At 72.3% G+C, this 44274-nt stretch carries 46 protein-coding genes and 1 riboswitch (1 of these 47 running past the window's edge); of the genes, 28 read left to right on the top strand and 18 right to left on the bottom strand.

The features are described from left to right. The 11 genes from ACGFZN_RS28920 to ACGFZN_RS28970 all read left to right on the top strand — a co-directional run. A protein-coding gene (locus ACGFZN_RS28920) for an aldehyde dehydrogenase family protein (RefSeq protein ID WP_393861399.1) crosses the window boundary here: on the top strand, positions 1-271 show its final stretch. Its footprint begins 1250 nt before the window's first position; the window shows 271 of its 1521 coding nt (coding positions 1251-1521); its start codon lies off the left edge, out of view; its stop codon occupies positions 269-271. Positions 272-319: 48 nt separating this feature from the next. Further along, positions 320-1852: a GMC family oxidoreductase gene (locus tag ACGFZN_RS28925; RefSeq protein WP_393861400.1), complete on the top strand. Its 1533-nt coding sequence runs from the start codon at positions 320-322 to the stop codon at positions 1850-1852. Beyond that, positions 1849-2946, top strand: coding sequence for a glycine betaine/L-proline ABC transporter ATP-binding protein (locus tag ACGFZN_RS28930; RefSeq protein WP_393861401.1), 1098 nt, complete (start codon positions 1849-1851; stop codon positions 2944-2946). Before ACGFZN_RS28925 ends, ACGFZN_RS28930 begins: the two co-directional genes overlap by 4 nt. Beyond that, positions 2946-4892, top strand: a complete 1947-nt coding sequence (locus ACGFZN_RS28935) for an ABC transporter permease (RefSeq protein ID WP_393861402.1) — start codon at positions 2946-2948, stop codon at positions 4890-4892. Before ACGFZN_RS28930 ends, ACGFZN_RS28935 begins: the two co-directional genes overlap by 1 nt. Position 4893: 1 nt before the next feature. Then, on the top strand, positions 4894-5850 hold the full coding sequence (locus ACGFZN_RS28940) for an ABC transporter substrate-binding protein (protein ID WP_393861403.1): 957 nt from the start codon (positions 4894-4896) through the stop codon (positions 5848-5850). Positions 5851-5963: 113 nt separating this feature from the next. Next, positions 5964-6830: a tyrosinase family protein gene (locus tag ACGFZN_RS28945; RefSeq protein ID WP_393861404.1), complete on the top strand. Its 867-nt coding sequence runs from the start codon at positions 5964-5966 to the stop codon at positions 6828-6830. A gap of 131 nt (positions 6831-6961) precedes the next feature. Beyond that, positions 6962-8374, top strand: a complete 1413-nt coding sequence (locus ACGFZN_RS28950; RefSeq protein ID WP_393861405.1) for a condensation domain-containing protein — start codon at positions 6962-6964, stop codon at positions 8372-8374. Positions 8375-8509: 135 nt separating this feature from the next. Beyond that, complete coding sequence (locus tag ACGFZN_RS28955; protein WP_393861406.1) at positions 8510-8755, top strand: hypothetical protein; 246 nt, start codon at positions 8510-8512, stop codon at positions 8753-8755. Between the two features lie 35 nt (positions 8756-8790). Next, positions 8791-9201, top strand: a complete 411-nt coding sequence (locus ACGFZN_RS28960) for a hypothetical protein (protein ID WP_393861407.1) — start codon at positions 8791-8793, stop codon at positions 9199-9201. Positions 9202-9332: 131 nt separating this feature from the next. Further along, positions 9333-9605, top strand: coding sequence for a hypothetical protein (locus ACGFZN_RS28965; RefSeq protein ID WP_393861408.1), 273 nt, complete (start codon positions 9333-9335; stop codon positions 9603-9605). A gap of 119 nt (positions 9606-9724) precedes the next feature. Beyond that, positions 9725-10069, top strand: a complete 345-nt coding sequence (locus ACGFZN_RS28970) for a hypothetical protein (RefSeq protein WP_393861409.1) — start codon at positions 9725-9727, stop codon at positions 10067-10069. A 98-nt stretch (positions 10070-10167) separates the two neighbouring features. On the opposite strand, the gene ACGFZN_RS28975 is transcribed toward ACGFZN_RS28970, so the two are convergent. The 3 genes from ACGFZN_RS28975 to ACGFZN_RS28985 all read right to left on the bottom strand — a co-directional run bounded on the left by ACGFZN_RS28975 (position 10168) and on the right by ACGFZN_RS28985 (position 11632). Beyond that, positions 10168-10449 (bottom strand): hypothetical protein, encoded by a 282-nt coding sequence (locus tag ACGFZN_RS28975; protein ID WP_393861410.1) that lies wholly within the window; start codon positions 10447-10449, stop codon positions 10168-10170. 208 nt (positions 10450-10657) lie between these two features. Next, on the bottom strand, positions 10658-10951 hold the full coding sequence (locus ACGFZN_RS28980) for a hypothetical protein (RefSeq protein ID WP_393861411.1): 294 nt from the start codon (positions 10949-10951) through the stop codon (positions 10658-10660). Positions 10952-11161: 210 nt separating this feature from the next. After that, positions 11162-11632, bottom strand: a complete 471-nt coding sequence (locus tag ACGFZN_RS28985) for a hypothetical protein (RefSeq protein ID WP_393861412.1) — start codon at positions 11630-11632, stop codon at positions 11162-11164. A 468-nt stretch (positions 11633-12100) separates the two neighbouring features. Here ACGFZN_RS28985 and ACGFZN_RS28990 point away from each other — a divergent pair, with 468 nt between their 5' ends. The 3 genes from ACGFZN_RS28990 to ACGFZN_RS29000 all read left to right on the top strand — a co-directional run bounded on the left by ACGFZN_RS28990 (position 12101) and on the right by ACGFZN_RS29000 (position 14218). Next, the gene (locus ACGFZN_RS28990; protein ID WP_393861413.1) at positions 12101-12814 is read left to right on the top strand and encodes a hypothetical protein; all 714 of its coding nucleotides are present in this window, start codon (positions 12101-12103) and stop codon (positions 12812-12814) included. An 83-nt stretch (positions 12815-12897) separates the two neighbouring features. Next, the gene (locus ACGFZN_RS28995) at positions 12898-13176 is read left to right on the top strand and encodes a hypothetical protein (protein ID WP_393861414.1); all 279 of its coding nucleotides are present in this window, start codon (positions 12898-12900) and stop codon (positions 13174-13176) included. Between the two features lie 187 nt (positions 13177-13363). Continuing rightward, entirely contained in the window at positions 13364-14218 is an 855-nt protein-coding gene (locus ACGFZN_RS29000) for a chaplin (RefSeq protein WP_393861415.1), read from the top strand. Here the strand turns inward: ACGFZN_RS29000 and ACGFZN_RS29005 are convergent. Continuing rightward, positions 14215-14934 (bottom strand): isocitrate lyase/phosphoenolpyruvate mutase family protein, encoded by a 720-nt coding sequence (locus ACGFZN_RS29005; protein WP_393861416.1) that lies wholly within the window; start codon positions 14932-14934, stop codon positions 14215-14217. The two genes, ACGFZN_RS29000 and ACGFZN_RS29005, sit on opposite strands and share 4 nt — an antisense overlap. 46 nt (positions 14935-14980) lie before the next feature. Beyond that, complete coding sequence (locus ACGFZN_RS29010; protein WP_393861417.1) at positions 14981-15481, bottom strand: carboxymuconolactone decarboxylase family protein; 501 nt, start codon at positions 15479-15481, stop codon at positions 14981-14983. A gap of 46 nt (positions 15482-15527) precedes the next feature. On the opposite strand from ACGFZN_RS29010, the gene ACGFZN_RS29015 reads away from it, so the two are divergent. Then, positions 15528-16949 carry a PLP-dependent aminotransferase family protein gene (locus ACGFZN_RS29015; protein WP_393861418.1) on the top strand — a complete coding sequence of 474 codons (1422 nt, stop codon included), beginning with the start codon at positions 15528-15530 and terminating at the stop codon, positions 16947-16949. Between the two features lie 31 nt (positions 16950-16980). Here the strand turns inward: ACGFZN_RS29015 and ACGFZN_RS29020 are convergent, their stop codons facing one another. Further along, complete coding sequence (locus ACGFZN_RS29020; protein WP_393861451.1) at positions 16981-17811, bottom strand: DMT family transporter; 831 nt, start codon at positions 17809-17811, stop codon at positions 16981-16983. A gap of 89 nt (positions 17812-17900) precedes the next feature. After that, positions 17901-19106, bottom strand: coding sequence for an ornithine--oxo-acid transaminase (gene rocD, locus ACGFZN_RS29025; RefSeq protein WP_393861419.1), 1206 nt, complete (start codon positions 19104-19106; stop codon positions 17901-17903). Positions 19107-19199: 93 nt separating this feature from the next. Beyond that, a riboswitch (ZMP/ZTP riboswitch) is annotated at positions 19200-19316 on the top strand. Between the two features lie 32 nt (positions 19317-19348). Between rocD and ACGFZN_RS29030 the strand changes: the two genes are divergently transcribed. The 3 genes from ACGFZN_RS29030 (at position 19349) to ACGFZN_RS29040 (ending at position 22702) form a co-directional block, all read left to right on the top strand. Further along, a complete protein-coding gene (locus ACGFZN_RS29030) occupies positions 19349-20797 on the top strand; it encodes a glycine hydroxymethyltransferase (RefSeq protein WP_393861420.1) in 1449 nt (482 codons plus the stop codon). Between the two features lie 136 nt (positions 20798-20933). After that, positions 20934-21950, top strand: coding sequence for a tryptophan--tRNA ligase (gene trpS / locus ACGFZN_RS29035; RefSeq protein ID WP_393861421.1), 1017 nt, complete (start codon positions 20934-20936; stop codon positions 21948-21950). 182 nt (positions 21951-22132) lie between these two features. Continuing rightward, entirely contained in the window at positions 22133-22702 is a 570-nt protein-coding gene (locus ACGFZN_RS29040) for a 2'-5' RNA ligase family protein (RefSeq protein ID WP_393861422.1), read from the top strand. Positions 22703-22724: 22 nt separating this feature from the next. On the opposite strand, the gene ACGFZN_RS29045 is transcribed toward ACGFZN_RS29040, so the two are convergent. Then, positions 22725-23459, bottom strand: a complete 735-nt coding sequence (locus ACGFZN_RS29045; RefSeq protein ID WP_393861423.1) for a decaprenylphospho-beta-D-erythro-pentofuranosid-2-ulose 2-reductase — start codon at positions 23457-23459, stop codon at positions 22725-22727. A 149-nt stretch (positions 23460-23608) separates the two neighbouring features. On the opposite strand from ACGFZN_RS29045, the gene ACGFZN_RS29050 reads away from it, so the two are divergent. Then, on the top strand, positions 23609-24532 hold the full coding sequence (locus ACGFZN_RS29050) for a YihY/virulence factor BrkB family protein (RefSeq protein ID WP_393861424.1): 924 nt from the start codon (positions 23609-23611) through the stop codon (positions 24530-24532). On the opposite strand, the gene ACGFZN_RS29055 is transcribed toward ACGFZN_RS29050, so the two are convergent. Next, positions 24480-25700, bottom strand: coding sequence for a D-alanyl-D-alanine carboxypeptidase family protein (locus ACGFZN_RS29055; RefSeq protein ID WP_393861425.1), 1221 nt, complete (start codon positions 25698-25700; stop codon positions 24480-24482). The genes ACGFZN_RS29050 and ACGFZN_RS29055 overlap by 53 nt on opposite strands. 91 nt (positions 25701-25791) lie before the next feature. Between ACGFZN_RS29055 and ACGFZN_RS29060 the strand changes: the two genes are divergently transcribed. Together ACGFZN_RS29060 and ACGFZN_RS29065 are read left to right on the top strand one after the other, a co-directional pair. After that, entirely contained in the window at positions 25792-26031 is a 240-nt protein-coding gene (locus tag ACGFZN_RS29060) for an SCO4848 family membrane protein (RefSeq protein ID WP_393861426.1), read from the top strand. Positions 26032-26267: 236 nt separating this feature from the next. Then, the gene (locus ACGFZN_RS29065; RefSeq protein WP_393861427.1) at positions 26268-27812 is read left to right on the top strand and encodes an ABC transporter substrate-binding protein; all 1545 of its coding nucleotides are present in this window, start codon (positions 26268-26270) and stop codon (positions 27810-27812) included. On the opposite strand, the gene ACGFZN_RS29070 is transcribed toward ACGFZN_RS29065, so the two are convergent. The 8 genes from ACGFZN_RS29070 to ACGFZN_RS29105 form a co-directional block, all read right to left on the bottom strand. Further along, positions 27813-28421: a Uma2 family endonuclease gene (locus ACGFZN_RS29070; protein WP_393861428.1), complete on the bottom strand. Its 609-nt coding sequence runs from the start codon at positions 28419-28421 to the stop codon at positions 27813-27815. A gap of 90 nt (positions 28422-28511) precedes the next feature. Continuing rightward, the gene (locus ACGFZN_RS29075) at positions 28512-29258 is read right to left on the bottom strand and encodes a TetR/AcrR family transcriptional regulator (protein WP_393861429.1); all 747 of its coding nucleotides are present in this window, start codon (positions 29256-29258) and stop codon (positions 28512-28514) included. Between the two features lie 38 nt (positions 29259-29296). Beyond that, the gene (locus ACGFZN_RS29080) at positions 29297-29707 is read right to left on the bottom strand and encodes a VOC family protein (protein ID WP_393861430.1); all 411 of its coding nucleotides are present in this window, start codon (positions 29705-29707) and stop codon (positions 29297-29299) included. A gap of 103 nt (positions 29708-29810) precedes the next feature. Beyond that, a complete protein-coding gene (locus tag ACGFZN_RS29085; RefSeq protein WP_393861431.1) occupies positions 29811-30590 on the bottom strand; it encodes a succinate dehydrogenase iron-sulfur subunit in 780 nt (259 codons plus the stop codon). Further along, positions 30590-32344, bottom strand: a complete 1755-nt coding sequence (gene sdhA, locus ACGFZN_RS29090) for a succinate dehydrogenase flavoprotein subunit (RefSeq protein ID WP_393861432.1) — start codon at positions 32342-32344, stop codon at positions 30590-30592. Before sdhA ends, ACGFZN_RS29085 begins: the two co-directional genes overlap by 1 nt. 19 nt (positions 32345-32363) lie before the next feature. Then, entirely contained in the window at positions 32364-32846 is a 483-nt protein-coding gene (locus tag ACGFZN_RS29095) for a succinate dehydrogenase hydrophobic membrane anchor subunit (protein ID WP_393861433.1), read from the bottom strand. 5 nt (positions 32847-32851) lie between these two features. Next, positions 32852-33232, bottom strand: coding sequence for a succinate dehydrogenase, cytochrome b556 subunit (sdhC, locus tag ACGFZN_RS29100; RefSeq protein WP_330338202.1), 381 nt, complete (start codon positions 33230-33232; stop codon positions 32852-32854). Positions 33233-33356: 124 nt separating this feature from the next. Beyond that, entirely contained in the window at positions 33357-33911 is a 555-nt protein-coding gene (locus ACGFZN_RS29105) for a 2-oxo-4-hydroxy-4-carboxy-5-ureidoimidazoline decarboxylase (RefSeq protein WP_393861434.1), read from the bottom strand. Positions 33912-34105: 194 nt separating this feature from the next. Between ACGFZN_RS29105 and ACGFZN_RS29110 the strand changes: the two genes are divergently transcribed. The 3 genes from ACGFZN_RS29110 (at position 34106) to ACGFZN_RS29120 (ending at position 36924) form a co-directional block, all read left to right on the top strand. Continuing rightward, positions 34106-35719, top strand: a complete 1614-nt coding sequence (locus ACGFZN_RS29110) for a glycoside hydrolase family 20 protein (RefSeq protein ID WP_393861452.1) — start codon at positions 34106-34108, stop codon at positions 35717-35719. A 92-nt stretch (positions 35720-35811) separates the two neighbouring features. Next, entirely contained in the window at positions 35812-36375 is a 564-nt protein-coding gene (locus ACGFZN_RS29115) for a hypothetical protein (protein ID WP_393861435.1), read from the top strand. Between the two features lie 162 nt (positions 36376-36537). Continuing rightward, the gene (locus tag ACGFZN_RS29120) at positions 36538-36924 is read left to right on the top strand and encodes a hypothetical protein (protein ID WP_393861436.1); all 387 of its coding nucleotides are present in this window, start codon (positions 36538-36540) and stop codon (positions 36922-36924) included. 468 nt (positions 36925-37392) lie between these two features. On the opposite strand, the gene ACGFZN_RS29125 is transcribed toward ACGFZN_RS29120, so the two are convergent. Then, on the bottom strand, positions 37393-40017 hold the full coding sequence (locus ACGFZN_RS29125) for an FG-GAP-like repeat-containing protein (RefSeq protein ID WP_393861437.1): 2625 nt from the start codon (positions 40015-40017) through the stop codon (positions 37393-37395). A gap of 393 nt (positions 40018-40410) precedes the next feature. Between ACGFZN_RS29125 and ACGFZN_RS29130 the strand changes: the two genes are divergently transcribed. From ACGFZN_RS29130 to ACGFZN_RS29145, 4 genes are all read left to right on the top strand, one after another. Next, positions 40411-41043, top strand: coding sequence for an RNA polymerase sigma factor (locus ACGFZN_RS29130; protein ID WP_393861438.1), 633 nt, complete (start codon positions 40411-40413; stop codon positions 41041-41043). A 160-nt stretch (positions 41044-41203) separates the two neighbouring features. Beyond that, entirely contained in the window at positions 41204-41920 is a 717-nt protein-coding gene (locus tag ACGFZN_RS29135) for a hypothetical protein (protein WP_393861439.1), read from the top strand. A 289-nt stretch (positions 41921-42209) separates the two neighbouring features. Further along, positions 42210-42872: an RNA polymerase sigma factor gene (locus ACGFZN_RS29140; RefSeq protein ID WP_393861440.1), complete on the top strand. Its 663-nt coding sequence runs from the start codon at positions 42210-42212 to the stop codon at positions 42870-42872. Next, positions 42872-43981 (top strand): hypothetical protein, encoded by a 1110-nt coding sequence (locus ACGFZN_RS29145; RefSeq protein ID WP_393861441.1) that lies wholly within the window; start codon positions 42872-42874, stop codon positions 43979-43981. The genes ACGFZN_RS29140 and ACGFZN_RS29145 overlap by 1 nt, the downstream gene beginning before the upstream one ends. Positions 43982-44274: the final 293 nt, after the last annotated feature.

Genomic DNA, 44274 nt, shown 5'->3' on the forward strand with positions numbered 1-44274 from the left:
CGTCTTCCTCGCCAACGACACCGAGTACGGCCTCGCCGGCGCCGTGTGGACGTCCGACCCCGGCAGGGCCCGGCGTGTCGCGGCCCGCCTGCGCCACGGCACCGTCTGGATCAACGACTTCCACCCCTATCTGCCGCAGGCGGAGTGGGGCGGCTTCGGCAGGAGCGGCACCGGCCGCGAGCTGGGGCCCGCCGGGCTCGCCGAGTACCGCGAGACCAAGCACGTCTACCAGAACCTCGCGCCGAAGCCGGTGCGCTGGTTCGCCGGCTGAGCACCCTTCCCCCGGCCTCCCCGAAACACCCCCTGGAGTAGTACCCCCATGTCCCACACCCCCCACGTCTACGACTACGTCGTCATCGGCGGCGGCACCGCGGGCTCCGTCATCGCCTCGCGCCTCACCGAGGACCCCGACGTCACCGTCGCCGTCATCGAGGGCGGCCCCAGCGACGTCGGCCGCGACGACGTCCTCACCCTGCGCCGCTGGATGGGCCTGCTCGGCGGCGACCTCGACTACGACTACCCGACGGTGGAGCAGCCGCGCGGCAACTCCCACATCCGGCACAGCCGCGCCCGCGTCCTCGGCGGCTGCTCCTCGCACAACACCCTCATCTCCTTCAAGCCGCTGCCGTCCGACTGGGACGAGTGGGAGGAGGCCGGCGCCAAGGGCTGGGGCGCCGTCCCCATGGAGGCCTACTACGCCCGCCTGAAGAACAACATCGTCTCCGTCGACGAGAAGGACCGGAACGCCATCGCCCGCGACTTCGTCGACGCCGCCCAGGCCGCGCTCGGGGTACCCCGCGTCGAGGGCTTCAACCGCAAGCCGTTCACCGAGGGCGTCGGCTTCTTCGACCTCGCCTACCACCCCGAGAACAACAAGCGGTCCTCGGCCTCGGTGGCGTACCTGCACCCGGTGATGGACGAGCGCCCCAACCTGACGATCCTGCTGGAGACCTGGGCGTACCGGCTCCGGATCACCGGGGGCCGGGCCGAGGGCGTCCACGTGCGCACCAAGGACGGCGAGGAGCTGCTGGTCCGCGCCCGCAGCGAGGTCGTGCTGTGCGCGGGCGCCATCGACTCCCCGCGGCTGCTGCTGCACTCGGGCATCGGCCCCCGCGCGGACCTCGAGGCCCTCGGCATCCCGGTGGTGCACGACCTGCCCGGCGTCGGCGAGAACCTGCTGGACCACCCCGAGTCGGTCATCGTCTGGGAGACCCACGGGCCGATCCCGGAGAACTCCGCGATGGACTCCGACGCGGGCCTGTTCGTGCGCCGCGACCCCGCACACGCCGGACCCGACCTGATGTTCCACTTCTACCAGGTCCCGTTCACCGACAACCCCGAGCGCCTCGGCTACGAACGCCCGCGGCACGGCGTCTCCATGACCCCGAACATCCCCAAGCCGAAGAGCCGCGGCCGCCTGTACCTGACCAGCGCCGACCCGTCCGTCAAGCCCGCCCTGGACTTCCGGTACTTCACCGACGAGGACGACTACGACGGCCGGACCCTGGTCGACGGCATCCGCATCGCCCGCGAGATCGCGAAGACCGAGCCGCTGGCGGGCTGGCTCAAGCGCGAGGTGTGCCCCGGGCCCGAGGTCCAGGGCGACGCCGAACTGAGCGAGTACGCCCGCAAGGTCGCGCACACCGTGTACCACCCGGCCGGCACCTGCAGGATGGGCGCCGCCGACGACGAACTCGCCGTAGTGGACCCGGAGCTGAGGATCCGCGGCCTCGACGGCATACGCATCGCCGACGCGTCCGTCTTCCCCACCATGACCGCCGTCAACCCGATGATCGGGGTGCTCATGGTCGGGGAGAAGGCCGTCGACCTGATCGGAGGTGACGTCCGATGACCCTCACCGTGCCCACCCGCAAGCCGCCCACCACCGACGCCCCCGTGTTCTCCGTCTCCGGGCTGTGGAAGGTCTTCGGCCCCAAGCCGGACCGGATCCCCGCCGACCCCGAACTGGCCGCACTGGAACCCGCCGAGCTGCGCACCCGCACCGGCTGCACGGCGGCCGTCCGGGACGTCTCCTTCGACGTGCGCAAGGGCGAGGTCTTCGTCGTCATGGGCCTGTCCGGCTCCGGCAAGTCCACCCTGGTGCGCTGCCTCACCCGCCTCATCGAACCGACGGCGGGCACCATCTCCATCGACGGCGAGGACGTCCGCGCGATGGACCGGGCCCGGCTGCGCGAACTGCGCCGGCACCGGGCCGCCATGGTCTTCCAGCACTTCGGCCTGCTCCCGCACCGCACGGTCCTCGACAACGTGGCCTACGGCCTGCAGATCCAGGGCGTCGGCAAGGCCGAGCGGCGCGCGCGGGCCGCCGAGGTCGTCGCCAAGGTCGGCCTCGACGGCATGGAGCAGCGCCGCCCCGGCCAGCTCTCCGGCGGCCAGCGCCAGCGCGTCGGCCTGGCCCGCGCCCTGGCCGCCGACCCCGAAGTGCTGCTGTTCGACGAGCCGTTCAGCGCCCTCGACCCGCTCATCCGGCGCGACATGCAGGACGAGGTAGCCCGCCTGCATCGCGAGGAGGGCCGCACGATGGTCTTCATCACCCACGACCTCTCCGAGGCCCTGAAGCTCGGCGACCGCATCGCCCTGATGCGCGACGGCAAGGTCGTCCAGCTCGGCACCCCGGAGGAGATCGTCGGCTCCCCGGCCGACGACTACGTCCGCGCGTTCGTCCGCGACGTACCGCGCGAACAGGTCATGACCTGCCGTACGGCCATGCGCCCGGCCGCCGCCGAGGACCCGGACCACGGCCCCGCGGTCCGCCCCGAGGCGACGGTCGCCGAGGCGATCGAGGCGGTGGCCCGCGCCGGCGCGCCCGCACGGGTGATGGACGAGGGCCGGTGCCTGGGCGTGGTCGACCACGAGCGGCTGCTGGCAGTGGTCTCCGGCGTGGCCACCCTGCCCTCCCCCCGCACCAGCCCGGAGGCCGTCTGATGGCAGCGCTCACCGTCCCGGCCTCCCGCACCGGCACCCCCCGCGTCCTGAAGAGCCGCACCGCGGGCAAACTCCTCCTGCTCGCCCTGTTCGCCGCGGTCCTGGCGCCCTGGGCCGCCGGCCACTGGCCCGGCGCCGCCTGGCCGCACGAGCTGACGGTCAGCGTCACCAAGCCCCTCACCGGCGCCAGCGACTGGGTCATCGACCACCGGGACAGCCACCCGCTGTTCCTGTACTTCCTCGGCCACCTCAGCAACGCCGTCGTCGTGGCCGTACGCGCCGTCTACCTCACCCTCCTCGCCGCGGGCTGGCCCGGCGTCACGGTCCTCGGCGCCCTCGTCGCCTGGCGGGTCGCCGGCCCCCGCCTCGCCGCCGGCACGGCCGTCGCCTTCCTGGCCTGCGGCGCCCTCGGCATGTGGGTCCCGACCATGCAGACCCTCGCCCTGATGGTGGTCGCGGTCCTCGCCTCCGTGGCCGTCGGTGTGCTCCTCGGCCTCGCCGCCGGCCTGTCCGACCGCATGGACCGCGCCCTGCGCCCGGTCCTGGACACCATGCAGGTGCTCCCCGCGTTCGCCTACCTCCTCCCCGTCGTCCTGGTCTTCGGCATCGGCGTCCCCGCGGCCGTCCTCGCCACCGTCGTGTACGCCGCCCCGCCGATGGCCCGCCTCACCGCCCTCGGCCTGCGCGGGGCCGACCCCGAGGTCCTGGAGGCCGTGGAGTCGCTCGGCGCGACCCGCCGCCAGCGGCTGCTGACCGCCCGCATCCCGCTGGCCCGGGCCGAACTCCTCCTCGGCCTCAACCAGACGATCATGATGGCGCTGTCCATGGCCGTCATCGCCTCGGTCATCGGCGCCGGCGGCCTCGGCGACCGCGTCTACCAGGCGCTCGCCTCGGTCGACGTCGGCCAGGCCCTCGCCGCCGGCATCCCCATCGTGCTGCTGGCGGTCGTCCTGGACCGCGTGACGGCGGCGGCCGGAGCGGCGGACGACTCCGCCGCCCGGCCGAAGACCGTCGGCTGGGTCTACGCCCTCGCCGTGACCGTGGCCGCAGCGCTGGCCGCCCGGCTCCTCGGCCGCCTGGACTGGCCGTCCGGCTGGACGCTGGACATCGCCGCACCGGTCGACCGCGCGGTGGACTGGATGACCAACCACCTCTACTCCGGCGTCCCGGTCGTCGGCGGCACGGCCGACTGGGCCGGCCACTTCACCACCTGGGTCCTCGACCCGGTGCGCGGCGGCCTGGAGTGGCTGCCCTGGTGGTCGGTGCTGCTGATCGTCGCCGCCCTGGCCTGGACGATCGGCACCTGGCGCACCGCGCTGACCGCCGTCCTCGCCATGGCCGCGATCGGTGTGCTCGGCGTCTGGCAGCCCGCCCTCGACACGCTCTCCCAGGTGCTGGCGGCCGTCGCCGTGACGCTGGTCCTCGGCTTCGCGACCGGCATCGCCGCCGCCCGCAGCGACCGCGTCGAACGCGCCCTGCGCCCGGTCCTGGACGTCTTCCAGACCATGCCGCAGTTCGTGTACCTGATCCCGGTCGTCGCCCTGTTCGGCGTGGGCCGCGCCCCCGCCGTCGCCGCGGCCGTCGTCTACGCCCTGCCGGCCGTCGTCCGGATCACCGCGCAGGGCCTGCGCCAGGTCGACCCGGCCGCGCTGGAGTCGGCGCGCTCGCTCGGCGCCACCGGCCGGCAGCAGCTGTGGCAGATCCAGCTCCCGCTCGCCCGGCGGTCGTTGCTGCTCGCCGTCAACCAGGGCGTCGTCCTGGTCCTCGCCGTCGTCATCATCGGCGGCCTGGTGGGCGGCGGCGCCCTCGGCTACAACGTCGTCTTCGGCCTGGCCCAGGGCGACCTGGCGACCGGTCTGGTGGCCGGCGCCGCGATCGTCTGCCTGGGCCTGATGCTGGACCGGGTGACCCAGCCGACCGGGCGACGCGCCAAGAAGGGAGCCTGACATGCGACGCCGTACGACCACCGCCGTGCTGGGCTCGCTGGTGCTGCTGACCGCGACCGGCTGCGGCGCCGCCGACATGACCAAGCAGGCCTCGCCGTTCGCGAACGCGGGCGGCACGAAGTCCGTGACCCTCTCCGTGCAGTCCTGGGTGGGCGCGCAGGCCAACGTGGCCGTCGCCCAGTACCTCCTTCAGCACGAGCTCGGCTACCACGTGGACACCGTCCAGGTCGACGAGGTGCCCGCCTGGGACGCGCTCAGCCAGGGCCGGGTCGACGCCCTCCTGGAGGACTGGGGCCACCCGGACCAGGAGAAGCGGTACGTCGAGGACAAGAAGACGATCCAGCGGGCCGGCGGCCTCGGGGTGACCGGCCACATCGGCTGGTACGTCCCCACCTACCTCGTCAGGCAGCACCCGGACATCACGAACTGGAAGAACCTCGACAAGTACGCCTCCCTCTTCCGCACCGCGGAGAGCGGCGGCAAGGGCCAGCTGATGGACGGCTCCCCGTCCTACGTCACCAACGACAAGGCCCTGGTGAAGAACCTCAAGCTGGACTACCAGGTCGTCTTCGCCGGCTCCGAGGCCGCCCAGATCACCCAGATCAAGCAGTTCGCCAAGGAGAAGAAGCCCTTCCTGACCTACTGGTACGCACCCCAGTGGCTGTTCGAGAAGGTCCCCATGACGGAGGTGAAACTGCCGCCGTACAAGGAGGGCTGCGACGCGGACGCGGCGAAGGTCGCCTGCGCCTACCCGCACACCCCGCTGCAGAAGTACCTCAACGCCGGCTTCGCCCGGTCGGGCGGCAAGGCGGCGGCCTTCCTGAAGAAGTTCCGGTGGACCACCGAGGACCAGAACGAGGTCTCCCTGATGATCGCCGACCGGAAGCTGTCCCCGCAGGACGCCGCGAAGAAGTGGGTGGACAGCCACCCTTCCGTGTGGAAGAAGTGGCTGTCCTGACCACCGCTTCCGGGGCGGGCCGGCGGCCTTTGGTCACCGGTCCGCTCCACCGGCGGTGACCAGGAGCGGTGTCACGCGGTTAACCCTTCGGCCCATGCCCGAGGGAGGCGCTCGTGATCTACACGCGCAGGAACGTCAACACGCTGACCCGTGCCGAGCGGCGGCGGTTCGTGGCCGCCGTCCTGGAGGTCAAACGCCGCGGAGAGTACGACGAGTTCGTGCGGACGCACATCGCGTACAACTCCAGCGACGGTGAACACCGGCTGCGCACCGCCCACATGGCGCCCTCCTTCCTGCCCTGGCACCGCAAGCTCCTGTTCGAGTTCGAGCAGGCGCTGCGCCGGGTGGACGCGTCGGTGACGGTGCCGTACTGGGACTGGACGCGGGACCGCTCGCCGCACTCGGTGCCGTGGACCGATGATCTGCTCGGCGGCACCGGGCGGCGCTCGGACCGGCAGGTGATGACCGGCCCGTTCGCCTACCGGGCGGGCCACTGGAAGATCACCGAGAACGTCACCGACGTGCCCTACCTCACCCGCGACCTCGGCCGCCCCGCGAGGCCCTTCGACCTGCCGACCGGCCGCGACCTCGACTCCGCGCTGGCCGACCCCGTCTACGACACCTGGCCCTGGAACTCCGAGTCCACCAGGGGCTTCCGCAACCGGCTCGAGGGATGGGGCAGCGGCCGCGGCAGCGCCTCCTGGCTCAACCACAACCGGGTGCACCACTGGGTCGGCGGCGTGATGCTCAGCGCCGCGTCCCCCAACGACCCGGTGTTCTGGCTGCATCACTCCTTCGTCGATCTGCAGTGGACCCGCTGGCAGTTGCGCCACCCCGGGCACCGCTACCTCCCGGCTCTGCCGCCGGGCCCGCGCGACCCGCAGCACGGCCGGATCGTGGCGCGGGACGAGCGGCTGCCGCCGTGGAACGTCACACCGGCCCAACTCGAGGACATGAGCGGGATCTACCGCTATGAGTGACGCCGGACCGGGCGTCGCTTCCGCGTTCGAGCTGTCACACGTCCCGCTGAAAACCCGGCGACACAGCGGCCTCCGCTCGCGAACGGCGTCCCCTTGATCAAGCTGGTGTCTTCTGCGAAGGAGACGCCACCGTGCGAATTTCTGACATCCAGCGCTGCGAGGTCCGGCCCGGGCGGCTCGTCGAGTGGAGGTTCAGCCCGGCGACCATCGCGGCCGCGGCAGCGCTGCCCCCCGATCCCCGGCCGCCGGCGTACATCCAGGAGTCGCACATCAGGACGGCGCGCTCGGTGCGCGAGGACGGGCTGTTCGTACCGACCTGGCTCGGCACCGCGTTCGACCTGCCGGGCCGGGCCGATCTCGACGCCCTGCAGGAGGCGTTGCGCGGCTGGACGCTGCGCCACGAGACCCTGCGCAGCGGCTTCCGGTGGGCCGGCGACGACATGCACCGGTTCACGCTCGACGAGCACGACGTGTCCCTGCACCGCGAGGTGATCGGCGACTTCACCGACGCGGACGCGCTGACCCGGTACCTCCAGGACCGGTTCGATGCCGCGGCGGACGCGCTCGGCTGGCCGAACCTCATCTACGCGGCGGTCCTGCGCGAGGACTCCACCAGCGTGTACATGGCCTTCGACCACACCAACGTCGACGCCTACTCGATTCACCGCATCCCGGCCGAGGTGCACGAGCTGTACACGGCGGGCGTCACCGGACGGCCTGTCAGCACGCCGCCGGTGGGGAGTTACGTCGACTTCTGCGAGCAGGAGCGGACCAACGCCGACGGCATCGACGACACCCACGCGATCGTCGCGCGCTGGCGGGAGTTCATCGGCCGCTGCGACGGCAGGCTCCCGGAGTTCCCCGTCGACCTCGGAGTGCGGCCCGGGGGCGCGCTGCCCACCCAGAAGCTGATGTGCGAGCCGCTCGTCGGCGCGGACGCCGCCGCCGCGTTCGAGGCGTACTGCCGTCCCTACGGCGGCAGCCTGGTCGGCATCCTGGCGGCGACCAGCCTGATCGTCCACGAGCTGGGCGGGCAACCGGTCTACCGCACCGTGGTGCCGTTCCACACCCGGATGAAGTCCGCGTGGTCGGACTCGGTGGGCTGGTACGTCGGCGGCGCACCGATCGAGATCCCCGCGGCGGGGGACCTGACGGAAGCGCTCGGCGCGGTCCGCGCCGAACTGCGGGCCAACCGGACGCTGGCCCGTATCCCGCTGGCCCGCGTACTGCGGCTGCTGGGCGCGGACTTCAGGCCGACCTCGCCCGACATGTACTCGATCGTCTCCTACGTCGACGCCCGGGCCGTCCCCGGCGCGCACGCCTGGGCCGACCAGAAGGCGTACGGGCTGATCCGGGTGTCGTACGGCGACCAACTGTGCGCCTGGGTCAACCGGTTGCACGAGGGACTGTGGTTCGCCTGCCGCTACCCGGACACGGACATCGCGTACAAGAACGTGCGGCGGTATGCCGAGGCGCTGCGCGATCTGATCCTCTCCGCGCCCGCGGCCGATCGTCCCCGGCTCGCGGAGCTGGCGCTGTCCTGACGCAACTTTCTTCCGATTCACCCGTGTTGGGCAATGCCGACAGCGGATGCGGAGCCCTCGCGCCACTACTGTTAGTGTTCGCACAGTCGCAGTAAGCAACCAGTTCCGCAGCAAGAGCAAAGGACCGAGGGTTCCATGCGCAAGCTTCAGAAGGTCGTGATCGCAGCAGTGGCGGCCGCCGGCGGACTCTCCGCCATGGGCGCCGTACCCGCCGTGGCCGACGCCTACGACAGCGGACCCCAGGTGTCCGACGTCTACCGCCCCTACCAGGAGTGCAGCCCGCAGACGGTGTCCGAGAACGACGTCCCGGTCGGCGTGCTCGGCCTCGCCGGCACCCTGGACACCAACTGCCACCAGTACAACAACGCGTTCACGGGCTGAGGCCGGCGGCCACTCATCAACGGAAAGCGGATCAGATGATCAGCGGGAAGAAGATCGCGGCCGTCACGGGAATCGTCGGCGGCATCGTCGCGGCCTGCGCCGGCCTCACCCCGGCGTACGCCGCGGCGGGTCCGGGGGCCTGTACGCGCAATCTCATGGGCGACCTCACCTGCACCCAGCGGATCAAGGGGCAGGTCCCCGAAGGCGGCGCCCTGCCGCACCAGGAGACCTGCAAGCCGGTCCAGCCGGTGCTGCTGCCCGCCTTTCTCGGGCAGGGGCAGGAGCGGCTCGGGCCCACGGTGACCTGCTCTCCGGAGACGGTCGGAGTGGCGCCCCCGGAGGCTGCCGAGCAGACGGCGCCGGCGCAGCGGGTGCCGGACCAGGACACCGCCGACGACTCCGCGTTGGGCCCCCTGGGCCGGCTGCTGCCGATCGACCCCACCTGACGCCGATACGGCAGATGGGGGCCGACGCGCGAGACGCGGGCGCGGATCCTTCATTGACTACAGATGGTGTGTATATGCTCACGGTAAGTAGTCAACCCGGGCCTTCCGCCTGGACACGAAAGGGTCATTCCATGCGTAAGTTTCAGCGCGTCGCACTCGTAGCGGCTGCCGTCGCCGGGCTCTCCTTCTTCGGCGCCGGGGTCAGCTCCGCCGCCGGCGGCGAGGACGCGCCTCCGCAGATCACCGCTGTCGCCAACTCGTCGGCCAACGCCGTGGCCGTCGGTGGCGGTTACTACACCGTGCCGCAGGACAAGGCGCAGGGCGAGCCGCAGGAGCAGGGCGACCACGGGCCCGAGCAGGGTGGCGACCAGGGTGGCTACGACCAGCACCAGGGCGACGAGTAAGGGCCACTGAGGCCACAGCAGCCCGGACGCGCGTCGGCACCGCTCGGTGTGCGCGTCCGGGCTGCGGCATGTCCAGCCGCGGCCAGGCCGGCCGCGGCACGTCCAGAGAGGGACACCCCATGTTCACTTCACGGAAGATCGCCACCGTCTCCGCGCTCGCCGGCGGCCTCGCCGCGCTCTGCGTCGGCGCCGGGCACGCCTACGCCGACGGCTCCCCGGGCGACTGCAGGACCACGGCGCAGGGCGGCACCGTCTGCGTGCACAAGAGCGAGACCCGCACCGACGGCAACGGCGCGCACATCCTCAAGCAGGCGCAGGACTGCTCGACTTCGGACCGCCCGCGGCTGGTGCTCCCCGACGACCGGCTGACGGAAGGCGGTTCGGATCGCGTGGGAGAGGTCGTGGACTGCTCCAACACGGCAAAGCTGCCCAAGGGCTTCAAGAGGCCGCACATCGAGCTCTGAGCGCCGTGCCGCGCGTCTCCCACGACGACGCGGTACACACACAAAAATCCCCGGTATTCCCGGCCGAGGCCGGAAATACCGGGGATTTTGTTTCTCGCCTACTTGAACGAGTTGTTGCAGCCCATCGTGGAGCCCAGGGAGGACTGCTGGGCGCCCGAGTTGCCCTCGCCGTTCAGCAGGTTGCCGCCCAGGCCGTTCAGAATGCCGACCTCACCGAGGATGTCGACGTTCCCGTCGTGCGAACGGCAGGTGCTGCTCTGCGAGATCTGGAATTCGTCGCCCTTGCCCCCGCCCTGGCCGGCGTGGGCGGTGCCGGCGCCCAGGAGGCCGAGGCTTCCGAACGCGGCGAGAAGGACAGCGGTGGTGCGGAGCTTACGCATGTGATCTCCGATGGAATGAAGGGGGGATGCGATTCTGAGAGATCGCTATCTGTGCCATAAAGGCTGATACGAAATTTGTCCAACGGGGCGGGCGACGCGCCGAACGCGAGTGCATTTCCCGCCGGGGAGACCAGTCGGCGCACACGAATGGTCCCGGCACCCGGCCTGCCGGCCCGGTGCCGGGACCAGTTCACTGTCCGGCCGCGGTTCAGAAGGCGCTGTTGTTGCAGCCCATGGTCGAGCCGAGGTTGGTGGCCTGGGCGCCCGGGTTGCCCTCGCCGTTCACGGCGCTGCCCAGCAGGCCGTTGAGCAGGCCGACCTCGCCCAGCACGTCGAGGTTCAGGTCGTGCGACTTGCAGTGGGAGCTCTGCGTGATGTTGAACCGGTCGCCGTGGTCCCCGCCCTTGCCGTCGCCCTGACCGCCCGCGTAGGCGGTGCCGCTGACGAGGCCGATGCTGCTGAGCGCGGCGACCAGGACGGCAACGTTGCGAAGCTTGCGCATGTCTTCTCCGTGAGTGTGGGGGTGCGATCTGTGGAGATCGACTTTTACAGTGCCGGAGATTAGTAGGAAATATGGCATAACCGGCAGCGACGCGCCCGCTGGTTTGATGGATCGTCAGAAACACCCGAAAGCCGCAGTCCCGTCACATGAGAACGGGCCCGTCGGCGGTGAAATCCGAAAGGCCCGTACTCCAGGAGCTGTTGGCGAGTTTCAGCCCTGCCGCTGGGCGCTGGCGAGCGCGTTCGACTGGCTGTTGGCCTGCGTGCAGTCGACGCCCCGCGTCTGCGCGGCCGCGAGGACGGCGACCGGGATGTTCGCGTCCAGCAGGTTCTGCGGGCTGCACTCCTGGTACGGCCGGAACACGTTGGACTGCTGCACCGGTCCGCCCTGGTTCACCTGCGGGGCGGGCGAGGTGATCTGGGGGCTGATCTGCGGGTTCAGCTGCGGGTTGAGCTGCGGGGCGACCTCGGTGCCCCGCTGCGGGGAGGTCTGCTGCGGGGTGCCGTACGTCTGCGCGGTCGCCTGCGCGCTGGTGGCGGAGGCGGCCTGCGCGTCGGGCTGCGACACCGGAGTCGGCGCGGCGCCGGGATAGGCGGGGGCGGCGGAGCTTGGGCCGGCGCCGACGGCGGACAGACCGCCGGCTGCTGCGACGATGAGCGCGACCTGATGGAGCTTGCGCATGGAATCCTCGGCCCTTCATTGACCTGTGCACGGAATCTGATGAAACGACCAACGAGGCGGCGCTACCGGCTTTTTGCTGCTGCCCTGAGCGGTGCGACGGACCATCGTTCTCGCCCTGTGGCGAACGACGCGCGCCTGAGACCGGATACGGACACCGCGCCGTGGTCACCCGTTTGCCGCAAAGGAGAATGCCCGCTGCCATGCCGCCGTGCGCGGCAAACGGGTGACGGGCGTGACGGCGGCCGTGACCGCGGCCGGGCGATGCTCGTTCCAACGCGGAGAGGACAGCGGCTGCGGACCTGAATCGGGGGCCATGGCGAATCGCTGTCGGATCCGATGCGAAGTCCGCGTGCCGCTCCAGGAGTTCGGCTGCTGGAAGTGCAGTGCGATCAACGCACCGACCGCACGCGCGACCGCATTGAAAGCAACGGGATTCCCCTATTCAGGTACCGAAGGGCCGAGGGTTTCATGCGCAAGCTTCACAAGGCCGCGCTCGTTCTGGCAGCGGCCAGTGGTCTGTCCGCCATCGGCGCCGGCGTCAGCCATGCCGACGCTCCCGTCGGATATGGCGGTGCAGCTCCGGCGCCGGCTCCGGATCAGCCGGCTCCCCAGGCCGCACCCCCGGCACCCGCACCCCAGCAGGCCGGTTACGCCGCCGGCACCACGCAGGGCTCCGCACAGGCCACCGTGCCCGCGGCGCCGCAGCCGCAGTACCAGCCGCAGTACGCGCCGCCGCCCCAGTACCAGCCGCAGCCTGCTCCGCAGCCCCAGTACCCGCAGCAGCAGACCGGGTACGCCGCCGCCTCCGCGTCGTCGCAGGGCTTGGCCCAGGCCACCGCCCAGCCCTACCCGCAGCAGGCCCCGCCGCCACCGCAGTACGCACCGCCGCAGTACGCACCGCCGCAGTACGCACCGCCGCAGTACGCGCCGCAGCCCGCTCCGGCGCAGGTCGTGCCTCAGGTGATGCCTCAGGTCGCCCCGCAGGTGGCCATGCCCCAGGGCTTCACCCCGGATGCGCCGATGCGTGTCACGCCGCAGGTCAACCCCCAGCTGAACCCGCAGGTGAACCCGCTCGTCAACCCGATGCTCGGGCCGCCGAGCGTGCCGTCGCTGGCGCCGGTCGGCCTCGGCCAGGTCGCGGCGCCGCCCGTCGGCCAGCTCGGTCTTCCCCGGCTCGGCTGACGCCTCGTCCGTCCTCGACCCGCAGTCCGATCGCCCGCAGTCCGATCGCCCGTATCACGATCGCTCATATCAACGGAGTATCCATGCGCACCTTCCAGAAGGCAGTCCTCGTGGGCGCCGCCGTCATCGGCAGCGTCTGCTCCCTCGGTGGCACCACCGCCTTCGCACACGGCGAGCCCGGCCACGACATCGACGTCACGCAGGGCACCGAATGCCGCTCGCACGACATGAACATCGAGGTGCTCGGCAGCGTCGGCGCCCTCACCGGCCTGGCGGGCAACCTGCTGAACGGCGAGGGCAACCCGGGCGCCCAGCAGAGCCACCTCGGCTCCGACATGGGCTGCAACAACCAGGCCTTCTGAGCGACGCAAGCGGCTCACGGGCCCCCGGGAGGAAGCAGTCTCCTCTCGGGGGCCCGTGAGCCGGCGACGCATCGGCCCACCAGCCCGTCACGGGCAAAAGGCTGAAAAACCACCACTTTTTTCTCTTCGTTTGCGTTTCACCGGGCGCGGGTGAGTGCCCGCTACGCGTCTGAAAGGGCAGGAACCCATGAAAAGGGTCACCCGGAACAGTGTGATCGCCATCGCCGTCGCCTCCGGGGCGATGGCAGTCGCGGGAACGGCGCACGCCGACTCCGCCGCGGACGGCGCCGCGAACGGCTCGCCCGGCGTGCTCTCCGGCAACAACGTGCAGGCGCCGGTGAACGTGCCGGTGAACGTGTGCGGGAACACCGTGGACGTCGTCGGGCTGCTCAACCCCGCGATGGGCAACCGCTGCGCCAACACCGGTCACGCGAGCACGGGGAAGGCGGGCTCCGCCACGTCCGGGACGGCGGGCTCCACCGCGTCGCACCCGTCGGGCTCGCACCGGACCGGCTCCCACGAGACCGGCTCCCACGAGACCGGCCGGCACGAGACCGGCTGGCACGAGACCGGCTGGCACGTGACCGGCCAGCACAAGGGCGGCGGGCACAAGAGCGGTGGGCACCGGGCGGGTTCGGGGACGCCGGGCTCCATGACGTCGGGCGGCGCCGAGGCCGTCGGCGTCGCCCATGACTCGCCGGGCCTCATCTCCGGCAACGGCCTCGGACTGCCCTTCGATCTGCCGCTGAACCTCAGCGGCAACACCGTCGACGTGGTGAGCGCCCTCAACCCCGTCTTCGGCAACGAGTCCGTCAACGGCTCGGACGACAGCGACCAGCCCGTCCGGTCCACCCCGCGGACCCACCGGCCGCACACCCCGGCCAAGGCCCACCCGCGGCCGGCCCGCTCCACCACCGTCGTCACGCCGTCGACGGCCACGCTGGCCCACACCGGAACCAGCCCCTGGGTGCCGGCCGGGGTGAGCCTGGCGTTCGTGACGGCCGGAGCGGTCCTCTACCGCCGCTTCCGCCCGACCGCCTAGCGGAGTCCGGCGGCGATGTCCCGCAGGGCCGCGGCGGCGCGCCGCTGCAGCCCCGGGCCGAACGTGACGCGAGTGGCCCCGAGTTCGCCGAGACCGGCGGGCGAGGGGCCCTCGCCGTCCAGGCGGGCCAGCATGTTCAGCGGGCCCTGGATCCCGGCCCGCAGCAGGGGCAGCACACCGGTGGGGGCGAGGATCGGATAGACGCAGTCCGCGCCCGCCGCGACGTACAACGCGGCCCGCTCGACGGCCTTTTCGGGATCCTTGTCGCCGAGCGCGAAGGTGTCGACGCGGGCGTTGACGAACAGCCGGTCGGCGGCGGCCGAGCGGACCTCGGCGAGGTACTCGGCATGCTCGTGCGGGTCCTTGAGGACACCCCCGGCGGAGTCCTCGAGGTTGCAGCCGACGGCCCCCGCCTCCAGCAGCCGCTCCACCAGCTCCTTCGGTGCGAGTCCGTACCCGCCCTCGACGTCCGCCGACACCGGAACCTCGACCGCCCGCGCGATCCGGGCGACCGCGGCGAACATCTCGTCGGCGGGCGTGCCCCCGTCCGCGTACCCGAGCGCGGCGGCCACCCCGGCGCTGGGCGTGGCCAGCGCCGGGAACCCGGCCTCGGCGAAGATCCGCGCACTGGCCGCGTCCCAGGGGCCCGGCAGGACCAGCGGGTCGCCCTGGGGGCGGTTGCGGTGCAGCGCGCGGAACGTGTCCACCTTGCTCACGGCCGGCCCCCTCGCGGGACGCGGCGGCGAGCCGGCCGGGTCGGGCTCACCCGCGCTGCCCGGGCTGGTAGTGGCCCGGGGTCATCCGGGTGGCCACACCGAACCGGTTCCAGGCGTTGATCACCGTGATCGAGGCGATCAGCTGGGCCAGCTCGGCCTCCCCGAAGTGCTTGGCGGCCGTCTCGTACACCTCGTCCGGGACGAAGCCGTCGGTCAGCACGGTGATCGCCTCGGTCAGCTCGATCGCCGCCAGCTCCTTCTCTGTGTAGAAGTGCCGCGACTCCTCCCACGCGCTGAGCTGCACGATCCGCTCCACGCTCTCCCCGGCCGCGAGCGCGTCCTTGGTGTGCATGTCGAGGCAGAAGGCGCAGTGGTTGAGCTGCGAGGCGCGGATCTTGACCAGTTCGTACAGCTTCGGGTCCAGCCCCTGCCTCGCCGCGGCGTCCAGGCGGACCATCGCCTTGTAGACCTCGGGGGCGTGCTTGGTCCAGGCGAGGCGCGGGGCCTGCTCGGCGGCGTACTCGGTGTTCTCCTGTGCAGTGGTCATGCCTCGACCCTAGGAGCGAGGCAGCCCAGGAGTATGGTCCATTTCCATGGCGGAATCATGGGCCACTCTGGGCGTCGACCTGCATCTGGAACCGGCCGGCTCCGGCGGCCTGCGCCGGGGCCTGACCGACGCGCTGCGGGAGGCCGTACGCACCGGCCGGCTGGCCCCCGGCACCCGGCTGCCCTCCTCCCGCACCCTCGCCGCCGACCTCGGCATCGCCCGCAACACCGTCGCCGAGGCCTACGCGGACCTGGTCGCCGAGGGCTGGCTCACCGCCCGGCAGGGCTCCGGCACCCGGGTGGCGGAGCGGGCCGCCGCGGCGGCGCCGGCCCCCGCGAGCGCCCGGGGCGCGGACGGCAGCGGTCCGGCCGCCCACCGCCCGGCGCCGGCCCGCCCCCGGTACAGCCTCGTCCCCGGCACCCCCGACCTCGCCGCGTTCCCGCGCACCGAGTGGCTCAGGGCCGCCCGCCGCGCCCTCGCCGGCGCCCCGTACGACGTCCTCGGCTACGGCGACCCCCGCGGCCGCCCCGAACTGCGCGCCGCCCTCGCCGGCTATCTCGCGCGGGTGCGCGGCGTGCGCACCGACCCGGACCGCGTGCTGATCACCTCCGGGTTCGCGCACGCCCTGCGGATCACCGGCGCGCTGCTGCGCTCGCGCGGCGTGCGCACGGTGGCGGTCGAGTCGTACGGCCTCGACGCGTACTGGGGCGTGCTCCAGCGGGCCGGGCTCGCCACCCCCGCGCTGCCCTACGACGCGCTGGGCACCGACCCGCGGCAGCCGGGCGACGCCGGGGCTGTGCTGCTGACCCCCGCGCACCAGTTCCCCATGGGCACGCCCCTGCATCACGAGCGGCGGGCCGCCGTGATCGACTGGGCGCGGCGCACCGGCGGCCTGATCCTGGAGGACGACTACGACGGCGAGTTCCGCTACGACCGCCAGCCCGTCGGCGCCGTCCAGGGCCTCGACCCCGACCGGGTGCTCTACTTCGGCACCACGAGCAAGTCCCTGGCCCCCGGACTCCGCCTGGGCTGGATGGTCGTCCCGCCGTCCCTCGCCGAGGAGACGGCCGCGGCCAAGGGCGCCGCCGACACCGTGGGCGTCCTCGAACAGCTCACGCTCGCCGAGTTCATCACCTCCGGCGCGTACGACCGCCACGTCCGCTCCGCCCGGCTGCGCTACCGGCGCCGCCGCGACGCCCTCGCCGCCGCCGTCCGCGCCCGCGCCCCCGAAGTTACGGTCACCGGCATCGCCGCGGGCCTGCACGCGGTGCTGCGCCTGCCGGCGGGCATGGAGCAGTCGGTGGTCCAGGCCGCGACCTGGCAGGGCCTGGCCCTGCACGGCCTGTCCTTCCACCGCCACCCCGAGGCCGTCGCCGAGCCGCTGGACGCCCTCGTCGTGGGGTACGGCACCCCGCCGGACAGCGCCTGGGCGGGCGCCCTGGACGCGCTGTGCCGGGTGCTGCCGTAGCAGCAGGCAGGGGGGAGAAGAGGGCGCCGCCTCAGCCCTCCTCGGCGGCCGCCACCGGCGCCTCGCCGAAGCGCGCCAGCGCCAGCGCCCCCGCGACGGCCACCGCGAATCCCAGCACCGCCAGCCAGGCCAGCCCCTCCCGGGTGCGGTCTCCGAGCCACACCACGCCCACCGCGGCGGGCCCGATCGTCTCCCCGATCACCATCCCGGCGGTAGCGGTGGTCACCGAGCCCCGTTGCAGGGCCGACGTCAGCAGCACGAACGCGGCGCCGCCCCCGACGAGCAGCGCGTAGGCCGCCGGGTTGGTCACCAGGTCCGCCGGCGCCAGGCTGCCGATCAGCCGGACCGACACCTCCACCACCCCGAACCCGAAACCGGCGCCGAGCCCGAGCAGCAGCGACCGCGCCGGCCCCGACAGCCGCCCGCCCGCGAGGGCCAGCAGCAGCATCCCGGCCGCCACGGCCAGCATCGCGTACCGCAGCGGGTCCGAGCCGCCCTCACCGCCCTCCGGTCCGGACGCCAGCCCCAGCATCGCCAGCCCCGCGCACACCACGGCCACCGCGCCCCACTCCGTGCCGCTCAGCCGGACCCGCAGCAGACGGGCGGCCGCCACCGCCGTCACCGCCAGGCTGGACGCGAGGGCCGCGCCGACCGCGTAGATCGGCAGGGACCGCAGCGCCGCGATCTGGAACAGGAAGCCCAGCCCGTCCAGCGCCAGCCCGGCGATGTACCGCCACTGCCGCAGCGCCCGCAGCAGCAGGGCCGCCTCGCCGCCCCCACCGCCACCGGCCTGCCGCGCGGCCACCGCCTGCAACACCGTCGCGGTGCCGAAGCAGACCGCCGCGCCGAGGGCGCACACCATTCCGAGGAGCACGACAGTGACTCTAGGTGAGCGCAGGCCCGGCCGGCCGCCGCGGCCGGTGCTCTTACCGTTCTCACGGGCCGCGCCGCTCAGCCGGTCAGCACCGTCCGCAGCTGGTCGAGACCCCAGTCCAGGTCCGCCTCGGAGACGACCAGCGGCGGGGCGAGCCGCAGGGTGGTGCGGTGGGTGTCCTTCGCCAGCACCCCGCGCTCCATCAGCCGCTCCGCCACCTGCCGTGCCGTACCCACCCCCGGCGCGATGTCCACGCCCGCCCACAGCCCGCGCCCGCGCACCGCCGTCACCGTGCCCGTGCCCGGCAGCGCCGCGAGCGCCCGGTGCATCCGCTCGCCCAGCTCCGCCGCCCGGGCCTGGAACTCGCCGGTGCGCAGCATCGCGATCACCTCCAGCGCCACCGCGCAGGCCAGCGGGTTGCCGCCGAACGTCGACCCGTGCTCGTCCGGCCGGAACACCCCGAGCACCCGCGCGCTCGACACCACCGCCGACACCGGCACGATCCCGCCGCCCAGCGCCTTGCCGAGCACGTACACGTCCGGCGTCACGCCCTCGTGCTCACAGGCGAAGGTCCGCCCGGTCCGGCCGAGGCCCGACTGGATCTCGTCGGCGACGAACAGCACGTTCCGCTCGCGGGTCAGCTCCCGCACGGCGGGGAGGTAGCCGGCCGGCGGCACGATCACCCCGTTCTCGCCCTGCACCGGCTCCAGCAGCACCGCGACCGTGTTCTCCGTCATCGCCGCCCGCATCGCCGTCAGATCGCCGTACGGCACGATCTCGAACCCCGGCGTGTAGGGCCCGAAGTCCGCGCGGGCCTCCGGATCGGTGGAGAAGCTGATGATCGTCGTCGTACGCCCGTGGAAGTTGCCGCCCGCGACCACGATCTTCGCCATCTCCGCGGGCACCCCCTTCACCCGGTAGCCCCACTTCCGGGCCGTCTTCACCGCGGTCTCCACCGCCTCGGCGCCGGTGTTCATCGGCAGCACCATCTCCATGCCGCACAGCTCGGCCAGCTGTGCGCAGAACGCGGCGAACCGGTCGTGGTGGAAGGCGCGGGAGGTCAGCGTCACCCGCTCCAGCTGGGCCCGGGCCGCCTGCACCAGCCGCGGGTGGCGGTGCCCGAAGTTCAGCGCCGAGTAGCCGGCCAGCAGATCGAGATAGCGGCGGCCCGTCACGTCCGTCATCCAGGCGCCCTCGGCGGTGGCGACGACGACCGGCAGGGGACGGTAGGTGTGCGCGCTGTGCGCGTCGGCGGCGGCGATCAGGTCTTCCGCAGCGGTCACGGCGGCCTCCGGGGACGAGGGGGGATCTCCTTCCTACCGTCGCTCGCATGGTGGACCGCGGAACCTGGCCGCGCGCCCCGCCCGGTAGGCTGATCAGCGGGCCGTGACTGGCGCGCTGGACCTTGCCGTCTGAGGGCAAGGTCCCTGGATGGGACGGACCATCGGGGAGCGGCCTGGCGGGAAACAGTGCCGTGCGCCTGGGCCGAACGTGAACGCTGTACGCAATCCGTCCGGAGGTCCTCATGCCAGAGCCCCTGTCCACCGAGTCCACCGCCTTCCGCGCCGCCCTCGACGTCGTCCGCGCTGTCGAGCCGCGCGTCGCCGACGCCATCGGCCAGGAGGTCACCGACCAGCGCGCGATGCTCAAGCTGATCGCCTCGGAGAACTACGCCTCCCCGGCCACCCTGCTGGCCATGGGCAACTGGTTCAGCGACAAGTACGCCGAGGGCACGGTCGGCCGCCGCTTCTACGCCGGCTGCCGCAACGTCGACACGGTCGAGGCCCTGGCCGCCGAGCACGCCCGCGAACTGTTCGGCGCCCGGCACGCCTACGTCCAGCCGCACTCCGGCATCGACGCCAACCTGGTCGCCTTCTGGGCCGTCCTCGCCGACCGGGTCGAGGCGCCCTTCCTTCAGAAGACCGGCGTCCGCCAGGTCAACGACCTGTCCGAGGCCGACTGGGCCGAGCTGCGCCAGGCCTTCGGCAACCAGCGCATGCTCGGCATGTCCCTGGACGCCGGAGGCCACCTCACCCACGGCTTCCGCCCGAACATCTCCGGCAAGATGTTCGACCAGCGCTCCTACGGCACCGACCCGGCCACGGGCCTCATCGACTACGACGCCCTGCGCGCCCAGGCCCGCGAGTTCAAGCCGCTGATCATCGTGGCGGGCTACTCGGCCTACCCCCGTCTGGTGAACTTCCGGATCATGCGGGAGATCGCCGACGAGGTCGGCGCCACGCTCATGGTCGACATGGCCCACTTCGCCGGCCTGGTCGCGGGCAAGGTGCTCACCGGCGACTTCGACCCGGTCCCGCACGCCCAGATCGTCACCACCACCACGCACAAGTCGCTGCGCGGCCCGCGCGGCGGCATGGTGCTGTGCGACGACTCCCTGAAGGACCAGGTGGACCGCGGCTGCCCGATGGTCCTCGGCGGCCCGCTGCCGCACGTCATGGCCGCGAAGGCGGTCGCCCTGGCCGAGGCCCGGCAGCCCGCGTTCCAGGACTACGCCCAGCGCATCGTCGACAACTCCCGCGCGCTCGCCGAGGGCCTGATGCGGCGCGGCGCCACCCTGGTGACCGGCGGCACCGACAACCACCTCAACCTGATCGACGTCGCCACGTCCTACGGCCTCACCGGCCGCCAGGCCGAGCAGGCCCTGCTCGACTCGGGCATCGTCACCAACCGCAACGCCATCCCGGCCGACCCCAACGGCGCCTGGTACACCTCCGGCATCCGCATCGGCACCCCGGCGCTGACCACCCGGGGTCTCGGCACCGCCGAGATGGACGAGGTCGCCGGCCTGATCGACCGCGTCCTGACGGCCGCCGAGCCCGGCACCACCAAGTCCGGCGCCCCCTCCAAGGCGGCCCACGTCCTGGACGAGAAGGTCTCCCAGGAGATCGCCCAGCGCGCGACGGACCTGGTGGCCGGCTTCCCCCTGTACCCGGAAGTCGACCTGGGCCGATAACTCCGTAAGGGCCAGCCAACCCAGGGGCGCGGGGAACTGCGCGACCAGCCACAACCGGTCCGCAGTCCCCGACGCACCCGGTCCACCCCCCACCTCTTGGGCCGATGACACCTCAGCCGATGAGAGAATGGGCACCATGGCCACTGCTGATCGCCCCCGCGTGCTCTCCGGTATCCAGCCCACCGCCGGCTCGTTCCACCTCGGCAACTACCTCGGAGCCGTCCGCCAGTGGGTGGCCCTGCAGGAGTCCCACGACGCGTTCTACATGGTCGTCGACCTGCACGCGATCACGGTTCCCCAGGACCCCGCTCAGCTGCGGGCCAACACCCGGCTCGCCGCCGCCCAGCTGCTGGCCGCCGGCCTGGACCCGGAGCTCTGCACCCTCTTCGTGCAGAGCCACGTGCCCGAGCACGCCCAGCTCGCCTGGATCATGAACTGCCTCACCGGCTTCGGCGAGGCCAGCCGGATGACCCAGTTCAAGGACAAGGCGGCCCGGCAGGGCGCCGAGCGCGCCTCCGTCGGCCTGTTCACGTACCCGATCCTGCAGGTCGCCGACATCCTGCTGTACCAGGCCAACGAGGTGCCGGTCGGCGAGGACCAGCGCCAGCACGTGGAGCTGACCCGCGACCTGGCCGAGCGGTTCAACGGCCGCTTCGGCGAGACCTTCGTGATCCCGTCGCCGTACATCCTGAAGGAGACGGCGAAGATCTACGACCTGCAGGAGCCGTCGATCAAGATGAGCAAGTCGGCGTCCACGCCGAAGGGCCTGATCAACCTGCTCGACGAGCCGAAGACCACCGCCAAGAAGGTCAAGAGCGCCGTCACCGACACCGACACCGTGATCCGCTACGACGTGGAGAACAAGCCCGGCGTGTCGAACCTGCTCACCATCTACTCCACCCTCACCGGCCGGTCGATCGCCGAGCTGGAGCGGGAGTTCGAGGGCAAGATGTACGGCGCCCTCAAGACCGATCTCGCCGAGATCATGGTCGAGTTCGTGACGCCGTTCCGGGAGCGCACCCAGCAGTACCTGGACGACCCCGAGACGCTCGACTCGATCCTGGCCAAGGGCGCGGAGAAGGCCCGTGCGGTCGCCGCGGAGACCCTCGCGCAGGCGTATGAGCGGGTGGGTTTCCTGCCGGCGAAGCACTGAGCCGCACGATCCGGCGCCGGGGCGCACGACCGTACGCATGTCCGGGTGGGCGGAGCGCTGCACATCACTTCCGCTGCGCCTGCCGACGGGACTTCCATGGCCGTACAGTCGATATCCGACGGCCCGAACGTGACGAACGGGACGGCCCGTACAAGACGACGGACGCGACGACAGGAGACGACGTGGGGACCGTAACGATCGGCGTGTCGATCGCGGTCCCGGAGCCTCACGGCAGCCTGCTCCAGGAGCGGCGCGCGGGCTTCGGCGACGCCGCGGCTCACGGCATCCCCACGCACGTCACCCTGCTGCCGCCGACCGAGGTCGACGAGGCGGACCTGCCCGCCGTCGAGGCGCACCTCAGCGAGGTCGCGTCGGCCGGCCGGCCGTTCCCGATGCGCCTGTCGGGCACGGGCACCTTCCGGCCGCTGTCCCCGGTGGTCTACGTCCGCGTCGTCCAGGGCGCCGAGGAGTGCACCCTGCTGCAGCAGCGGGTGCGCGACGCCTCGGGGCCGGTGGCGCGCGAGCTGCAGTTCCCGTACCACCCCCATGTCACCGTCGCGCACGGCATCGACGAGGCGGCCATGGACCGCGCCTTCGAGGAGCTGGCCGGGTTCGACGCGCAGTGGCCCTGCACCGGGTTCGCGCTGTACGAGCAGGGCGCGGACGGGGTGTGGCGCAAGCTGCGGGAGTACACGTTCGGGGGGAGCACCGTGCCCTCTCAGCCGGGGCCGTTGCGCAGCGCCGTCTCGTAGACCGGGCCCGCGCCGCACCCCGTCACAGGGGCAGCCGCCGGAACAGCGCCCGCGGTGTGTGCCGCAGCGCCGCCATCACCACCCGCAGCACCCCGGGCACCCACACCGTCTCCGACCGTCTGCGCAGGCCGAGTTCGACGGCCGTGGCGACCGCCTCCGGTGTCGTGGACAGCGGCCCCTCGCCCCGGACCTGCCCGGGCCGTACGACCATCACGTGCACGCCGGTGCCGTGCAGGGCGTCGCCGAGGCCCTGGGCGAAGGCGTCGAGGCCGGCCTTGCTGGAGCCGTAGATGAAGTCGGCGCGGCGGGCCCGCTCGCCTGCGACGGAGGACAGGACCACGAGGGAGCCGTGCCCCTGGGTCTGCAGCGCCCGGCCGGCGACCAGGCCGGCCGAGACGGCCCCGGTGTAGTTGGTCTGGGCGACGTGGACGGCGCGCAGCGGGTCCCGCTCGTCGTGGGCCTGGTCGCCGAGGACGCCGAAGGCGAGCAGCACCAGGTCGACGTCGCCGTCGGCGAAGACCTTGCCGAGGACCGTCTCGTGGGACGCGGGGTCGAGGGCGTCGAAGGCGACGGTGCGGGTGTCGGCGCCGAGCGCCCGCAGGCTCTCGGCGGCCTCTTCCAGGGCCGGTGACGGGCGGCCCGCCAGCCACACCGTGCGGGTGGAGCGGGCGATCAGCCGGCGGGCGGTGGCCAGCGCGATCCCGGACGTGCCGCCGAGGACGAGCAGGGACCGGGGCAGACCGTGGGCGTCCTTCACGTCAGCTCCTTGATACGGCGGTGTCTCCTGGCATGTCGGTGACCGTATCGCCCGGCCACGGGTGATTGGTTACTGAACATTCGCCCGCTCCACACAACGGGTGATTAGTGGGATGTCATACGAGCGTGACGCGGGGGCAGGAACGGATCGTGGACTGGCTGAAGGGACTCCCCGGCATCGGGCCGCTCGTCGCCCGGCTGACCCGGACGCACGCCTGGCACTGCTACGAGCGGCTCGACCGGGTGAAGTGGACGCGGCTGGCCGCCGCCATGACGTTCGTCAGCTTCATCGCCCTGTTCCCGCTGCTGACCCTGGCCGCCGCGGTCAGCGCCGCCACGCTCGGCCCCGGGCAGCAGAAGACGGTCCAGCACAAGATCGCCGAGCAGTTCCCCGGCGTCCTGTCCAGCCGGCTGGACATCACCTCGCTCGTCGACAACGCCGGCACCGTCGGCGTCATCGCGGGCGCCGTGCTGCTGTTCACCGGCGTCAACTGGGTCGCCCAGGTGCGGGACTGCCTGCGCGCGGTGTGGGAGCTGCCCGACCAGCGGCAGAACCCGGTGGTGGCCAAGGCCAAGGACGCGGGCATCCTGCTCGGCCTCGGCGGGGCGCTGCTGGTCACGCTCGCCGCGTCCATGTTCGCCTCGGCCGCCGTCGGCCTGGTCTCCCGGCACCTGGGCCTGGCCGAGTACGGCTGGGGCAGCGCCCTGTTGCAGGTCGCCGCGTTCGCCGTCGCCGTCCTCGCCGACCTCCTCGTCCTGCTCTACGTCCTGACCCTGCTGCCCGGGGCCGAGCCGCCGCGCCGCCGCCTGCTGGTGGCCGCCCTCCTCGGGGCGGTCGGCTTCGAACTGCTGAAACTGCTGCTCAGCGGCTACATCCAGGGAGTCGCAGCGAAGAGCATGTACGGCGCGTTCGGCGTCCCCGTGGCGCTGCTGCTGTGGATCAACTTCACCGCGAAACTGGTCCTGTTCTGCGCCGCCTGGACGGCCACGCAGAGCGCGGACGGGGAGCCGGCGGGCGGCGTCACGGACGCGGGCGGCGGCGCATCAGGTCCGGCAGCGGCCACCGGCGGTTGATCAGGAACACCGCGCCGGCCAGCAGCACCAGCGCCCCGCCCGCGACGGCCGCGGCGGTGCCGACGCCCCGGGAGCCGGGCTGCGCGCCGGCGCTCGCCACCGGCCTGGCGCCGGAGCCGTCCCCGCCCTGGGACTTGCCGCCGGAGGCGCTGGGATCCGGGCTCGGCAGGGCGCTCTTCGGCGGCACCAGCTCGCCCACCGGGTCCACCTTGCCGTCCGCCTTGAAGCCCCAGTCGAGCAGCTTGGCCGCCTCCTTGTAGACCTCGTTGTGCTCCGGCTTGTCGGGGTGCATCACCGTGACGAGCAGCACCTTGCCGCCCCGCTCGGCGACGCCGGTGAAGGTGGCGCCCGCGTTGGTGGTGTTGCCGTTCTTCACGCCCGCGATGCCCTGGTAGACGGGCACGTCGGTGTCACCGCTCAGCAGCCGGTTGGTGTTCCGGATCTCCCGGCCGCCGAACGTGGCGCGCACGGTCGAGCAGTACTCCCGGAAGTCCTTCTTCTGCAGCCCGGACCGGGCGAACAGCGTCAGGTCGTACGCCGAGGACACCTGGCGGGGCTCGTCGTAGCCGTCCGGCGAGACCACGTGGGTGTCCTCGGCCTGCAGCTCCTCGGCGTGGGCCTGCATGTCCTCGACGGTCTGCCGCACGTTGCCGTTCATCGCCGACAGCACGTGCACCGCGTCGTTGCCCGAGCGCAGGAAGACCCCGAGCCACAGGTCGTGGACGGTGTAGGTGTGGCCCTCCTTTATCCCGACCACGCTGGAGCCGGCGCCCATGCCCGCGAGGTCGGACGGCGTCACCTTGTGCGTCTCGTTCTTGGGGAAGCGGGGCAGCAGGGTGTCGGCGAACAGCATCTTCAGCGTGCTCGCCGGCGGCAGCTGCCAGTGCGCGTTGTGCGCGGCGAGCACCTGGCCGGACTCGGCGTCGGTGACGATCCAGGAACGGGCGGTGATGTCCTTGGGCAGCACCGGAACGCCCGGCGCCAGATCGACCTGGGTGCCGGGCTGCCCCAGCCGGGCGCCGCCCACGGTCGACATGTGCGCCGGGGGTGTGGCCGTCGACGTCGGGGTGGGGGCGGCGAGGGCGGCGGGCGCGGTGGCGGACAGGGACAGGAGGGTGGCCGAGGTGATCAGCAGGGATCGCCGTCCGGTCTTCTTCGGTGCGGGCACGAGCGGAAACGTACCGTTCGCAGGCTGTGACGTCCCATGACGCATCTCATCCCGGAGACGGAGCCGACCGGCGAGCGGCGATACTGTCCTCATGAAGCTCAGCCGCCCGGTCTCCTGGTTCCTGCTCGCCTTCGGGGTGTGGTCCTGGGTCATCTGGGTCACTTTCGTCAAGAACCTGGTCAAGGACAGCAGCGGGCTCGCCTTCCACGACGGTCACCCCACCGCGTACTTCTGGGTCCATCTGCTGCTGGCGGTCGTCTCCTTCGTATTGGGGACGGTCATCGGGGTCATCGGGTTGCGCGGTCTGCGCGCACTGCGCCGGACGTCATAGCCGGACCCGAGAGCGCGCGACCCGGCGAGTGCGCGCCCCCGCCCCTGTGAAGGCACTGTGAAACCCGGGGAAAACAACGCCTCGGTAAGTTCTTGCACATCTGGTCAGAAAGCCCTTCCGCTGGCTGAAACAGGTGTGATTAGGTGAGCCGCGCCACTAGGGGAGTGGCGCTTTCGTGCTGGCCAGGTAGGGCCTGTGAGGGGCCTGGGGAGGGCACCACCATGCGATCTGTTCGCATGCGCGTTCTCGTGACACTGCTCGTGCTCGCGGTCGTGGGAATCGGCGGCTGGCAGCTGCTGCCGTCGCAGGGCGACAAGAACAAGACCATCACGGTCGGTACGACGGACGCCGTCACGGACCTCGACCCGGCGGGCGCCTACGACGCCGGTTCCTGGGCCCTGTTCAGCAACGTCTTCCAGTCGCTGCTGACCTTCGAGCCCGGCGGCGTCGAGCCCGTCCCGGACGCGGCGAAGAGCTGCGCCTTCGAGGGCAGCGGGCTGAAGACGTACCAGTGCACGCTGCGCTCCGGGATCACCTTCCCGAGCGGGCGCGCGATGACGGCCGAGGACGTGAAGTACTCCTTCGACCGGGTCAAGAAGATCAACTCCGATGTCGGCCCGGCGTCGCTGTTCTCCGACCTCGCCTCGGTGACCGCCGACAACGCGACGACCGTCACCTTCCACCTGTCCTCCGCGGACGCCACCTTCCCCTCGAAGGTGGCCACGGGCGCCGGGTCGATCGTCGACAGGGACGCGTACCCGGCCGACGCCCTGCGCAAGGGCACCACGGTGGACGGCACCGGCCCGTACACGCTGGCGTCGTACGACAAGGACCAGCAGGCCGTCCTGAAGCCGAACGCCCGCTACAAGGGCTATCTCACCGGCACCGGCCGGCCGGTCGAGCTGCGCTACTACGCCGGCTCCGCCAAGCTCGAGACGGCCTGGAAGGCCGGACAGGTCGACGTCGCCACCCGGACGCTGCCGCCGGACGTGCTGTCCGCGCTGAACCCGAGCGACCCCGACAACCGCGTCAGCGAGTCCGACAGCGCCGAGACCCGCAACCTCTACCTCAACACCCGCGCGAACTCGCCGCTGCACGACGTACGGGTGCGCCGCGCGATGGCCTGGCTGATCAACCGCGAGGAGCTGGCCGGCACCGTCTACCAGGGCACGGTCGACCCGCTGTACTCGCTGATCCCGACCGGCATCACCGGCCACACCACCTCCTTCTTCGACGACTATCCGACGCAGAGCGTGAAGAAGGCGCGCGAGCTGCTCACCCAGGCCGGGGTCAGCCTGCCGGTGCGCTTCACCTTCGGCTACGGCATCGGCCGGGGCGCCGGCAAGGAGGAGGCCGCGGCGCTGAAGCGGCAGCTGGAGACGGGCGGCCTGTTCAAGGTGGACGTCCAGGGCTACGAGTGGACCGACTTCCAGAAGCGCTGGGCCGCCGGGAAGATGGACGCGTGGGCGGTCGGCTGGGTGGCCGACTACCCCGACCCGGACACCTTCGGCGCCGCCCTCGTCGGCACCGGCTCCACGATGAGCACCGGGTACAGCAACAAGCTGGTCGACCATCTCATCCTGGGCAGCCGGCAGTACGCCGACCGCAGCCGGGCCGCGAACGACTTCCGGGACATCCAGGCGGACGTCGCGCAGGACGTCCCGCTGATCCCGCTGTGGCAGCGCAAGGAGTACGTGGTCAGCACCGAGGACGTGGGCGGCGGCCAGTACCTGGACGACGGCACCGGCGTCTTCCGCCTGTGGCGCCTGACCTGGATCTGATCAGCCGGCCTTCTTCTGCCCGGCCCTGAGGATCCGCTCGACGTCGAGGGTGACCTTGGCGCCGATGGAGTCGGGCAGGGTGACGGTCTCGCCGGGGGCGTGCGGACGGTGGTTGTCGTACGTGTCCCCGGCGGGGTCCGTGAGAACGTGCAGGCGCTGATGCTTGCGGTCGACGATGACGTAGACAGGGATCTTGGCCTCGGCATAGGCACCGACCTTGGTGCGGAGGTCGGTGCGGTGGTTGCTGGACGTGACCTCCAGAACCATGCGGAAGCAGACGGGGTCGTAGCAGTTGTTCTCGACGTAGTGGTCCCGGTAGTCGGCGTCGACCAGGGAGAGGTCCGGGATCGCGTAGTCCTCGGCCCCCGTCGGCAGCCAGAGGCCGATTCCCTGAATCAGTCTCGATTCCGCCCCATGGAGACCGGCAGCCATGAAGGGCGCCATAAGGTCGGTCAGGGCATCGCCATGGGGTCCGTCGGGGGGCGGGGACACGAGGATCTGGCCTCCGATGATCTCGACGCGGTAGCCCGGGTTGCGTTCCATGAGCCGGTTGGCCTCTGCGATCAGCGGACGCTCGCCATGGGGCCGCTCGACGGCTGCTGCGGACATCAGGTGCCTCCCGTGGGCCGGTGTCGAGAGCATCATCGTAGGCAGCCGGAACCCGGGGTGTCCCGTTCCGGCACGTTCACCCGGAAGTGATCACTCGCCCTCCCGCCCCCTGCGCCCCGGATCCGGCAGCGCCTTCGTCATCCCCGGCAGGAAGTCCGTGAACAGCTCGTGGACCTCCAGGACCAGGGGGCGCAGGACCCGGAAGCGGGCCAGGGACACGCCCCGCGCGGTCAGCCTCGCCCCCCGCCGGGCCAGCCGGTAACTGCGCTCGCGGTCAGGCGTCCGGTCGAAGATCCAGTACAGCACCAGCCCCATCTGGGCCAGCCACATAAACTCCGGCAGCACGTCTCTGAGTTCGGCCGCGACCTTCGCCTTCGACCCGGCCAGCACCTCCCGGTGGACGGCGATCGCCTGCTCGCGGGCGTGCTCGCTCTCCGGCGAGAAGGGGCTGAGCGGGCTGTCGGGGTCGGCGGCGTTCTTGAAGAACTGCACGGCGAACTCGTGGTACGGCCGGGCGATGTCGAGCCAGACGGTCAGCACGCCCGCGAGCCGCGCCTCCAGATCGGTCTCCCGGTCCAGGACCTCGCGGACCGCCGCCCGGTGCTCGGCGGCGATCCGGTCGTAGAAGCCCTGGATCAGGTGTTCCTTGCCCTCGAAGTAGTAGTAGGCGTTGCCGACGGAGACCCCGGCCTCCTGGGCGATGGCCCGCATGGTGGTCTTGTCGTACCCGCGCTCCTGGAACAACCGCATCGCGGTCTCGAGGATCAGCGCGCGGGTCTGCTCGGACTTGCTGCTGGGGGAGCCGGCCGCCTTCGGGCCGTCGTTCTTCGCGGGCACGTGCCGAGCCTAACCAGTGGCCCGGGCGCCCTTCGCGGTCAGCCCCGGCGGCCCAGCTCCGGGCGCTTGGTGTAGTCCGTGAGGCCGAGGACGTTGCCCCACGGATCGGCGATCTCCACGGTCCAGCCGGTGGCCACCGGGAACACCCCGTCCAGCGGCTCGATCCCGGCGGCCGCCAGCTCACGCGCCGCCACCCGCGCGTCCGGCACCTCCAGCCAGACGCGCGGCGCCGGCCAGGGCGGTGTGCGCTGCCCCAGTTCCTCCTCCAGGCGCAGCAGGATCCCCGGCGTCTCCGCGCCGACCTTCAGCAGCGCGATCCCGCCCTCGTCGAACCGGAACCCCACCCGGAACCCGGCCCGCTCGTAGAACTCGACGGCCTTTTCCAGGTCCCCGACGGGGAGCAGGACGTTGTCGAAGCCGAGCAGCTCGTAGGACTCTTCGTCTGACATGTCGTCAGATTAGAACCGGGGAGCGTGGAAACCCCGGCAAAAACGCCCGAGGGCCCCGCTTCCGGAGGATCGGAGGCGGGGCCCTCGGGGACGGCCGGGACGATCAGTAGCGGCGCGTGATCAGCGCGCGCTTGACCTCCTGGATCGCCTTGGTGACCTCGATGCCGCGCGGGCAGGCGTCCGTGCAGTTGAAGGTCGTACGGCAACGCCACACGCCGTCACGGTCGTTGAGGATCTCCAGGCGCTGCTCGCCCGCCTCGTCACGGCTGTCGAAGATGAAGCGGTGCGCGTTCACGATCGCGGCCGGGCCGAAGTACTGGCCGTCGTTCCAGAACACCGGGCAGGACGACGTGCACGCGGCGCACAGGATGCACTTGGTGGTGTCGTCGAAGCGCTCGCGGTCCTCGGGGGACTGCAGCCGCTCGCGCGTCGGCTCGTTGGTGTCCTTGGTGACCAGGAACGGCATCACGTCCCGGTACGCCTGGAAGAACGGCTCCATGTCCACGACCAGGTCCTTCAGGACCGTCAGGCCCTTGATGGGCTCGATCGTGATCGGCTTCTCGGGGTTGATGTCCTTGATCAGCGTCTTGCAGGCGAGGCGGTTCTTGCCGTTGATCCGCATCGCGTCCGAGCCGCAGATGCCGTGGGCGCAGGAACGGCGGAAGGTGAGGGTGCCGTCGATGTCCCACTTGATCTTGTGCAGGCCGTCGAGGACACGCTCCTTCGGGTCGATCTCCAGCTGGAAGTCTTCCCAGGACGCCTCCGCCGCGACCTCCGGGTTGAACCGGCGGACCCGGAAGGTGACCGTGATGTAGGGGGAGTCGGCGAAACCGGGCTCGGGCTTGCCGGCCGCCTCTTCCTTGTCCAGAACAGGGGTAGCCATCAGTACTTACGCTCCATCGGCTGGTAGCGGGTCTGGACGACCGGCTTGTAGTCGAGACGGACGGTTTCCGAGCCGTCGGCGCCGACCTCGCGGTACGCCATGGTGTGGCGCATGAAGTTGACGTCGTCGCGGTTCGGGTAGTCCTCGCGGTAGTGACCGCCGCGGGACTCCTTGCGGGCCAGGGCCGACACCGCCATGACCTCGGCCAGGTCCAGCAGGTTGCCCAGCTCGATGGCCTCCAGCAGGTCCGTGTTGAACCGCTTGCCCTTGTCCTGGATCGCCACGTTCTTGTAGCGCTCCCTGAGCTCGGCGATCTTCTCCACGGCCGTCTTGATCGTCTGCTCGGTGCGGAACACCATGACGTTGGCGTCCATGGTCTCCTGCAGCTCACGGCGCAGGGTCGCCACCCGCTCGCTGCCGGTGGAGTTGCGCAGCCGCTCGATCTGCTCGACGACGAAGGACTCCGGCGCCTCCGGCAGGTCGACGTAGTCCGCCTTCGCCGAGTACTCGGCGGCGGCGATGCCGGCGCGGCGGCCGAACACGTTGATGTCCAGCAGCGAGTTGGTGCCCAGACGGTTGGCGCCGTGCACCGAGACGCAGGCGACCTCGCCGGCCGCGTACAGGCCCGGGACGACGGTGGTGTTGTCCGCCAGGACCTCACCCATGACGTTCGTCGGGATGCCGCCCATCGCGTAGTGCGCGGTCGGCTGGATCGGGATCGGGTCCGTGTACGGCTCGATGCCGAGGTAGGTCCGCGCGAACTCGGTGATGTCCGGGAGCTTGGCGTCCAGCTGCTCCGGCGGCAGGTGGGTCAGGTCCAGGTAGACGTGGTCGCCCTCGGGACCGCAGCCGCGGCCCTCGCGGATCTCGGTGTAGATGGAGCGGGACACGACGTCGCGGGACGCCAGGTCCTTCATGACGGGAGCGTACTTCTCCATGAAGCGCTCGCCGTCCTTGTTGCGCAGGATGCCGCCCTCGCCGCGGGCGCCCTCGGTGAGCAGGATGCCCATGCGCCAGATGCCGGTCGGGTGGAACTGGAAGAACTCCATGTCCTCCAGCGGCAGGCCCCGGCGGTAGACGGCGGCCTGGCCGTCACCGGTGAGGGTGTGCGCGTTGGAGGTCACCTTGAAGAACTTGCCGCAGCCGCCGGAGGCGTAGATGACGGCCTTCGCCTGGAAGATGTGGATCTCACCGGTCGCCAGCTCGTAGGCGACGACACCGGCGGAGCGCTTGACCCCGTCGACCTCGGTGATCAGCTGGTCCAGGACGTAGAACTCGTTGAAGAACTCCACGCCCTCCTTGACGCAGTTCTGGTACAGCGTCTGGAGGATCATGTGGCCGGTGCGGTCCGCGGCGTAGCAGGACCGGCGGACCGGGGCCTCGCCGTGGTTGCGGGAGTGACCGCCGAAGCGGCGCTGGTCGATGGTGCCGTTCGGGGTCCGGTTGAACGGCAGGCCCATCTTCTCCAGGTCGAGGACGGCGTCGATGGCCTCCTTCGCCAGGATCTCGGCGGCGTCCTGGTCGACCAGGTAGTCACCGCCCTTGACCGTGTCGAAGGTGTGCCACTCCCAGTTGTCCTCCTCCACGTTGGCGAGCGCGGCGGCCATGCCGCCCTGCGCGGCGCCCGTGTGGGATCGGGTGGGGTAGAGCTTGGTCAGCACGGCGGTGCGGCTGCGCTTCGTGGCCTCGATGGCGGCGCGCATGCCCGCGCCGCCGGCGCCGACGATGACGGTGTCGTACTTGTGGATCTTCATAGTTCTCGCAGCCCCGTGCCTAGCGGATGTTCGGGTCGAAGGTGAAGATCACCAGCGTGCCCAGCAGGATGGTCCACACCGTGGCGGTGTACAGCAGTGCCTTCAGCCACATGCGGGACGCCGGCCGCTCGGCGTAGTCGTTGATGACCGTGCGCAGGCCGTTGGCGCCGTGCAGCATCGCGAGCCACAGCATCAGCAGGTCCCAGACCTGCCACCAGGGGGACGCCCAGCGGCCGGCCACGAAGGCGAACCCGACCTTGGACACGCCGCCGTCCAGCACGAGCTGGATCAGCAGGTGGCCGATGACCAGGATCACCAGCACGATGCCGGACAGGCGCATGAACAGCCACGCCGCCAGCTCGAAGTTGCCCCGGGTCGACTTCGGGGACTTCTTGGTCCGCTTGCGCGGCGCCTCGATCAGCGGGGCCGGGTTGTCGACGGAGTAGCCGGCGGTCCCCTCGACGGGGCCGACTCCGGAGGCGGGGGTTTCAGTCGTGGACATCGGCGTCAGCTCCCAAACAGGACACGGGCGGCGTGGCCGAGGACCGGGTAGATCGCCCCGAGCATCAGCACGATCCAGACACCCATCACGGCCCAGAACATCTGCTTCTGGTAGCGCGGGCCCTTCGACCAGAAGTCGACGGCGATGACGCGCAGGCCGTTGAGCGCGTGGAAGAGGATGGCGGCGACGAGGCCGTACTCCAGCAGCGCGACGATCGGCGTCTTGTACGTGGCCACGACCTTGTCGTAGGCCTCGGGGGAGACACGCACGAGAGCGGTGTCCAGCACGTGAACGAACAGGAAGAAGAAAATGAGGACGCCGGTGACTCGGTGAGCCACCCAGGACCACATTCCTTCCCGGCCGCGGTACAGCGTTCCAGCCGGCACGGAAGAACCCTCCGGGAGCGGGGACTAGGGCCGCGCCGGCTTCGGTGTCGGTCGGGCCCGGCCGGGTACGGTCCACCGGCCCCCAGCATCGTAGCGAGGCCCCGCGGCGTGCTTTACCGGGGGCCTACCTGGTGTGATCAAATTGGCACCGGATGGGGGAGCGGCGATGCGGGAGCGCCCCCCGGAGCGAGGCCGCGAGTCTCGCCCTCGCCAGCCGCCGCAGCTCGTCCGCCGCCGTCACCCGCTCCTCCTCGGGATCGTTCGTCAATCGTGACCGGATGGCCTCCAGGACCCGGTCGAGGCATTCGTCCGGCGGGGCATCGCCCAGGTAGATGACGAACGCGTGCCCGAACCGGGCCTCGTACGCCGCGTGGGCCGCGCTCAGCGCCATGTGGGCGGCCGAGTAGGCGTCCGCCGGCAGCTCGGGAAGGGTCTCCCCCGCCAGGGCCTGCCCCAGATCCGCCGGCGACAGATCGTACGCCGCCTCGTCCGCCGCGGCCAGCAGGGAGTCCAGGTCCGGGTAGGGGCGGTGGTCCGCGACGCGGTGCGCCCAGCGCAGGCTGCGCAGGCAGTGCAGCAGGAGCGCGCGGGCCTCGTCGGCGGGAGCCGCGTTGAAGGCGTCGAGGGGCCTGGGGATCGAGGGGAGGCGGTGGGCGGCCAGCGTGGGTCCTCGCGTCACTGTGTGGCGTGGCAGGGGATGCTGTGAAATGTGTGTCGTCAGGTTATCGAGAGTGGTCACTGTGTGTCGCTGAGGTACCGGAAATTCACCCGGACGGAAGAGTTTCGGAGCCTTCGGATGACGGGTGACGCGCGGATCGGTCGTACGTTGGCGGGGTGACCCAGCACAGGCGCCGTGCTCCGGCGCAGCAGGCGATGCGGAAGCGGGCGGTGGTGGCCGCCGCGGTCGTCGGGACCGTCGCGCTCGGCACGGGGATCGGCGTATGGGCCTCCTCGGGCGGCGGCGAGCCGGACGGCGGCGCGGCGCCGGCGCGGACGCCGTCCGGCCGGGTGACCGGCACCTCCCCCGGAACGGCGGCCACGCCCCGGGCCGGCACCACCCGGTCCTATCCGCTGTCCCAGGCGCCGCGCACGATCCCCGCGGTGCGCTCCCACACGGCGGCGCGCGGACCCGGCTGGAAGCCAGCGAAGGCGGACCGGGTGGTCGTCAGCGACGCCGAGCTGGCCGACGAGGGCCGGCTGATCGCCGGTGAGCTGGGGCTCGCCTACGCGGGCGAGAAGGACGACGTGCGGGCGGGCGACGTGCGGCTCGCGCTCGGCGGCGGCGGGAACCAGGAGTCGTACACCATGACCGTCCGCGACGGGCGGGTCGACATCAGCGGGCCCGGCGAGGCCGGCGTCTTCTACGGCACCCGGACCCTGAAGCAGGAGGTCCACGGCGGCGGCACGGCCCCCGAGGGCGTCGTGCGGGACGAACCGGCCAAGCCCGTGCGCGGGTTCATGCTGGACATCGCGCGCAAGCCCTTCTCCGAGACCTGGATCGAGGACCGGATCCGCGAGCTGGGGGACCTGAAGTTCAACGAGCTGGGGCTGCACTTCTCCGACGACCAGGCGTTCCGGATCGAGTCCAGCACCCACCCCGAGATCGTCTCCCCGGATCATCTGACCAAGGCGCAGGTCAGGAGGATCGTGGCCCTGGCGGACAGCCGGCACATCACCGTCGTGCCCGAGCTGGACTCGCCGGGACACCTGGGCGCCGTCCTCGCCGCCCACCCCGACCTGCGGCTGCGCAACGCCTCCGGGGTCGTCACCAAGGGCGCGATCGACATCTCCAAGCCGGCCTCCGCCAAGCTCGTCGACGACCTGCTGAACGAGTACGCGGGCCTGTTCACCGGCAGCCAGTGGCATCTCGGCGGCGACGAGTACCAGGCGCTCACCGTGAAGGACCCGGGGGCCTCCTACCCGCAGCTCGCGGCCGCCGCCCGGCAGAAGTACGGCGCCGGCGGCACCGTCGCCGACCTCGCCACCGGCTGGCTCAACGACCGCGCGAACACCGTCCGCGCCCACGGCAGGACCATGCGGGCCTGGAACGACGGCTTCTACCGCGGCACCTCCGTGCAGGCGGCCAAGGACCTGCAGGTCGCGTACTGGACCGGCAAGGAGATCGGCGCCCGGCAGCCGGTGGAGTACCTGAGCGCGGGCCGCAAGGTGCTGAACTACAACGACGAGTTCCTCTACTACGTCCTCGGCCAGCCCCAGACCTTCGTCTATCCGACGGGGCAGCGGATCTACCAGCAGTGGAACCCGCGGGTGCTGCGCGGCACGACGGCCGTCCCGGCCCAGTACGACGGGCAGATCCCCGGCGGCTCCTTCGCGGTGTGGTGCGACTTCCCGGGCGCCCAGACCGAGGCCCAGGTCGCGGCCGGGATCCGGATGCCGCTGCGGGCCACCGTGCAGAAGCTCTGGTACCCGGACACGCCCCCCTTGTCCTGGACCGACTTCCAGAACCTCGCCAACCGGCTTGGCTGAAAACAGTCACTGTGACACTCCCGCGCCGTCTCACGCAGTAAAGGGAAGTGCGGGCTCCGTAACGGTCGGCGCCCCGGCGAGGGAGACATTTCATGAGCCTGGTGGAACTGATCGCACAGGCCGACGAACGTGGACTGGCCGCCGGTGGGCTGGCTTGTTTGGATCGGTGCCTGCCGCTGCTCGGCGCCGACGACGAGGTGCTGCGGCCCCTGTGGGCGAGCCTCGCCGACGGCTCCGACTGGACACCGGGCCTTGAGAAGGCGCGCGCCGCCGTCCCCGCCGGGGAGCCGGACGGCGAGGCCGCGCTGCTCGCCCGCCGGATGCTGGACGCGGCCCCGGCCGAGCGCACCGCCGACGCGGTACGGCAGTGGGCCGACGCCTGCTCGGTCGCCTCCCTGCGCATCCACCGGCTGCTCGACCCCGCGGCGGACGGTGCCCCGGCGGACGGCATCGACGCCGGGCGCGCCGGTGACACGGCGGACCTGCCTCCCCTCGTCGCGGCCGAGCTGCGGCGCCAGACGGCGGTGCTGGAGCTGCTGGCCGCGCACGGCACGCAGGGGCTGCGCCGCGCGCTGGACCTGTCCACCGAGGGGCGGCGGGTGCTGCGGGCGGTGGTGTCCCGCCGCGAGCGCAACGAGTCGGGGACCGGGGGCTGAGCGCCCCGGCGGTCCGGCGCCGGTCAAACCCCCTGCCGTGGGCGAGTCCTGTGACTGTCGTGCGGTGGATGTGGGGCACTTCGGCACGTTCGGCGAAACGCCCGGTAACCCGGTGACGCCGGAGCGGGCCGCCTCGCTCTTCCCTATGTGACAGCCCAGTACGTGACAGCACAGCAGGAGACCAGGCCGCACGCGGCGGCGAAGCCCGTGCGGTGGGCCGCGGACGCGGTGGCGACGATGCGCGAGGGCGCCCGGATCCGGCTCGACTACTCGGCGCAGAGCCTGTGGCGGCTCGACCGGATGATCGAGGAGATACGCCGCGAGGGACCGCCGTACGCCGCCGTCGAGAGCGCGCTGCGCGGCTTCGGCGCCTACGCGGGCGAAGTGATCGTCCGCCAGAGCGGCGCCGAGTGGTGGACGAGCGGCGGCGACCACTGGGTGCGCACCCCCGACGGCCGCCTCTGGGACCCCCTGGACGAGGCCCGCCGCGCCTACGAGGGCCACGGCTCGCTCCGCCTGCTCTGCCGGGACGCGACCGGCTCCCACTGACCGGCGCCGGCTCACCGGCCCCGCCGAACCGGCAGGCTCCCGCCCAGCGGCCGGCTCCCGCCGACCGACCCGGGACCCGCCGAACCGGCAGGTTTCCGCCGACGCGGTTGGCTGGCGCCGAGTGGCCGGGGCCGGCTGGACCGGCACCGACGTGACCGGCTTCCGCTGAACCGGCCGCGGACCCGCCGAAGCGGTCGGCTGGCGCCATAACGGCCGGGCCCCGCCGAACCGGCAGGTTTCCGCCGACGCGGTTGGCTCGCGCCGAGTGGCCGGGGCCGGCTGAACCGGCACCGACGTGACCGGCTTCCGCTGAACCGGCCGGGACCCGCCGACCGGCCGGCTCGCGCCATAACGGCCGGGCTCCGCCGAACCGGCAGGCTTCCGCCGAACCGGCAGGCTTCCGCCGAAGCGGTCGGCTGCCACTCACCGGCCGGAACCCGCATGTGCGGCGGGTTCCGGCCGGGAGCGTCACGGTGTCAGGGTGGAGCCCAGGGCCGCGTCGGTGGGTGTGCCGAGGGTCGTCTTGCCGAGGACCGCGGTCTGCGTGTAGCCGAGGCCGGAGCTGTTGCTCGGCAGGTACATGAGGATGCCGTCGCCGCCGTCCTCACCGCCCGCGCCGAGCGTCAGGTCGGCCCGCCCGTACCCGGACAGGTCGGTCAGCGACACCGCCGTACCGAGCTGGTCGCCGCTCTCGGTGGAGCCGGGGACGCCCGAGGTGTCCTGCGAGATCCCGGTCGCGCCGGTGCCGGTGATCCCGGTCGCGCTTCCCTTCAGGAGGAGCACCTGACCGGCGTTGACGCGGTTCACGCCGTCGCGGGTGATGTCCTCGTTGGGGACGCCGGCCAGCACGTCGGGGTAGCCGTCGCCGTTGTAGTCGCCCGCGGAGACCGACCAGCCCATGGCGTCGCCGTCCTCGGCCGCGCCGGGCACCCCGCTGGTGTCCTGGTTGATCGTCTTCATGCCGGTGGTGGTGAACCCGGTGGAGGTGCCGAGCAGCATGGTCACCTGGCCGCCCTTGTAGGCGCCGGACTCCGAGGTGTACGGCTGGCCGATCACGATGTCGTCGTAGCCGTCGAAGTTGAAGTCGGCCGCGGCGATCGACCGGCCGCCCTTGACGCTGAGCACGCCCTGCTTGGTCAGCCCGTTCGCCGAGCCCGCGAACCGGACCACCCGCGAAACACCGCCCGCGTCACGGTAGTTGAGGGCGACATCGGGGTATCCGTCCCGGTTGAAGTCACCGGTGGCGGCGTCGAGGTAGGCCACGGAACCGGTGGCCGTGGTGAGCGTGCCGGAGGTGGTGGCGCCGCCCGTCAGCCGGACGTTCCAGTTGCCGCCCTTGCCCGTGCCCGCGCTGAACACGTCCGCCTTGCCGTCGCCGTTGAAGTCGCCGACCGCGACCGTCGAGCCCAGCTTGGCTCCGGTCGCCGTGACGCTGCCGGAGGTGGTGTAGGAGAAACCGGTGTTGAGGGATGGGCCGTACATGACCGTGACCGAGCCGCGGTCGGCGTGGCCGCTGGTGTCGTCCTCGCCGGGAGCGCCGATCGCGAGGTCGGCGTAGCCGTCGCCGTTGACGTCGCCCCAGGCGGTGGCGGCGCCGAAGTTGTCACCGGCCTCGGTGGAACCCGGCACGCCCGCGCTGTTCTGGGTGAGCGTGATCTTCCTGGCCGTGGCCGGGCCGTTCACGCCGCCCGGCACCACCGTCACCGAGTTGGCCTTCGGGGTGCCGGCGACCAGGTCGGGCAGGCCGTCGCGGTCGACGTCCGAGGTCGGCAGGGCGTGCGAGATCCCCGGGGACTTGGCGAGCGTGGCGATCAGCGGCAGCTTCTTGTAGAGGCTGTCGCCGGGGCACAGCGTGGAGTTGGTGTCCCGGTGGCCGAAGACCCGCGGCAGCGTGATCTGCTGCCCCTGCGGGATCAGGTTGCCGTCCTGGCCCTTGGGGCTGCCCGAGGTCAGCGTGACCTTGCCGGTCGGGTCGATGCCGTACATCCCGAACTTCCACGCCACGATCCGCGCGATCGAGTCCAGCGCGGCCCGCGAGGGCTGGGCGGTCATGTAGTTGCCGATGTAGGAGATGCCGACCGTGTTCGTGTTGAACCCGATGTCGTGCGCGCCGACGACCGGCAGGTCCATCCCGCCGCTGCGGCCCTCGAAGATCTGCCCGCAGCGGTCGACGACGAAGTTGTAGCCGATGTCGTAGTAGCCGCGGGAGAAGTGCTCCTGCTGGATGGTGCGCATCCGGGCCCGGGAGTCGGCGCAGGACAGCGTGTTGTCGCTGTCGACGCCGGTGTGGTGGATGACGGCGGCCTTGATCTCCGTGCCGTAGCTCGGCGTGCCGTCGTAGTCCGTGGACGCGCCCCACTCGGCCTGCGTGATGATCGGCGGCTTGGCGACCGTGGACGGCCGCGGCGCGGGGACCGTGCTGGTCGGGGTGGGGGAGACGGTCGTCGACGCGGAGTCCGTCGGGGACGGGGTGGTGGACGCCGAGGTGGAGTCGGCCGGCGTCGGCGTGTCCGCCGGTGTCTGCGTCGGAGTGTCCGTCGCCGTCGCCGTCGCCGTCTCCGCGGCCGAGGCGGACGTCGAGTCGGTCGCCGTCGGGGTGACGTCCGCCGCGAACGCGGCCGGCTTCGGGCCGCCCGCCGGGTCGGTGCCGGGGTCGAGGAGCCGGACGTCCATGCCCTTCGGCTGGCCGCCCGCCTCGGTGCCGTCGGCGTTCACCAGGCGCACCTGGACGCCATCGGAGTCACCGGTCCACAGCGAGGCCGTGCCGCCCCGCGCGGCGCCGGGGCGCGCGGCCTCCGCGCCGTCCGCCTGGTACGGGTCCTCGGGCAGCTTCTGCCATCCGGACCACGTGCCGCTCTCCCGGTCGCGGGTGCGCACCTCGGGCGTGCCCTTGGCCTTGGCGTGGGCGTCGTCCCAGGTCAGCAGCAGCGCGCTGAAGCGGTCCGTGTCCTTCTGTCCCAGTCCCGCGCGGCCCGCACCGCGGCTTTCGAGCTTCAGCGTGTGGACGGCCGCCCTGCGGCTCTGCCCCTTGCCGCCGGACTGCGCCGCCGGGTCCGCCATCGCATACGTGACGATGCCGGCACCGCTCAGCACGACCGCTCCGGCCGTCAGCCACGCCCGTCTCTTCAGACTCAGCGGTTTGTACACACGGGTCCTGCGAGGACTCACTGATCCCACCCCTAGACGATGAACACGATGGCACCACCAGGCACAGGCGACGCCACTTACACAGCGCACAGGCCCGCGCGAACATCACCGGACCGCTTCACCCGGCCGCCAACGGGCGTACGGGGAAGGCGGATTGCCCGCTCCGAGGCGCACTCTTCCGGGCCGTGCCGCCGGGCGGGGCGGACCGCCGCCTGTGACACATCTGTGAGCCCCGGCGCTGATCACCGTGGGACATGGAGCACGTGCGGCCGTGTCGCACGACGTGGACTCGGTGCGCGGGGGCACGGGTCCTGGGCTGGGTACGGACGAGGACGGTTCTTGGGCCACGGAGGGGAACCCCGCCGCCGGCAGGCGTACGACGGGGAGCTGGGCGCGGCCGTCGCGCGGGCCCAGGACGGCGACGAGACTGCCTTCGCGGTGGCCTACCGGCTGGTGCAGCCGGGTCTGCTCGGCTATCTGCGCGGCCTGGTCGGCGACGACGCCGAGGACGTGGCCTCCGACGCCTGGCTGGAGATCGCCCGCGACCTGGGCCGGTTCCGGGGAGACGGCGCCGGTTTCCGCGGCTGGACGGCGACCATCGCCCGGCACCGGGCCCTGGACCATCTGCGCCGCCTGCGGGTGCGGCCGCAGGCCGCGCCCCTGGAGCAGGACGCGCTGAACGTGCCCGGCCCGCTGAGCACCCACGACCAGGCCCTGGAGACGCTGTCCACCGAACGGGCGCTGGAACTGGTGCGCAGCCTGCCGCGCGACCAGGCCGAGGCCGTCCTGCTCCGGGTGGTCGTCGGCCTCGACGGCCCCGCCGCCGCACGCGTCCTCGGCAAACGCCCCGGCGCCGTCCGCACCGCCGCCCACCGCGGGCTGAAACGTCTCGCCCGCCATCTGGGCGCCCCCGACCCGCACGGCAGGTCGGCCCCGGACGACGGCCCCCGGAGGCCGGGCGAACCGGCATGAACGGCAGCGCGCGGGAGCCGTATTCATAGGGCGGTGGTGATCCAGGGGCCGTACGGGACCTGGGGGCGCCGGTGATCCGGCTCCGCGCCGGGCTGGGCGGGGGCCGGTTCCGGGCCGGCGCGGGCTCCCGGTGGTACGGCGGACGAGAACAGGGACGGGCATGGGCGAACGGCACAGCGGCGACGGGACCCCGGGACGCCGGCGCGCGCACCCCGGCGGCGCCCTCCCCGCCCCCGGCCCCACGCACGGGGACCCGGACTTCGAGGCACGGCTCGGTGCCGCCCTGCGCGGCGGCGGTGCCGACGCCGAGGCCGAGCGCCGGGCCGTGGCCGCCTTCCGCGCGGCCCGCGAGACACCGGCGCCCCGCCTGCGCACCCGGCGCCGGGACGACTGGCGGCGCGCGGCACCGGGGCGTGTCCGGCTGCCGTGGAAGACCGCGCTCCTTGTGACGCTGGCGAGCCTCGCGCTGGGCGGCATCGCCGCCGCGGCGATCGGCTCCGCCGCTCCCGGCCACGTCGGCCACCCGGACACCCCGCGACCGGCCCGGCCATCGGCGAGCACCCCACTCCCGCCGGCCGCACCCGGAGCGTCCACCGCAACCGGCGGCGGGCGTGCGGGCACCCCCTCCCCGCGCCCGCACCGTCCGGTCGGCGCCCGGGACACGGCCGCCCGCTGCCGTGCCTACGCGCGGGCCGGAGCGCCGGCCTCGACGGCCTGGCAGCGACTCGTCACCGAGGCGGGCGGCGAGAACGAAGTCGCCGCCTGCTGCGCGGCCGCGGTGACGCACGCCACGACCGGAAACGGGACGCACCACGGGACGTCCGGGCCGAGCCCGGCCGCAGGAGGCCGGAAGGCGAAGGCGGCGAACGGTCGCTGACCGAAGTCCGGTCGCCCGAGGGGCGTAGCCCGGGAAAGGCAACGGCCGGGGCCGCCACCCCCCACAGGAGAGGCCCCGGCCGTCGCGCGGTCGGGCCGCGCACGGCCCGTATCTTCTACAGCGCCGTGCGTGGCTTTTCTGTCACACCCGGCCACCACCTGTCCTCACCCTGCGCACATCCATACCTGGTCACGAGTTAGTTGCATCTTCTACGGACATGGACGAAGAGCGGTTTCACGCCGTAACGTGCCTTTCGCGCCGACCGGAAATCAGGCGTAAAGGGAGTCAGGTGCTGGGGGACGACGCGGAGCTGACCGCCGCGGTGCGATCGGCACAGGACGGGGACGAGACCGCGTTCCGTACTGTGTACCGCGCGGTGCATCCACGGCTGCTCGGATACGTACGCACACTCGTCGGTGATGCCGACGCCGAGGACGTGGCCTCGGAGGCCTGGCTGCAGATCGCCCGTGACCTCGACCGGTTCAGCGGAGACGCCGACCGGTTCCGCGGCTGGGCCGCGCGGATCGCCCGCAACCGCGCCCTGGACCACATACGCATGCGCGGCCGCCGCCCCGCCATAGGCGGCGACGAGACGGAACTGACCGGCCGGCCCGCCGAGTCCGACACGGCCGGCGAGGCCATCGAGGCCCTGACCACCGACCGCACCCTCTCCCTCATCGCGCGGCTCCCGCAGGACCAGGCCGAGGCGGTCGTCCTGCGCGTCGTGGTCGGCCTCGACGCCAAGAGCGCCGCCGAGACCCTCGGCAAGCGCGCCGGCGCCGTACGCACCGCGGCGCACCGCGGTCTGAAACGGCTGGCCGAGCTGCTCGGCGACGATCCGGAATCGGCGGGCGTGCTCGGCGCGCTCCCACCCCAGCGAGAACCGCGCCGCGGCGCGGTGTCGTCCGCAACTGTGACGGATACGCGTGCGCGGACGCAGAAGGACATGTGATGGCCGACGAGCAGTACAAGTGGCTGGACCGTGAGACGGCGGAACGCCTGCTGCGCGGTGAGTCGCTGGAAGCCGTCGACCCCTCTGCCCGTGACCAGGCCGAACGTCTCTCCGCGGCGCTCGGCGCGCTGTCCGCCGAGGCGGTCCCCGCCCCCGGCGAACTCCCCGGTGAGCAGGCCGCCCTGGCCGCGTTCCGCAAGGCCCGCGAGGCCGCCGACGCCGAGCGGACCGCCGCCCGTGCCGCCGGCTCGCGCGTTCACGGTGCCGACGCCGGCCTGGTCCGCATCGGCGCCCCGGCCCGTTCCGGAATCCCGGCCCGCCGCCCGCTCTGGGGCCGCCCGGTGCGCCTGGCGCTCGCCGCCGTGGTGGCCGTGGGCGCGGTCGGCGGGGTCGCCATGGCCGCCGGGACCGGGATCCTGCCCACGCCGTTCGCGCCCGAGCGCCCCGGACCCGCCGCCTCCGTCTCCGCCGACGGCACCTCCGGCGCACCGCTGTCCCCGGCCTCGCCGCAGGGCACCGCGGGCACGTCCCCGGGGCCCGGCGTGCCGAGCGGCAGCGCGGGCGCGTCCCGCGGCGGCTCCGGCGAGGCCGCGGGACCGGACGGGCGTACCGGCACCAACAGCCCCTCCGGCTCCGGCGCCCCCACCGGCGCCTCCGGCAACCGGTGGAAGGACGCGACCGCCGCCTGCCGCGACCTCAGAGCCGGCAAGGAACTCGACTCCGCCCGCCGCCGCGCCCTGGAGAACCTGGCCGGCGGCAGCTCCCGGGTGAGCGGGTACTGCAAGGCCGTCCTGGCCACGGCCGGTTCCGGCGAGGACGCGACGGGCGGCGACAAGGGCGCCGCGAACGGCGACGGCGGAAACGGCAAGGGCAACGGCAAGGGCAAGGGCGACGAGAACGGCCAGGGCGGCGACGACGAGGGCAACCCCGGCCGCGGCGGCGACGGCCACGGCACGGGCCAGGGCGGCGGCCAGGGCAACGGCAAGGGCGGCGGCCAGGGCAACGGCAAGGGTGACGGCCAGGGCAACGGCAAGGGGCACCACGCAGTCGCCCCCACCCGCACCACCACCCTCGGCCCGACCCCCAGCCCGACCTACACAGCGCTCTGACCTGCGCGTTCCCTGGTCCCAAAAAATTCTCCGCGCGGGGTGTGACGTTTTCGGGGCCCGGTACGCAGTACTGAGTGAGCCGACTGGTCATCGGCCGTCGCACTGAGCCGGGGTTCCCCCCGTACCCACGGCTCGTGCACCTGGCGCGGGGGGGGCCCCGTGCCCCCCCCCCCCCCCCCCCCCCCCCCCCCCCCCCCCCCCCGGGGGCCCCCCCCCCGCCCCCCCCCCCCCCCCCCCCCCCCCCCCCCGGCCCCCGGGGCCCCCCCCCCCCGCCCCCACGCCCCCCCCCGGTT

Origin of the sequence: Streptomyces sp. NPDC048192 (genome assembly GCF_043202415.1) — a bacterium.
GTDB lineage: Bacteria > Actinomycetota > Actinomycetes > Streptomycetales > Streptomycetaceae > Streptomyces.

Bases quoted from the DNA above. Each gene is read 5' to 3' on its own strand.
- ACGFZN_RS29070 (WP_393861428.1), bottom strand. From the start codon at position 28,421: ATGTCCGCAGCAGCCGTCGAGCGGCCCCATGGCGAGCGTCCGCTGATC.
- ACGFZN_RS29110 (WP_393861452.1), top strand. From the start codon at position 34,106: ATGCGGAAGCGGGCGGTGGTGGCCGCCGCGGTCGTCGGGACCGTCGCG.
- ACGFZN_RS29020 (WP_393861451.1), bottom strand. From the start codon at position 17,811: ATGGTGTGCGCCCTCGGCGCGGCGGTCTGCTTCGGCACCGCGACGGTG.
- ACGFZN_RS29030 (WP_393861420.1), top strand. From the start codon at position 19,349: ATGCCAGAGCCCCTGTCCACCGAGTCCACCGCCTTCCGCGCCGCCCTC.
- ACGFZN_RS29080 (WP_393861430.1), bottom strand. From the start codon at position 29,707: ATGTCAGACGAAGAGTCCTACGAGCTGCTCGGCTTCGACAACGTCCTG.
- ACGFZN_RS29065 (WP_393861427.1), top strand. From the start codon at position 26,268: ATGCGCGTTCTCGTGACACTGCTCGTGCTCGCGGTCGTGGGAATCGGC.
- ACGFZN_RS29085 (WP_393861431.1), bottom strand. From the start codon at position 30,590: ATGGCTACCCCTGTTCTGGACAAGGAAGAGGCGGCCGGCAAGCCCGAG.
- sdhA (WP_393861432.1), bottom strand. From the start codon at position 32,344: ATGAAGATCCACAAGTACGACACCGTCATCGTCGGCGCCGGCGGCGCG.
- ACGFZN_RS28960 (WP_393861407.1), top strand. From the start codon at position 8,791: ATGATCAGCGGGAAGAAGATCGCGGCCGTCACGGGAATCGTCGGCGGC.
- ACGFZN_RS28970 (WP_393861409.1), top strand. From the start codon at position 9,725: ATGTTCACTTCACGGAAGATCGCCACCGTCTCCGCGCTCGCCGGCGGC.
- ACGFZN_RS29115 (WP_393861435.1), top strand. From the start codon at position 35,812: ATGAGCCTGGTGGAACTGATCGCACAGGCCGACGAACGTGGACTGGCC.
- ACGFZN_RS29000 (WP_393861415.1), top strand. From the start codon at position 13,364: ATGAAAAGGGTCACCCGGAACAGTGTGATCGCCATCGCCGTCGCCTCC.
- ACGFZN_RS28965 (WP_393861408.1), top strand. From the start codon at position 9,333: ATGCGTAAGTTTCAGCGCGTCGCACTCGTAGCGGCTGCCGTCGCCGGG.
- ACGFZN_RS29060 (WP_393861426.1), top strand. From the start codon at position 25,792: ATGAAGCTCAGCCGCCCGGTCTCCTGGTTCCTGCTCGCCTTCGGGGTG.
- ACGFZN_RS28995 (WP_393861414.1), top strand. From the start codon at position 12,898: ATGCGCACCTTCCAGAAGGCAGTCCTCGTGGGCGCCGCCGTCATCGGC.
- ACGFZN_RS29135 (WP_393861439.1), top strand. From the start codon at position 41,204: ATGGGCGAACGGCACAGCGGCGACGGGACCCCGGGACGCCGGCGCGCG.
- ACGFZN_RS28985 (WP_393861412.1), bottom strand. From the start codon at position 11,632: ATGCGCAAGCTCCATCAGGTCGCGCTCATCGTCGCAGCAGCCGGCGGT.
- trpS (WP_393861421.1), top strand. From the start codon at position 20,934: ATGGCCACTGCTGATCGCCCCCGCGTGCTCTCCGGTATCCAGCCCACC.
- ACGFZN_RS28980 (WP_393861411.1), bottom strand. From the start codon at position 10,951: ATGCGCAAGCTTCGCAACGTTGCCGTCCTGGTCGCCGCGCTCAGCAGC.
- ACGFZN_RS28940 (WP_393861403.1), top strand. From the start codon at position 4,894: ATGCGACGCCGTACGACCACCGCCGTGCTGGGCTCGCTGGTGCTGCTG.
- ACGFZN_RS28975 (WP_393861410.1), bottom strand. From the start codon at position 10,449: ATGCGTAAGCTCCGCACCACCGCTGTCCTTCTCGCCGCGTTCGGAAGC.
- ACGFZN_RS29010 (WP_393861417.1), bottom strand. From the start codon at position 15,481: ATGACCACTGCACAGGAGAACACCGAGTACGCCGCCGAGCAGGCCCCG.
- ACGFZN_RS28930 (WP_393861401.1), top strand. From the start codon at position 1,849: ATGACCCTCACCGTGCCCACCCGCAAGCCGCCCACCACCGACGCCCCC.
- ACGFZN_RS28925 (WP_393861400.1), top strand. From the start codon at position 320: ATGTCCCACACCCCCCACGTCTACGACTACGTCGTCATCGGCGGCGGC.
- ACGFZN_RS28990 (WP_393861413.1), top strand. From the start codon at position 12,101: ATGCGCAAGCTTCACAAGGCCGCGCTCGTTCTGGCAGCGGCCAGTGGT.
- ACGFZN_RS29145 (WP_393861441.1), top strand. From the start codon at position 42,872: ATGGCCGACGAGCAGTACAAGTGGCTGGACCGTGAGACGGCGGAACGC.
- ACGFZN_RS28955 (WP_393861406.1), top strand. From the start codon at position 8,510: ATGCGCAAGCTTCAGAAGGTCGTGATCGCAGCAGTGGCGGCCGCCGGC.
- ACGFZN_RS29095 (WP_393861433.1), bottom strand. From the start codon at position 32,846: ATGTCCACGACTGAAACCCCCGCCTCCGGAGTCGGCCCCGTCGAGGGG.
- ACGFZN_RS29015 (WP_393861418.1), top strand. From the start codon at position 15,528: ATGGCGGAATCATGGGCCACTCTGGGCGTCGACCTGCATCTGGAACCG.
- ACGFZN_RS28935 (WP_393861402.1), top strand. From the start codon at position 2,946: ATGGCAGCGCTCACCGTCCCGGCCTCCCGCACCGGCACCCCCCGCGTC.